The 56,789-nt window shown below is 62.1% G+C and carries 54 protein-coding genes and 1 other RNA gene (1 of these 55 running past the window's edge); 12 read left to right on the top strand and 43 right to left on the bottom strand.

Features of this window, described 5'->3' with window-relative positions; all coding sequences use genetic code 11:
* The 11 genes from pepB (MUW49_RS09750) to MUW49_RS09700 all read right to left on the bottom strand — a co-directional run.
* Positions 1-331, bottom strand: the 5' end (the start) of a protein-coding gene (pepB, locus tag MUW49_RS09750) for an aminopeptidase PepB (RefSeq protein ID WP_039038726.1). The gene continues 953 nt to the left of window position 1, outside the view; 331 of the gene's 1,284 nt are visible here — the first part of the coding sequence; it begins with the start codon at positions 329-331; its stop codon lies off the left edge, out of view.
* Complete coding sequence (pepB, locus tag MUW49_RS09745; RefSeq protein WP_219603704.1) at positions 328-1,629, bottom strand: aminopeptidase PepB; 1,302 nt, start codon at positions 1,627-1,629, stop codon at positions 328-330. The genes pepB (MUW49_RS09750) and pepB (MUW49_RS09745) overlap by 4 nt, the downstream gene beginning before the upstream one ends.
* 157 nt (positions 1,630-1,786) lie before the next feature.
* Entirely contained in the window at positions 1,787-2,125 is a 339-nt protein-coding gene (gene fdx, locus MUW49_RS09740) for an ISC system 2Fe-2S type ferredoxin (protein WP_005299781.1), read from the bottom strand.
* Between the two features lies 1 nt (position 2,126).
* Positions 2,127-3,974, bottom strand: coding sequence for a Fe-S protein assembly chaperone HscA (gene hscA, locus MUW49_RS09735; RefSeq protein WP_244812662.1), 1,848 nt, complete (start codon positions 3,972-3,974; stop codon positions 2,127-2,129).
* Positions 3,975-4,002: 28 nt separating this feature from the next.
* Positions 4,003-4,521, bottom strand: a complete 519-nt coding sequence (gene hscB, locus MUW49_RS09730) for a co-chaperone HscB (RefSeq protein WP_010675057.1) — start codon at positions 4,519-4,521, stop codon at positions 4,003-4,005.
* Positions 4,522-4,711: 190 nt separating this feature from the next.
* Complete coding sequence (gene iscA / locus MUW49_RS09725) at positions 4,712-5,035, bottom strand: iron-sulfur cluster assembly protein IscA (protein WP_244812661.1); 324 nt, start codon at positions 5,033-5,035, stop codon at positions 4,712-4,714.
* 15 nt (positions 5,036-5,050) lie between these two features.
* Positions 5,051-5,434: a Fe-S cluster assembly scaffold IscU gene (iscU, locus tag MUW49_RS09720; protein ID WP_010675059.1), complete on the bottom strand. Its 384-nt coding sequence runs from the start codon at positions 5,432-5,434 to the stop codon at positions 5,051-5,053.
* A 54-nt stretch (positions 5,435-5,488) separates the two neighbouring features.
* Positions 5,489-6,703, bottom strand: a complete 1,215-nt coding sequence (locus MUW49_RS09715; RefSeq protein WP_244812660.1) for an IscS subfamily cysteine desulfurase — start codon at positions 6,701-6,703, stop codon at positions 5,489-5,491.
* Between the two features lie 52 nt (positions 6,704-6,755).
* Entirely contained in the window at positions 6,756-7,259 is a 504-nt protein-coding gene (iscR, locus tag MUW49_RS09710; protein WP_025327241.1) for a Fe-S cluster assembly transcriptional regulator IscR, read from the bottom strand.
* A gap of 94 nt (positions 7,260-7,353) precedes the next feature.
* Positions 7,354-8,088, bottom strand: coding sequence for a tRNA (cytosine(32)/uridine(32)-2'-O)-methyltransferase TrmJ (gene trmJ / locus MUW49_RS09705; protein ID WP_041215017.1), 735 nt, complete (start codon positions 8,086-8,088; stop codon positions 7,354-7,356).
* Between the two features lie 190 nt (positions 8,089-8,278).
* Positions 8,279-8,794 carry an SCP2 domain-containing protein gene (locus MUW49_RS09700; protein WP_244812659.1) on the bottom strand — a complete coding sequence of 172 codons (516 nt, stop codon included), beginning with the start codon at positions 8,792-8,794 and terminating at the stop codon, positions 8,279-8,281.
* Positions 8,795-8,984: 190 nt separating this feature from the next.
* Between MUW49_RS09700 and MUW49_RS09695 the strand changes: the two genes are divergently transcribed.
* A complete protein-coding gene (locus MUW49_RS09695; protein ID WP_201354234.1) occupies positions 8,985-9,980 on the top strand; it encodes a peptidase U32 family protein in 996 nt (331 codons plus the stop codon).
* Positions 9,981-9,992: 12 nt separating this feature from the next.
* Entirely contained in the window at positions 9,993-10,865 is an 873-nt protein-coding gene (locus MUW49_RS09690; RefSeq protein WP_244812658.1) for a U32 family peptidase, read from the top strand.
* Between the two features lie 75 nt (positions 10,866-10,940).
* On the opposite strand, the gene nlpI is transcribed toward MUW49_RS09690, so the two are convergent.
* From nlpI to queA, 7 genes are all read right to left on the bottom strand, one after another.
* Positions 10,941-11,873, bottom strand: a complete 933-nt coding sequence (gene nlpI, locus MUW49_RS09685; protein WP_280520777.1) for a lipoprotein NlpI — start codon at positions 11,871-11,873, stop codon at positions 10,941-10,943.
* A gap of 90 nt (positions 11,874-11,963) precedes the next feature.
* Positions 11,964-12,332 carry a rhodanese-like domain-containing protein gene (locus tag MUW49_RS09680; RefSeq protein WP_010675067.1) on the bottom strand — a complete coding sequence of 123 codons (369 nt, stop codon included), beginning with the start codon at positions 12,330-12,332 and terminating at the stop codon, positions 11,964-11,966.
* 100 nt (positions 12,333-12,432) lie between these two features.
* The gene (secF, locus tag MUW49_RS09675; protein WP_244812657.1) at positions 12,433-13,380 is read right to left on the bottom strand and encodes a protein translocase subunit SecF; all 948 of its coding nucleotides are present in this window, start codon (positions 13,378-13,380) and stop codon (positions 12,433-12,435) included.
* Positions 13,381-13,389: 9 nt separating this feature from the next.
* Positions 13,390-15,243, bottom strand: a complete 1,854-nt coding sequence (gene secD, locus MUW49_RS09670; RefSeq protein ID WP_029314697.1) for a protein translocase subunit SecD — start codon at positions 15,241-15,243, stop codon at positions 13,390-13,392.
* Positions 15,244-15,261: 18 nt separating this feature from the next.
* Positions 15,262-15,597, bottom strand: coding sequence for a preprotein translocase subunit YajC (gene yajC, locus MUW49_RS09665; protein WP_010675070.1), 336 nt, complete (start codon positions 15,595-15,597; stop codon positions 15,262-15,264).
* Positions 15,598-15,647: 50 nt separating this feature from the next.
* Positions 15,648-16,784 (bottom strand): tRNA guanosine(34) transglycosylase Tgt, encoded by a 1,137-nt coding sequence (gene tgt, locus MUW49_RS09660; RefSeq protein WP_010675071.1) that lies wholly within the window; start codon positions 16,782-16,784, stop codon positions 15,648-15,650.
* A gap of 118 nt (positions 16,785-16,902) precedes the next feature.
* A complete protein-coding gene (gene queA, locus MUW49_RS09655) occupies positions 16,903-17,970 on the bottom strand; it encodes a tRNA preQ1(34) S-adenosylmethionine ribosyltransferase-isomerase QueA (RefSeq protein ID WP_244812656.1) in 1,068 nt (355 codons plus the stop codon).
* A gap of 211 nt (positions 17,971-18,181) precedes the next feature.
* On the opposite strand from queA, the gene MUW49_RS09650 reads away from it, so the two are divergent.
* The 3 genes from MUW49_RS09650 to ahpF all read left to right on the top strand — a co-directional run bounded on the left by MUW49_RS09650 (position 18,182) and on the right by ahpF (position 21,553).
* Positions 18,182-18,628, top strand: coding sequence for a CBS domain-containing protein (locus tag MUW49_RS09650; protein ID WP_010675073.1), 447 nt, complete (start codon positions 18,182-18,184; stop codon positions 18,626-18,628).
* 629 nt (positions 18,629-19,257) lie between these two features.
* Positions 19,258-19,824, top strand: coding sequence for an alkyl hydroperoxide reductase subunit C (ahpC, locus tag MUW49_RS09645; protein WP_010675074.1), 567 nt, complete (start codon positions 19,258-19,260; stop codon positions 19,822-19,824).
* Positions 19,825-19,966: 142 nt separating this feature from the next.
* A complete protein-coding gene (gene ahpF / locus MUW49_RS09640; RefSeq protein ID WP_039038739.1) occupies positions 19,967-21,553 on the top strand; it encodes an alkyl hydroperoxide reductase subunit F in 1,587 nt (528 codons plus the stop codon).
* A 116-nt stretch (positions 21,554-21,669) separates the two neighbouring features.
* Here the strand turns inward: ahpF and MUW49_RS09635 are convergent, their stop codons facing one another.
* Complete coding sequence (locus MUW49_RS09635) at positions 21,670-22,941, bottom strand: MFS transporter (protein ID WP_161470314.1); 1,272 nt, start codon at positions 22,939-22,941, stop codon at positions 21,670-21,672.
* Positions 22,942-23,057: 116 nt separating this feature from the next.
* On the opposite strand from MUW49_RS09635, the gene MUW49_RS09630 reads away from it, so the two are divergent.
* Positions 23,058-23,303, top strand: coding sequence for a hypothetical protein (locus tag MUW49_RS09630; RefSeq protein ID WP_041215012.1), 246 nt, complete (start codon positions 23,058-23,060; stop codon positions 23,301-23,303).
* A 124-nt stretch (positions 23,304-23,427) separates the two neighbouring features.
* On the opposite strand, the gene MUW49_RS09625 is transcribed toward MUW49_RS09630, so the two are convergent.
* Positions 23,428-24,177 (bottom strand): class I SAM-dependent methyltransferase, encoded by a 750-nt coding sequence (locus MUW49_RS09625; protein WP_201955898.1) that lies wholly within the window; start codon positions 24,175-24,177, stop codon positions 23,428-23,430.
* A gap of 228 nt (positions 24,178-24,405) precedes the next feature.
* Here MUW49_RS09625 and MUW49_RS09620 point away from each other — a divergent pair, with 228 nt between their 5' ends.
* Positions 24,406-24,891, top strand: coding sequence for a VOC family protein (locus tag MUW49_RS09620; RefSeq protein ID WP_201955901.1), 486 nt, complete (start codon positions 24,406-24,408; stop codon positions 24,889-24,891).
* 84 nt (positions 24,892-24,975) lie between these two features.
* Here the strand turns inward: MUW49_RS09620 and gcvP are convergent, their stop codons facing one another.
* The 6 genes from gcvP to MUW49_RS09590 form a co-directional block, all read right to left on the bottom strand.
* Positions 24,976-27,852: an aminomethyl-transferring glycine dehydrogenase gene (gene gcvP, locus MUW49_RS09615; protein WP_171865244.1), complete on the bottom strand. Its 2,877-nt coding sequence runs from the start codon at positions 27,850-27,852 to the stop codon at positions 24,976-24,978.
* A 232-nt stretch (positions 27,853-28,084) separates the two neighbouring features.
* Complete coding sequence (gene gcvH, locus MUW49_RS09610) at positions 28,085-28,474, bottom strand: glycine cleavage system protein GcvH (protein ID WP_010675081.1); 390 nt, start codon at positions 28,472-28,474, stop codon at positions 28,085-28,087.
* A gap of 76 nt (positions 28,475-28,550) precedes the next feature.
* Positions 28,551-29,648 (bottom strand): glycine cleavage system aminomethyltransferase GcvT, encoded by a 1,098-nt coding sequence (gene gcvT, locus MUW49_RS09605; protein WP_010675082.1) that lies wholly within the window; start codon positions 29,646-29,648, stop codon positions 28,551-28,553.
* A 381-nt stretch (positions 29,649-30,029) separates the two neighbouring features.
* Positions 30,030-31,250: an FAD-dependent 2-octaprenylphenol hydroxylase gene (locus MUW49_RS09600; protein ID WP_171865242.1), complete on the bottom strand. Its 1,221-nt coding sequence runs from the start codon at positions 31,248-31,250 to the stop codon at positions 30,030-30,032.
* 100 nt (positions 31,251-31,350) lie between these two features.
* Positions 31,351-32,574: a 2-octaprenyl-6-methoxyphenyl hydroxylase gene (ubiH, locus tag MUW49_RS09595; RefSeq protein ID WP_171865240.1), complete on the bottom strand. Its 1,224-nt coding sequence runs from the start codon at positions 32,572-32,574 to the stop codon at positions 31,351-31,353.
* A 187-nt stretch (positions 32,575-32,761) separates the two neighbouring features.
* On the bottom strand, positions 32,762-33,331 hold the full coding sequence (locus MUW49_RS09590; protein ID WP_042864005.1) for a UPF0149 family protein: 570 nt from the start codon (positions 33,329-33,331) through the stop codon (positions 32,762-32,764).
* Between the two features lie 173 nt (positions 33,332-33,504).
* Here MUW49_RS09590 and zapA point away from each other — a divergent pair, with 173 nt between their 5' ends.
* Both zapA and ssrS read left to right on the top strand, forming a co-directional pair.
* Entirely contained in the window at positions 33,505-33,837 is a 333-nt protein-coding gene (gene zapA / locus MUW49_RS09585; RefSeq protein WP_010675086.1) for a cell division protein ZapA, read from the top strand.
* A gap of 16 nt (positions 33,838-33,853) precedes the next feature.
* Positions 33,854-34,036, top strand: a non-coding RNA gene (gene ssrS / locus MUW49_RS09580) — 6S RNA.
* A gap of 133 nt (positions 34,037-34,169) precedes the next feature.
* On the opposite strand, the gene emrD is transcribed toward ssrS, so the two are convergent.
* The 8 genes from emrD to MUW49_RS09540 form a co-directional block, all read right to left on the bottom strand.
* A complete protein-coding gene (emrD, locus tag MUW49_RS09575) occupies positions 34,170-35,369 on the bottom strand; it encodes a multidrug efflux MFS transporter EmrD (protein WP_039038746.1) in 1,200 nt (399 codons plus the stop codon).
* A gap of 271 nt (positions 35,370-35,640) precedes the next feature.
* Positions 35,641-37,071 (bottom strand): ATP-binding cassette domain-containing protein, encoded by a 1,431-nt coding sequence (locus MUW49_RS09570; RefSeq protein ID WP_244812655.1) that lies wholly within the window; start codon positions 37,069-37,071, stop codon positions 35,641-35,643.
* A complete protein-coding gene (locus MUW49_RS09565) occupies positions 37,068-37,874 on the bottom strand; it encodes an ABC transporter permease (RefSeq protein WP_171865238.1) in 807 nt (268 codons plus the stop codon). The genes MUW49_RS09570 and MUW49_RS09565 overlap by 4 nt, the downstream gene beginning before the upstream one ends.
* Before the next feature lie 2 nt (positions 37,875-37,876).
* Positions 37,877-38,839 carry an ABC transporter permease gene (locus tag MUW49_RS09560; RefSeq protein WP_171865236.1) on the bottom strand — a complete coding sequence of 321 codons (963 nt, stop codon included), beginning with the start codon at positions 38,837-38,839 and terminating at the stop codon, positions 37,877-37,879.
* Positions 38,836-40,362, bottom strand: coding sequence for an ABC transporter substrate-binding protein (locus tag MUW49_RS09555; RefSeq protein WP_171865234.1), 1,527 nt, complete (start codon positions 40,360-40,362; stop codon positions 38,836-38,838). The genes MUW49_RS09560 and MUW49_RS09555 overlap by 4 nt, the downstream gene beginning before the upstream one ends.
* A gap of 195 nt (positions 40,363-40,557) precedes the next feature.
* Entirely contained in the window at positions 40,558-41,220 is a 663-nt protein-coding gene (locus MUW49_RS09550) for a glutathione S-transferase N-terminal domain-containing protein (RefSeq protein WP_041215003.1), read from the bottom strand.
* A gap of 31 nt (positions 41,221-41,251) precedes the next feature.
* The gene (locus MUW49_RS09545) at positions 41,252-41,860 is read right to left on the bottom strand and encodes a glutathione S-transferase family protein (protein WP_113977566.1); all 609 of its coding nucleotides are present in this window, start codon (positions 41,858-41,860) and stop codon (positions 41,252-41,254) included.
* Positions 41,861-41,980: 120 nt separating this feature from the next.
* Complete coding sequence (locus MUW49_RS09540; protein ID WP_171865232.1) at positions 41,981-42,436, bottom strand: hypothetical protein; 456 nt, start codon at positions 42,434-42,436, stop codon at positions 41,981-41,983.
* A gap of 200 nt (positions 42,437-42,636) precedes the next feature.
* Between MUW49_RS09540 and suhB the strand changes: the two genes are divergently transcribed.
* Positions 42,637-43,440, top strand: coding sequence for an inositol-1-monophosphatase (gene suhB / locus MUW49_RS09535; protein ID WP_010675095.1), 804 nt, complete (start codon positions 42,637-42,639; stop codon positions 43,438-43,440).
* A 100-nt stretch (positions 43,441-43,540) separates the two neighbouring features.
* Here the strand turns inward: suhB and MUW49_RS09530 are convergent, their stop codons facing one another.
* Together MUW49_RS09530 and MUW49_RS09525 are read right to left on the bottom strand one after the other, a co-directional pair.
* Entirely contained in the window at positions 43,541-44,416 is an 876-nt protein-coding gene (locus MUW49_RS09530) for an OmpA family protein (protein WP_171865230.1), read from the bottom strand.
* 68 nt (positions 44,417-44,484) lie between these two features.
* A complete protein-coding gene (locus MUW49_RS09525; protein ID WP_171865228.1) occupies positions 44,485-46,458 on the bottom strand; it encodes a methyl-accepting chemotaxis protein in 1,974 nt (657 codons plus the stop codon).
* A 145-nt stretch (positions 46,459-46,603) separates the two neighbouring features.
* Between MUW49_RS09525 and rnt the strand changes: the two genes are divergently transcribed.
* Together rnt and MUW49_RS09515 are read left to right on the top strand one after the other, a co-directional pair.
* Positions 46,604-47,266: a ribonuclease T gene (gene rnt, locus MUW49_RS09520; protein WP_010675098.1), complete on the top strand. Its 663-nt coding sequence runs from the start codon at positions 46,604-46,606 to the stop codon at positions 47,264-47,266.
* Between the two features lie 226 nt (positions 47,267-47,492).
* On the top strand, positions 47,493-48,815 hold the full coding sequence (locus MUW49_RS09515; RefSeq protein WP_039038758.1) for a Na+/H+ antiporter family protein: 1,323 nt from the start codon (positions 47,493-47,495) through the stop codon (positions 48,813-48,815).
* A gap of 63 nt (positions 48,816-48,878) precedes the next feature.
* On the opposite strand, the gene MUW49_RS09510 is transcribed toward MUW49_RS09515, so the two are convergent.
* From MUW49_RS09510 to MUW49_RS09480, 7 genes are all read right to left on the bottom strand, one after another.
* The gene (locus MUW49_RS09510) at positions 48,879-50,072 is read right to left on the bottom strand and encodes an MFS transporter (RefSeq protein WP_171865226.1); all 1,194 of its coding nucleotides are present in this window, start codon (positions 50,070-50,072) and stop codon (positions 48,879-48,881) included.
* Positions 50,073-50,176: 104 nt separating this feature from the next.
* Entirely contained in the window at positions 50,177-51,082 is a 906-nt protein-coding gene (locus MUW49_RS09505; RefSeq protein ID WP_042882841.1) for a LysR family transcriptional regulator, read from the bottom strand.
* Between the two features lie 208 nt (positions 51,083-51,290).
* Positions 51,291-53,207, bottom strand: coding sequence for a bifunctional diguanylate cyclase/phosphodiesterase (locus MUW49_RS09500; protein ID WP_010675102.1), 1,917 nt, complete (start codon positions 53,205-53,207; stop codon positions 51,291-51,293).
* Position 53,208: 1 nt separating this feature from the next.
* The gene (locus MUW49_RS09495) at positions 53,209-53,691 is read right to left on the bottom strand and encodes a molybdopterin-binding oxidoreductase (RefSeq protein ID WP_010675103.1); all 483 of its coding nucleotides are present in this window, start codon (positions 53,689-53,691) and stop codon (positions 53,209-53,211) included.
* 330 nt (positions 53,692-54,021) lie between these two features.
* Positions 54,022-55,920, bottom strand: a complete 1,899-nt coding sequence (locus MUW49_RS09490) for a DEAD/DEAH box helicase (protein ID WP_029314717.1) — start codon at positions 55,918-55,920, stop codon at positions 54,022-54,024.
* Between the two features lie 180 nt (positions 55,921-56,100).
* The gene (locus tag MUW49_RS09485; RefSeq protein ID WP_043154944.1) at positions 56,101-56,562 is read right to left on the bottom strand and encodes a hotdog fold thioesterase; all 462 of its coding nucleotides are present in this window, start codon (positions 56,560-56,562) and stop codon (positions 56,101-56,103) included.
* Between the two features lie 22 nt (positions 56,563-56,584).
* A partial coding sequence (locus tag MUW49_RS09480; protein WP_244812654.1) for a hypothetical protein occupies positions 56,585-56,789 on the bottom strand: 205 nt, incomplete at its 5' end.

The following is a 56,789-nucleotide window of genomic DNA, read 5'->3' as shown; positions in this document are numbered from 1 at the left end:
CGTTGGTCATCTCCCGCACCCAGCGCCCGCACAGCCAGCGCGCCTCCAGCTCCTCCCTGTCCTCCTCGGACGAAGTGGCCCACTGCAACCCCACTTCCGCCTTGGGCGTCTGCAGCCCCTGGGCAAAGGCCCACTGCTGCTCCCGCTCCCAGTGGCCAGCCAGGACCACCTGCTGGATCCCCTGGCTGCACAGGCGCCGCGCCGCCTGCTGGATATCCAGCAAGGGAGTGGCGCTCACCAGATGGATCACCATGCCGTCGGCACGGTGGGAGAGCAGTGCCCCCTCCCCCCACTCGGCCGGTGCAAACTCTCGGCTCAACCAGACGTTCATGCGCACACCTCCTGCAGCCAGCGGGCAATCGTGCGAAGACCATGGCCCTTGGCCCCGGTCGCCCAGAGATCATTGCCCGACTTCTGATAGGAAGCGGCCAGGTCCAGGTGCACCCAGCCCTTGCCTTCGTCACGGACGAAGCGCGACAGGAACGCCGCTGCCGTGGTGGCGCCGGCAGTGCCTTCGGCGGATGCCACATTGCCCAGCTCGGCAAAGGCCGAGGTGAGCTGGCCTGCGTGCCAGGGTTCGAGCGGCAGCGGCCAGGCCTTCTCGTTTTCGGCGTTGGCGGCAGCCAGCGCGCGCACCTGCTCCGCCTCATCGAGAGCAAACACGGCGTTGTAGTCGCGGCCCAGCGCGGTCTTGGCGGCGCCGGTCAGGGTGGCAGCGTCGAGGATGTAGGCAGCCCCGCTTTCGCTGGCGGCCAGCAGGCCGTCTGCCAGCACCAGGCGACCTTCCGCGTCGGTATTCTGGATCTCGACCGAGATGCCGTTGCGATAAGTGAGGATGTCGCCGAGCTTGAAGGCGTGGCCGGAGACCAGGTTCTCGGCGCAGCAGAGGATGAGCTTGACCCGCTTGTTCAGGCCACGGCTGATGGCCAGCGCCAGGGCGCCGGTCACCATGGCGGCGCCGCCCATGTCGGACTTCATCGGCAGCATGTTGTCGGAGGACTTCATGGAGTAGCCGCCGGAATCAAAAGTGATCCCCTTGCCCACCAGCGCCGCGACCACGGGGGCGTTGGCATCCCCGGTCGGGTTGTAGTCGAGCTCCAGCAGCACCGGCTCGCGCTCGCTGCCACGGCCCACCGACCAGATCCCGATATGACCCGATTCACGCAAGGCTTCGCCAGCGGTGATGCGGGCGGTCACCTTGTCACCGCCGAGGCTGCGAATGAGCAGCAGAGCGGACTCCGCCAGACTCATGGGGTAGATGGCTTCCGGGCAGCCGTTGGTCACCTCGCGCACCCAGTGGGTCGCCTTGAGCAAGGCGGCGAGTTCGGCCGCTTCCTGCTCACTCTGCTCGCCGAAGTCGAGCTCGCGAACCCCCTTGGCGGCATAGAAGCCCTGGGCAAAGGCGTAACGACGCTCCCCATTCCACCCCTCGCCCACCAGCTTGATGCGCTTGATGCCGCTCGACTCGAGGCGTCTGGCCCCCCGCTGGATGGCGCGCAGCGCCTCCTTCTCCTGGCCAGCGGCCAGATGGAGATGAGCCTCATCCCCGTTGAAACTGAGCAGGGCACCCTCGCCCCAGTGGGCGGCGGCAGCCTGGGACGACAACCTTACGTTCATCATGTCAGCCATGTTCTCTTGCTTCCTTTTTATTGGCACTTTCATCAACGAATAGGGAAATCACGGGCGCAAAAAAGGCCGCTCCCTCAAGGGTCACGGCCTTCACCATATCATTACTGCACCATGAGATGCTGCACGCGCAATTCACTCATGTGTAATTAAGGGGTCATCAGTGGCGCTCGGACGCCAGATTCAGGGTGTACTTGGGCAGTTCCACCACCAGATCCTCGTCCGCCAGTCTGGCCTGGCAGCTGAGACGGGATTCCGGCTCCAGCCCCCACGCCTTGTCCAGCATGTCGTCTTCCAGCTCGTCGCTCGGCTCGAGGGAGTCGAACCCTTCCCGCACCACGCAGTGGCAGGTAGTACAAGCACAGGACTTCTCGCAAGCGTGCTCGATCTCGATGCCATTGCGCAGCGCGATATCCAGAATGGTTTCACCGGTCGCACCTTCGAGGGCCGCGCCGTCCGGACAGAGCTCGGGATGGGGCAGAATAATCAGTTTTGGCATATCACACCTTGTTGACGTTTTGTCCGGTCAGCACCTTGCGGATGGAGGCATCCATCCGGCGGGCTGCAAATTCGCCACTGGCAGCATCCGCCGCCTCGATGGCCTCTTTGATCTGGTTGGTGGTGCCCGTGCTGCGCATGGTCAGCAGATGGGCGATGGCGGCATCCAGCTCGGCCCGCTCGGCGGGGCTCAATAAAGCCTCGCCATCGGCGGCCAGGGCGGCGTTGAGGCTCTCGACCACCCGGTCGGCCTCGACCTGCTGCTCCGCCAGCATGCGGGCGTCCATGTCCTGCTGGGCATTGGCGATGGAAGCGCTCAGCATGTTGAGGATGTCATCTTCCCCCAGCCCGTAGGAGGGCTTGACCTGGATCTCGGCCTGCACGCCGGAGGATTTCTCCATGGCGCTGACCGACAGCAAACCATCCGCATCCACCTGGAAGGTGACGCGAATGTGGGCGGCGCCGGCCGCCATGGGCGGAATGCCGGTCAGGGTGAAGCGGGCCAGGGAGCGGCAATCCGCCACCAGCTCGCGCTCCCCCTGCACCACGTGGATGGCCATCGCGGTCTGGCCATCCTTGAAGGTAGTGAACTCCTGGGCGCGGGCCACCGGAATGGTGGTATTGCGCGGGATCACCTTCTCGGCAAGGCCGCCCATGGTCTCTAACCCTAAGGAAAGCGGGATGACGTCCAGCAGCAGCATCTCGGCATCAGGCTTGTTGCCCACCAGGATGTCGGCCTGGATGGCGGCACCGATGGCCACCACCTTGTCAGGGTCGATGCTGGTCAAGGGGGTGCGGCCGAAGAACTCGCCCACCCGCTCGCGCACCAGCGGCACCCGGGTCGAGCCGCCGACCATCACCACTTCCAGCACCTCTTCCTGCTCGAGACCCGCATCGCGCAGGGCGCGCCGACAGGCCTGCAGGGTGCGCTTGACCAGGGGCTGGATCAATTCGTCAAACTGGCTGCGGGTGACGGTACCCTGCCAGCCGGCAAAGGTGCAGGCAACGGCATCTGCATCGGTGAGGCCGTGCTTGATGCTGGCCGCCGCATCCAGCAACGCGCGCTGGGTACGGGCATCGAGCTGACCGGACAACCCGGCTTGCTCTTTGAGCCAGTCCGCCAGCAGATGGTCGAAATCGTCACCACCGAGTGCCGAGTCGCCGCCGGTGGCCATCACCTCAAACACCCCGCGATGCAGGCGCAGGATGGAGATATCGAAGGTTCCGCCACCCAGGTCATAGACGGCTATCACCCCTTCCTGACCGGAGTCGAGGCCATAGGCGATGGCGGCCGCCGTGGGTTCGTTGAGCAACCGCAGAACGTGCAGGCCGGCCAGTCTTGCCGCGTCCTTGGTGCCCTGACGCTGGGCATCGTCAAAATAGGCGGGCACCGTGATGACCACGCCGTCGAGGTCTCCCCCGAGGGAGGCGGCACCGCGCTCGGCCAGTTTTTTCAGGATCTCGGCCGAGACCTGCACCGGGTTGACCAGCCCCTGGCGGGTCTGCAACTGGGGCATGCCCGTCTCGGTAGCCACGAACTCGTAAGGCTGCTGAGGGGTATCGATATCAGCCAGCGCCTTGCCCATCATCCGTTTGACCGAGACGATGGTGTTGTGGGGATCGAGGGCCGCCTCACGCTTGGCATCGAAGCCAACCCGGATGGTATCGGCCTGGTAATGCACGACGGAGGGCAGCAGATCACGCCCCTGCTCGTCACAGAGGGTGTCGGCCTGGCCGCTGCGCACGGCGGCGACCAGGGAGTTGGTGGTGCCAAGATCGATGCCGACGGCACGTTTATGCTGGTGAGGTGCGGCGCTCTGGCCTGGCTCGGCAATTTGCAGTAATGCCATGGGTAATCACAATTCCTGCGTTAGAGGGTCAAGACTCGAACAGCGAGTCTTCGAATCGTTCCAGCTCCTCGAGGAGCTTGTCGACAAATTTGAGCTTGCGAACGCAATCCGCCGCCTGCAGATCCTCACCCCTGGTGAGAGAGTCGGTCAGCCGTTGCATCAACGCCTGGTGATCATGCCTGATCTCCTGGCGAAAATCCTTGATGGCCCCCTCAGGGTCGGCGTCGCCCTTGAGATCAGCCAGCCGCTCTCGCCACTCCAGCTGTTGCATCAGAAAGGCAGGATCTTGTAGTGTCTGCTGCTCGCCGCGAATATCGGTGCCCCGCAAGGAGAGCAGATACTCGGCTCGGCGCAAGGGGGCCTTGAGGGTGGTAAAGGCATCGTTGATCTGGGCAGCACGCTGCACGGCAGCAAGCTGCTCCCGCTCGGGGGCAGTCGCAAAACGATCGGGATGGAACTGGGTCTGCAGCTGACGATAGGTGTCAGCCAGTTGGCGAGTATCGAGCTCGAAGCCCTCAGCCAGCCCGAACAGCTCGAAATGATTCATCCTTCGTCCTCAGACAATAGCGCTGGGAGTGCAACCACACTCGTCTTGAACTTGAAAGCAGTGGCATGGACTGGCGTCCACACCACTGTGTTGATGAGCAAGGTGTTGATCACAAGAGACTCGCCGCAACAGGGCTCACCCTTGGGGCTGCGAGGCGTTGCAAACATGGGCGATCTGTCAATCGAACCACTTACACGCTGAAGCTTTCGCCACAACCACATTCGCCCTTGGCATTCGGGTTGTTGAACTGGAAGCCCTCGTTGAGGCCTTCCTTCACGAAGTCCAGCTCGGTGCCATCCAGGTGGATCAGGCTCTTGGCATCCACGATGATCTTGACGCCTTTCTGCTCGAACACCTGATCATCGGCAGCCAGCTCATCCACGAACTCGAGCACATAGGCAAGGCCAGAACAGCCGGTCGTCTTGACGCCGAGGCGCAGGCCGATGCCCTTGCCCCGGTTGATCATGAAGGAGGAAACCCGCGCCGCTGCGGCATCTGTCATGGTTATGGCCATACTGCTCTCCGGACCTTAAAGACCTTTCTTCTGCTTGTAATCGGCGATGGCGGCCTTGATGGCATCCTCCGCCAGAATGGAGCAGTGGATCTTCACCGGCGGCAGCGCCAGCTCTTCGGCGATGTCGGTGTTCTTGATACCGGCCGCTTCGTCCAGGGTCTTGCCCTTGACCCACTCGGTCACCAGGGAGCTGGAGGCGATGGCGGAACCACAGCCGTAGGTCTTGAACTTGGCATCTTCGATGATGCCATCGTCGCTGATCTTCAGTTGCAGCTTCATGACGTCACCACAGGCCGGTGCACCGACCATGCCGGTGGCGACGCTGGGATCGTTCTTGTCAAAACCACCGACGTTGCGGGGATTCTCGTAGTGGTCGATTACTTTTTCACTGTAAGCCATATCTAACTCCTGCTAATTCCGTTGTTCACCAGATCCTTGCCATGCTGGCAAGGATCAGTGATGTGCCCATTCGACCGTGTTCAGATCGACGCCATCCTTGAACATCTCCCACAGGGGGGACATCTCGCGCAGACGACCGATGGAGTCGCAGATGAGCTTGATTGCGTAGTCGATCTCTTCTTCGGTGGTGAAGCGACCGATGCTGAAACGGATGGAGCTGTGTGCCAGCTCGTCGTTCAGACCCAGGGCGCGCAGCACGTAGGAAGGTTCCAGGCTGGCCGAGGTACAGGCAGAACCGGAAGAGACCGCCAGATCCTTCAGTGCCATGATGAGGGACTCCCCTTCCACATAGGCGAAGCTGACGTTCAGGTTACCCGGTACACGCTGATCCAGATCCCCGTTGATATAGACTTCTTCGATGTTCTTGATGCCATCCCACAGACGCTGGCGCAGGGCCATGATGTGCTGGCTCTCGCTCGCCATCTCTACCTTGGCGATGCGGAAGGCTTCCCCCATGCCGACGATCTGGTGGGTTGCCAGGGTACCGGAGCGCATGCCGCGCTCGTGGCCACCGCCGTGCATCTGGGCTTCCAGACGAACACGGGGCTTGCGGCGCACATACAGGGCGCCAATGCCTTTCGGGCCGTATACCTTGTGGGCGGACATGGAGAGCAGATCAACCTTGAGCGCTTCCACGTCGACCGGGATCTTGCCCACGCTCTGGACGGCGTCCACGTGCAGCAGGATCTTGCGGGAACGGCACAGCTCGCCGATGGCAGCGATGTCTTGCACCACCCCGATCTCGTTGTTGGCGTGCATGATGCTGACCAGGATGGTGTCATCACGCAGGGCGCCTTCGATCTGCTCAAGGGTGAACAGGCCGTTGGGCATGGGCTCGAGGTAGGTCACCTCATAGCCTTCACGCTCCAGTTGGCGGCAGGTATCCAGCACGGCTTTGTGCTCGGTCTTGGAGGTGACGATGTGCTTGCCCTTGCCGGCGTAGAAATGGGCGACGCCCTTGATGGCCAGGTTGTTTGACTCGGTCGCACCGGAGGTAAAGACGATCTCGCGCGGATCCGCGCCGATCAGCTCTGCCACTTGATTACGGGCCAGATCCACCGCCTCTTCGGCCTGCCAGCCGAAACGGTGGGAACGGGAGGCTGGGTTGCCGAACAGGCCGTCCATGGTGAGGCACTGCATCATTTTTTCTGCGACACGCGGGTCCACCGGACAGGTTGCCGAATAATCAAGGTAAATAGGCAGTTTCATCTTTTTCTCCGTTACGACGGGGTCACACAGCGACTCGTCGTGGAAAGCACGTTTATAGTTGGACTTTCAAGCTCACATCACCGCGTTCGGCCCGATCAACCAGGGACAACACGGTCTTCATTTGTTCATCTTGCTTGCCGGCGATACGGCGCACATCGGCCTGACCAACCAGCTCGGCCAGGGTGATATCCCCCAGGAAACTGGAGATGCGTTCGCTCAGATCCCGCCACAAGGAGTGGGTCAGGCACTGGGTACCACCGTGGCAGCCCCCTTTGCCGAGGCACTTGGTCGCATCGACCGATTCATCGACCGCGGTGATCACCTGACCGACCGAGATCTCGCCAGGGGCCAGACCGAGGCGATAGCCGCCACCGGGGCCACGTACGCTGCTCACCAGACCATGCTTGCGCAGACGGGCAAACAGTTGTTCCAGATAGGACAAGGAGATGCCCTGGCGCTCTGAAATATCAGCCAGGGGCACGGGCCCCTGCTCTGCATGCAACGCCACGTCGAGCATGGCTGTCACCGCGTAACGTCCTTTTGAGGTCAGTCTCATATGCCTTACCGTCTTGCGAACCAATCAATATGTGGCATATGGTCACATACCCGACTAAATCAGTCAAGTATATGCTTGAGTAAATCAGTCGGGATTAATCCTGTGCCCTGGACTTCTGGACAGAGGTGAGAATGCCCCGCAGGATGTTCAACTCCACCGCTTCGGGTCTGGCCCGATTGAATAGACGACGCAGTTTGCTCATCACATGGCCTGGATGGTCATCGGCAATGAATCCCGTCTTTTGCAGCGTCTGCTCCAGATGCTGATAAAACCCTTCCAGTTGCTGGGCGCTGGGGTACTCGACCCGCTCATCCTCCGGGGCCGAATGCTCCTGGTTCTGTACTTCCAGCCAGCGCATCCGCACCTCGTAACAAAGGGTCTGCACTGCCATGGCCAGATTGAGGGAGCTGTATTCTGGATTGGCGGGAATGGCCACATGGAAGTGGCATTTTTGCAGTTCGTCATTGGTGAGGCCGGTACGTTCACGGCCAAACACCAGCGCGACCGGGTGCTCCATGCCCTCGGCAACCAGCTTCTCGCCCGCTTCACGGGGATCCAGCATGGGCCAGCTCAAGGTGCGGGAACGGGCACTGGTGCCGATGACCAGACCACAGTCGGCAATGGCTTCATCCAGGGTCGGCACGATACGGGCGCGAGCCAGGATATCGCTGGCCCCCGCCGCCAGGGCGACGGCCTCCTCATCCGGCTGGGCCTGGGGATCGACCAGCACCAGTTGAGTCAGCCCCATGGTCTTCATGGCCCGCGCCGCGGATCCCATGTTGCCGGTGTGAGAGGTGTTTACCAACACGATACGAATCTGATCCAACATGCCCAGTCAATCTTCAGTCAAAAATGGCGCGCAATTGTAACATAACCAATCGCTATTTTGGCACCGCTTCCGACCAGGCATTTCTGCACAAACAGGCAGATGATACATCCCCACCCTGCGTGGTCACGCTGACAGTGGGGTACTGCGGCTCAAGTTCACCTGTTCCGCAGCACTCGGGCAAGAAAACGGCTCAGCTCATTGTCGCGGCAGTGGGCACGTGCGTCTCGCGGGCCCGCTCGATGAAGGTGGCAAGATCCAGCAAGGGATAACGTACCAGGCTTGGCAAACCGTCCAGATCCAGGCTGTCCATCAGGTTTTTCACCTCCAGCCCCAGCTCGGTGTTCCCTTCAATCTTCAGCTTGCGCTGGAAGAAGAGAGAGTCGGGGTCTTCCTTGCGTCCGGCAATCAGGATGAGGTCGTTGGTGGTGCCGCTGAAACAGACATCGGCCTGCTCGCAGTGACGAGCCACCACCAGCTTGCCATCCTGCTCGCTGATGAACCAGCAGAGCTCCAGATCCGAGACTTCGACCTTGAGCCACTTGCCCGCCAGAAATTCAAAGTCGCCATCTGCGATGGCCTCTTTGAACACGCTGGCCAGCAGGCGCGCCATCAGGCTCTGCTGCAAGGAAAATGGCACCAGTTTGAGGGGATGGCGCAGAATGCGGGGAGCCTGTTCGACCAGGCGACGTTGCAGTTGTTGAAACACGATAAACTCCCAGTTTTTTGCGCATTCAAGCACAGGGCCGCAGCCATGATCCTGTTGGAAATCAAACTTGTGCCCACTTACCTCAAGAAGGGTAAAGCCACCTAAAGCTGCCTCAGGTCAAAAAGCGGGAGGGCAAGCATGAATACAATCGGGCCACTTTTGCATTTTTTGCCCTCTCGGAGCGTACCCGATGGAATTACTCTGTCCGGCAGGCAGTTTGCCGGCACTGAAAACAGCCGTGGATAACGGGGCCGATGCGGTCTATATCGGCTTCAAGGATGACACCAACGCCCGCCATTTCGCCGGGCTCAACTTCACCGACAGCAAGCTGGAGAAAGCGGTCGACTATGTGCACCAGCATGGCCGCAAACTCCACATCGCCATCAACACCTTCGCCCACCCGGGCTCCGATGCCCGCTGGCAGCAGGCGGTGGACAAGGGAGCCGCACTGGGGGCCGATGCCCTGATCATCGCCGACCTCGCCGTGCTCGACTATGCCAGCCGCCGCTACCCGGATCTGGAGCTGCACGTCTCGGTGCAGGCCAGCGCCACCAACGCCGCCGCCATCCGTTTCTACCAGCAGCACTTCAATGTCGGTCGGGTGGTGTTGCCCCGCGTCCTCTCCATGCATCAGGTGAGACAGCTGGCCCGCGAGACCGACGTCGGCCTCGAGGTGTTCGCCTTCGGCAGCCTCTGCATCATGGCGGAGGGACGCTGCTACCTCTCCTCCTACATGACAGGCGAGAGCCCCAATACCGTCGGAGCCTGCTCACCGGCCAAGTTCGTGCGCTGGGAGGAGACCCCGAGCGGCCTTGAGTCTCGCCTCAACGAGGTGCTGATCGACCGCTACGGCCCGGGGGAAAACGCCGGCTACCCGACCCTGTGCAAGGGCCGCTTCAAGGTGGATGGCCAGACCTACCACGCGCTGGAGGAGCCCACCAGCCTCAACACCCTTGGCCTCTTGCCCGAGCTGTTCCAGACCGGGATCCAGTCGGTCAAGATCGAGGGGCGCCAACGCAGCCCCGCCTACGTGGAGCAGGTCACCCGGGTCTGGCGCGCCGCCATCGACGCCTATCAGGCCAACCCTGAGGCCTATCAGGTCAAGGCCGAGTGGGATGCCCAGCTCGCCCGCGTCTCCGAGGGGAGCCAGACCACCCTCGGTGCCTACCATCGCCAGTGGCAATAAGGAGCCCTGTTCATGAAATTCTCTCTCGGCCCCCTGCTCTTCTACTGGCCCAAGGCCGACACCCAGGCCTTCTATCAGGCGGCCGCCGCCAGCCAGGCCGACATCATCTATCTGGGGGAAACCGTCTGCAGCAAGCGGCGCGAACTGAAAGCGGATGACTGGATTGCCCTCGCCCGTCAGGTGGCGGGCTCCGGCAAGCAGGCGGTACTCTCCACGCTGGCGCTGATCTCTGCCTCCTCCGAGCTCAAGGAGGTAAAGCGGCTGGTCGACAACGGCGAGCTGATGATCGAGGCCAACGATCTGGGGGCGGTCCAGCTCGCCAGTGAAGCCGGGCTGCCGTTCGTCTGCGGCCCCGCCATCAACGCCTACAATGCCGACGTGCTGCGCATGCTGCTCAAACAGGGAATGCAGCGCTGGGTGATGCCGGTGGAGCTCTCCCGCGACTGGCTGATGCAGCTCAATCAGGATCTGGGCAGGGAGCGCCAGCAGTTCGAGGTGGAGGTGTTCGCCTATGGTCATCTGCCGCTCGCCTACTCGGCACGCTGCTTCACCGCCCGCTCCCTCGACCGACCCAAGGACAACTGCGAACTGGCCTGCATCCACTACCCCATCGGCCGGCTTGCCAGCAGCCGCGAGGGGCAGAAGGTGTTCAACCTCAACGGCATCCAGACTCAGTCCGGTTACTGCTACAACCTGGGCAACGAGCTCAAGGGGATGGAGGGGCTGGTGGATGTGGTGCGCCTCTCTCCCGAAGGCATGGAGACCCTGACGATGCTGGAGCGCTTCAAGGCCAACGAACAGGGGATGGCCCCCCTGCCCCTGCTGCAGGAACGGGACTGCAACGGTTACTGGCGCCAGATCCCCGGCATGAGCCTGGTGGAGTAGCGGCACACCCCGTGTCACCAGACAGCAAAAAGGCCTCGTCAAGAGGCCTTTTTCATGGGGTTCAAACCCGTTTCGTCACGCTTTGCCGCTCTTGCCCTGGGCTCCGGGTGGCTGGGGCTTGCGCGCCATCAGTTCCAGCTCCAGCAAGGCATAGCGATGCTCGATGAAGTCATAGACGTTGTTGGCCAGCGCCAGCTTGAAGTAGCTGATGGCTTCCTTGCGGTTACCCTTGGCCAGCTCGAACTTGCCGAGGTAGAAGTAGGTCTCGCACAGGCGCTCGGCGAGCTCCCTGTTGTCCTTGACCCCTTTCACCACGTTGCTCATCAACTGGGTGGCATTGATGTCGCCCGTATAGAGGCGCACCAGATCCCAGTTCCAGGCGTCGTCGTCATATTTGTTGAGCCGCTCGCGCATCCGGCTCATGGCCGCCGGTCCGTTGAGCTTCTGCTCGGCCAGATAGAGCCAGATCACCCGATAAGGGTCTTCCGGTTGCGCCTCGTAGAAGCGCTTCATATCCGCCGCGGCAAGCTCGGGGCGATTGCCGTAATAGAGCGCGATTCCCCGGTTGAGATAGGCGTAGTCGTAATCCGGGGCGAGCTCCAGGGCGGAGTCGAACGCCTCATAGGCCTCGTCGTAGTTCTGCTGTTGAACCAGATAGACACCGATGAAGTTGTAGGCCTCGGCAAAATCCGGCTTCTCCCGCAGGGCGCGGTTGAAGTCGAGTCGCGCCAGGGAACGCAAGCCCACCCGGTCAAACACCACGGCACGCTCATAGAAGAGCTCTGCCCGCTGTTCGGTCGTCAATTCCATTTCACTGAGCATCTGCCCGAGTCGCGCCAACGCCAACTCGCTCTGGTAGGAGACCTGCAAGGGGGTCGCCAATACCAGTGAAGCGGGTTGCGGCTTGGGAACTTGAGGCGCTTTTACCTGACTGCTACTGCTGCAACCCCACAAGGGGAGCAACAACAGGATACCCGTGAGGTATCCAATCCCTATCCTGACGTTCAATGAACACTCCGACGCTTACGCTTGACCCCGCATATGGTAAAGATCACGGGGCCGTTTGTCATGTGGCGCAGCCCCTCTCCCTCAAATAAATCAGGATTCGACAGGGTATCCGGCATCGCTCCAGCCGCGAAAGCCTCCATCGACGCTGACGACCCGGGAATAACCCATCTTCTGCAGGTTATCCGCCACCAGGATGGAGCGAAATCCCCCACCACAATAGAGGTAGAGTTCGGTGTCGGGATCCGGATACCGGGTCTCGATGTCACGCTCTATCACCCCGCGCCCGAGATAGGTGGCCCCCGGCAGATGGCCCCTGGCCCACTCGCTCTCTTCGCGCACGTCGATCAGATGAAATGCTCGGCCCTCATCCTGCCAGCGCTTGATCTGGTGCACATCGGTTTCCTGCACCTGCGGGCGGATGACCTCTACCAGGGCCAGAAAACGGGGATTGTGTTGCATGGGCTTGCTCCTTGCTTTGGGTAATGGATGCTGGGTTGTGGGGAGCATCATGACTCACCCCGGCCACAAGAGAAAGGGCGCCTTGCGGCGCCCTTGTCTGTTACGGCAGGATCTCTTGCTGATCCGCGCCCTCTTTTTCCACCTGGGTCGGCAGCATGTGCTCCCGCTTGATCCCGAGGAACATGGCTGAGGCGCTCGCCACATAGATGGAGGAGTAGGTCCCGAAGGCCACCCCGATCACCATGGCGATGGAGAAACCGTGGATCAGAGGCCCGCCTTTGAGCAGCAGCGCCACCACCACCACGAAGGTCAACCCCGAGGTGATGATGGTCCGGCTCAGGGTCTCGGTCATGGAGAGATCCATGATCTCCGCGGTGTCCCCACGGCGTACCTTGCGGAAATTCTCCCGCACCCGGTCGAACACAACGATGGTGTCGTTCAGGGAGTACCCCACCAGCGTCATCAGCGCCGCCAGCACGGTCAGGTCGAACTCGTACTGGAAGTAGGCAAAGATGCCGAGGGTGATGATCACGTCGTGAGCCAGGGAGAGGATGCCCCCCGTGGCCAGACGCCACTCGAAGCGCACCGCCACGTAGATCAGGATACAGATGATGGAGGCCAGCATGGCCAGGGCACCGTCGGTGGCCAGTTCGTCACCCACGGAGGGACCGACGAACTCGACACGCTTGAGCACGGCGCTCTCGTCGACCAGCTTGGCGGCAGCCAGGACCTCGTTGCCCTGCTGCTCGACCTTGACGCCCTCTTGGGGGGACATGCGCACCAGCACATCACGGCTGGAGCCGAAGAACTGCAGGGTCGCCCCGTCAATCTTCTGCTGATCCAGCGCCTCGTGCATCTTGTCCAGGCTCACCGACTGCTGGAACCCCACCTCGATGGTGGTACCGCCGGTGAAGTCCAGCCCCCAGTTCAGGCCACGATCGTACAGAACGTAGAGGGCGAGCACCGTCACCAGAGCAGAGAGGACCATACCCAGCTTGGCGAAACGCATGAAGGGGATGGGCTTTTCAAAATGTAGAATTTGAAACATGTCTCTTCCTTAGATCGGCAGCTTGTCGATGCGCCGTCCACCCCAGGCCAGGTTGATGATGGCGCGGGATACCGTGATGGCAGTGAACATGGACGCCGTCAGGCCGATCCCGAGGGTCAGGGCGAAGCCCTTGATGGCACCGGTACCGATACCGAACAGGATCACGCAGGTGATGAGCGAGGTGATGTTGGAGTCGGCGATGGTGGAGAAGGCGCGGTCAAAGCCCAGGTGAATGGCTTGCTGCACCCCGCGACCATTGCGGATCTCTTCACGAATACGCTCGTAGATCAGCACGTTCGCATCCACCGCCATCCCCAGCGTCAACACGATACCGGCGATGCCCGGCAGGGTCATGGTGGCCCCCGGGATCATCGACATGATACCGACGATGAGCACCAGGTTCATGGTCAGCGCCAGATTGGCCACCCAGCCGAAGGCACGGTAGTAGATCCCCATGAAGAGCACGATAACCAGCATGGCCCAGCCGATGGCTTCCATCCCACTGTCGATGTTCTGCTGACCCAGGCTCGGGCCTATGGTGCGCTCTTCGACGATCTGGATGGGGGCAATCAGGGCACCGGCACGCAGCAGCAGCGCCAGGTTGTGGGCTTCGTTGGCGTTGTCGATCCCGGTGATGCGGAACTGGCTACCCAGGCGAGACTGGATGGTGGCGACGTTGATCACCTCCTCCTGCTTGCGGAACTTGCGCTTGCCGTCCGGACCAGGCTGACCCACCGGCTTGTACTCGATGAAGACGGTCGCCATGCCCTTGCCAACGTTGTCCTTGGTAAAGTTGGCCATCTTGTTACCACCCTGACCATCGAGCTTGATGTTGACCTGGGGACGGCTGTATTCATCGAAACCGGACTGGGCACCCACGATGTGGTCACCGGTCAGGATCACGCGCTTTTGCAGCACCACCGGACGACCGTTGCGATCGTTGTAGACCTTGGAGCTCGGCGGCACGCGGCCTGCGGCTGCGGCCTGGATATCGGCAGCCTCATCGACCATGTGGAACTCCAGGGTCGCGGTGGCCCCCAGGATCTCCTTGGCACGGGCGGTGTCCTGGATCCCCGGCAGCTCGACGATGATACGCTCGCCGCCCTGCTGCTGGACCAGCGGCTCGGCCACACCCAGTTCGTTCACCCGGTTGCGGATGATGGTGATGTTCTGCTCGAGGGCATACTTCTTCACCTCTTTGACCTTGGCTTCGCTCAGACTGGCCAGCAGGATGAAGTCATCCCCTTTCTGGTCTGTGGTGAAGACAAGATCCGCATTCTGGCGACGCAGGAAGGAGAGTGCCTTGGCCTGATCGGCCTCGTCACGGAAGACCACCTGCACCTGATCCCCGACCCGGCGTACACCGGAGTAGCGGATCTTCTGGGTGCGCAGTTCGGCGCGGAAATCCTGCACCATCTGTTCCTGCTGCTTGGCCAGCGCTTCGGCCATGTCCACTTCCATCAGGAAGTGCACACCGCCCCGCAGGTCAAGACCGAGCTTCAGGGGCGCCGCGCCGATGGCCTCGAGCCAGGCGGGGGTGGAGGGTGCCAAGTTGAGGGCGGTGATGAAATTGTCGCCCAGCTTGTTGGCCACGATGTCGCGCGCCTTGAGCTGGTCTTCGGTGTTGTTGAAACGGATCAGGATGAAGCCGTGCTCGAACGCCGCATGCTTGACCGGGATCTTCGCCTCGTCGAGGGTTTCCTTCACCTGATCGAGGGTTTCTAGTTTGACTTCGGCACCACGGCTGGCAGAGACCTGCAAGGCCGGGTCTTCGCCGTAAAGATTGGGGGCTGCATATAGAAAACCGATGGCGATCACGACGATCACCATCAGGTATTTCCACAGCGGATAGCGATTTAACACGCTGTGCTCCTCGGGAGATTAGAGGGACTGGATAGAACCCTTGGGCAGAACGGCAGAGACGAAGTCACGCTTGATGGTGACCTGGGTCTGATCGTTCAGGGCCAGCACAATGTAGTCGCTGTCGGCGGAAACCTTGGCGATCTTGCCGACCAGGCCACCGGAAGTGAGCACTTCGTCGCCCTTGGAGAGGGAGCTCATCAGATTGCGATGCTCCTTGGCACGCTTGGCCTGGGGACGGTAGATCATGAAGTAGAAGATGAGACCGAACACGGCCAGCATGATGATCATTTCCATGCCACCACCCTGTGCTGCCGGAGCCGCGCCTTCTGCATACGCCTTGGAGATAATGCTCATTTAACAACCTCTTATTGATGTAGATTTGAATACTAACTTATATGTCGTTGTTATTTCACGTCATTTTCAGCCAGTGGAGGCACAGGCTTCCCTTGCCGACGGTAAAACTCAGTTACAAAGTCGTCTAATTTACCCTGCTCGATCGCGTCCCGCAAACCCTGCATCACGCGCTGGTAATAACGCAGGTTGTGGATGGTATTCAGACGGGCACCGAGGATCTCGTTGCACTTGTCCAGATGGTACAGATAGCTGCGGGTGTAGTTCTTGCAGGTGTAGCAATCGCAGTCCGCATCCAGGGTGCTGGTGTCTTCCCGGTACTTGGCGTTGCGGATCTTGACCACCCCATCGGTGGTAAAGAGATGACCGTTGCGGGCGTTGCGGGTCGGCATCACGCAGTCGAACATATCGATACCGCGGCGCACCCCTTCCACCAGATCCTCCGGCTTGCCCACCCCCATCAGGTAGCGCGGCTTGTCGGCCGGAATTTTCGGGCAGACATGGTCAAGGATGCGATGCATGTCCTCTTTGGGCTCACCCACGGCGAGACCGCCGACCGCGTAACCGTCGAAGCCGATCTCAAGGAGACCGTCCAGCGACACATCCCGCAGCGGTTCGTAGACAGAACCCTGGATGATGCCGAACAGGGCGTTCTTGTTGCCGAGCGCATCGAACTTGTCACGGGAGCGCTTGGCCCAGCGCAGGGACATCTCCATGGACTTGCGCGCTTCTTCATAGGTGGCCGGGTACGGGGTGCACTCGTCGAAGATCATCACGATGTCGGAACCCAGATCGTACTGGATCTCCATGGACTTCTCGGGGTCGAGGAAGATCTTCTCGCCGTTGATGGGATGACGGAAGTGCACCCCCTCCTCGGTGATCTTGCGGATGTGCCCCAGACTGAACACCTGGAAACCACCGGAGTCGGTCAGGATCGGCCCCTGCCAGTTCATGAAGTCGTGCAGATCGCCGTGGGCGCGCATCACTTCCTGACCCGGGCGCAGCCAGAGGTGGAAGGTGTTGCCAAGCAGGATCTGGGCACCAGTCTCACGCACCTCTTCCGGTGTCATCCCCTTGACGGTGCCGTAGGTGCCGACCGGCATGAAGGCCGGGGTCTGGACCACGCCACGCTCGAACACCAGTTGACCGCGACGGGCACGCCCATCGGTGGTTTTCAATTCAAATTTCATTGCTACCTCTATTCAGTCAGAGAAACAGTCTGACAACAAAGGGCCCGAGGGGCCCGGTAATATGAAGCCGGCCGGCATACTGACAAGCAGAGCCTGAACGACTTCTGAAGGGCAAGGCTTAACCCTGCACCCGGCGACGGGTGACGAACATGGCGTCCCCGTAGCTGAAGAAACGGTACTGTCCCGCCACGGCGGCCTGATAGGCGGCCATCACGTTGTCATAGCCGGCAAAGGCGCTGACCAGCATGATCAGGGTGGATTCGGGCAGGTGGAAGTTGGTGATCATGGCATCGACCACCTGGAACTCGTAACCGGGGAAGATGAAGATGTCGGTGTCATTGAAGAAGGGCGCCAGCGGCTTGCCCTGGGCCAGGGTCGCCTTGGCTGCGCTCTCGAGGGATCGTACCGACGTGGTGCCCACCGCAACCACCCGACCGCCGCGGGCGCGGGTCGCCGCGATGGCATCCACCACCTCCTGGGGCACTTCGGCGTATTCCGAGTGCATGTGGTGCTCTTCAATCTTGTCGACGCGCACCGGCTGGAAGGTGCCCGCCCCCACGTGCAGGGTCACGAAGGCCATCTCCACGCCCTTGGCACGGATCTGCTCGAGCAGCGGCTCGTCGAAGTGCAGACCGGCGGTCGGCGCCGCCACGGCACCCGGCTTCTGGTTGTAGACGGTCTGGTAGCGCTCCTTGTCGGCATCCTCGTCGGGACGGTCGATATAGGGAGGCAGCGGCATGTGGCCGATGGCATCCAGAATGGTCAGCACAGGGCGCGGGTCCAGGAAGTGGATCTCGAACAGAGCGTCGTGGCGGGCACGCATCTCGGCCTCGACGGGCACACCGTCGGCACCGCCATCCAGAAGGAGACGGGTACCTGGCTTGGGGGACTTGGACGAGCGGACGTGCGCCAGCACGCTGTGCTCGTCCAGAATGCGCTCCACCAACACCTCCAGCTTGCCGCCGCTGGCCTTCTGGCCAAACATGCGGGCCGGAATGACCCGGGTATTGTTGAACACCAGCAGATCGCCGGGGTTGAGCTGGTCAAGCACATCGACAAAATGACCGTGGCGCAGGGCGCCGGTTTGACCATCGAGCTGCAGCAGGCGGCTGGCGGTACGCTCCGCCATGGGGTAGCGGGCAATCAGCTCGTCTGGCAGATCAAAATGAAAATCGGATACTTGCATCTTTCACCTCGGGGGAATCGGCGGCTAGTCTAGTTATCCCCCTCTTCCAAGGCAACCCAAAAGACTAAAAACCCAAGGAAGACAAGGGATAGCGGGCCATTTTGTGAGGCTGGGCCCGTTAAAAAACCTTTAAGGTTTTGTATTGACCCCGATCATGTTCTGGCGACGGGGGCTGGGCTAGGGTGGAAGCAGACACACAAGGAGGCCCACCATGATGACCCTCTCCGAGATCATGACTGAACACCCCTTTACTCTGGGTCCGGAAAACAGCGTCAAGCAGGCGATGGAGCTGATGCAGCAGGAGCGGATCCGTCACGTTCCCATCGTCGATGAACACCAGCATCTGCTTGGTCTGGTCACCCTCTCGGACATCCTGGCCACCCGTGAATCCAAGCTGCTGCTGATCAACCCCGAGCGGGAGGCAGAGTTCACCGACAGCGTCCAGCTCGACGAGATCATGACTCGTCAGGTGGCGAGCGTGGATCCCCACGCCGGCATCAAGGAGGCGGCTCTGTATCTGCAGCGCCACAAATATGGCTGTCTACCGGTACTCAAGGGGCGCAAGCTGGTTGGCATCGTCACCGAGTCGGACTTCATCGCCGTGGCCATCAATCTGCTGGAGCTGATGGAGGAACAGGAGCCCCCAACCGACTTTTGATCCCAAAATACTGTAATAAAATTACAATAAAAGCGTTTTCAGCCTAATTTAACGGCTATTCGAGTGAAAGACTTTCAGTTTGACTGTAAAATTACACCACAAAACTTGCGTTGTGACATTCATCACACTATGATGCCCACCATGCAATGGTTGCCGAAGAGGAGATGAGGATTGTGCACCCGCCATCTTCTCTTCATATGTCTGCAAGTTTGCACACCCCGTAGTTAGTCTTTGCTGTAAAGCATATTTATCGCCATTCCTTGTTTGATGACCCGGCCCTGTCTGTGCGACGGCGCCGGGATTTTTTTATCCCTCTTTTTTCTACTGCGCCGCCTCGTCTGCCCCCTTCTCTGCTCACGCAATGAAAACAAATCCGGCCCAGCCCTTGAAAATGTGACATGCAGGACAGAAATTGAACTTCGACAATGAGTTATCTCCGAAGGCCTGAGATATTCATGTTAGGTACAGTTGTGATGATCTATCTAATAAATAGATTTATGTGATTCAAAATTGTGGCTTTGACCGATTAGAAAAAGTCACTATGATGACTCCATCGAAAGTTAAGCGCCTCGTCTGGCACGACTCTTCAACACCAGACAGGCATATGTACATCACCAAGGAGCAAATACATGTCTACCTACATCAACACTGAAATCAAGCCGTTCAACGCCACCGCCTACCACAATGGCAAATTCGTTCAGGTGTCTGACGCTGACCTGAAAGGCAAGTGGTCCGTGGTGTTCTTCTACCCGGCTGATTTCACCTTCGTCTGCCCGACCGAGCTGGGCGACCTGGCCGACAACTACGCCGAATTCCAGAAGCTGGGCGTCGAGATCTACGCCGTCTCCACCGACACCCACTTCACCCACAAGGCCTGGCACGACACTTCTGACACCATCCAGAAGATCCAGTACCCGATGATCGGCGACCCCACCGGCACCATCACCCGCAACTTCGGCGTGATGATCGAAGAAGCTGGCCTGGCTGACCGCGGTACCTTCGTCATCGACCCGCAAGGCGTCATCCAGATCGTTGAAATCAACGCTGGCGGCATCGGCCGTGACGCACTGGAACTGCTGCGCAAGGTCAAGGCTGCCCAGTACGTTGCTTCCCACCCGGGTGAAGTGTGCCCGGCCAAGTGGAAAGAAGGCGACGCCACCCTGGCCCCGTCCCTGGATCTGGTAGGCAAAATCTAAGCCTCCCCGCTCTGAAGACCGGCCCGTTCAAGGGCCGGTCTTGTTTACGGCCCTCAGAAAATGCGCCGGTCTGCTGTGTGGACCTCTGTTTTCTGTACCCGGTCATCGTGCCGACCCGCATTCAGCAAGAAGGAATTCGACCATGTTAGATACCAACCTCAAACAACAACTCAACGGTTACTTGCAGTACATCGTCAATCCCATCGAGATCAGCGTGTCCGGCAATGACAGCGACAAATCCGCCGAACTCCTGGCATTGGCCAGCGAGATAGCCGAGATGTCCCCCAAAATTTCCCTGACCGATGGCACCAATGCCCGCAAGCCTTCCATGAGCATCGCGCCCCAGGGCCAGGCCCCGCGCGTGCACTTTGCCGGCATTCCCATGGGTCATGAATTCACCTCCCTGGTGCTCGCCCTGCTGCAAAGCGGCGGTCACCCCTCCAAGGCCGATCCGGCCGTGCTGGAGCAGGTGAAGAACCTCAAGGGCGAGTTCCACTTCGAGACTTATATTTCACTCTCCTGCCACAACTGTCCGGACGTGGTACAGGCCCTGAACCTGATGTCCACCCTGAATCCCGGCATCACCCACACCATGATCGACGGTGCCCTGTTCCAGGATGAGGTGAACGAGCGTCAAATCATGGCGGTCCCGAACGTCTACCTGAACGGTCAGCCGTTCAGCCAGGGCCGCATCTCGCTGGAAGAGATCGTCGCCAAACTCGACACCGGCGCTGCCGAGCGCAAGGCGCAAGAGCTGAGCGAAAAAGCGCCTTATGACGTGCTGGTGGTGGGCGGTGGCCCGGCCGGCGCCGCCGCGGCCATCTATGCCGCACGCAAAGGCATTCGCACCGCCATTGTCGCCGAACGTTTCGGTGGCCAGGTGATGGACACCGTCGGCATCGAGAACTTCATCTCCGTGCCCTACACCGAGGGCCCCAAGCTGGCCGCCAGCCTGGAGCAGCACGTCAAGCAGTACGGCGTGGAAGTGATCACCGAGCAGCGCGCCGCCGCCATCAGCAAGGATGGTTACGTCAACGTGGACCTCGCCTCCGGTGCCACCTTGAAGAGCCGCGCCGTGATCCTGGCGACCGGTGCCCGCTGGCGCGACCTGAACGTGCCGGGTGAACTCGAGTACCGTACCAAGGGTGTGGCCTACTGCCCCCACTGTGACGGCCCCTTCTTCAAGGGCAAGCGCGTGGCGGTGATCGGTGGCGGCAACTCCGGCATCGAGGCGGCCATCGATCTGGCCGGCATCGTCGAGCACGTCACCGTGGTGGAGTTCGCCGATACCCTGCGTGCCGACGACGTGCTGCAGAAGAAGGCCCGTTCCATGGGCAATATCGACATCATCATGAGCGCCCGCACCACCGAAGTGATCGGCGACGGCAGCAAGGTGGTGGGCATGGACTACGAAGATCGCACTACCGGCGAGATCAAGCATCTGGCGGTAGCCGGCATCTTCGTCCAGATCGGTCTGGTGCCGAACACCGAGTTCCTCAAGGGGAGCGAAGTGGCCCTGACCCGCTTTGGCGAAATCGAGATCGACACCAAGGGTGCCACCTCCCTGCCCGGCGTCTATGCCGCAGGGGATGCCACCACGGTGCCGTTCAAGCAGATCATCATCTCCATGGGGGCAGGTGCCACCGCCGCCCTGGGTGCGTTTGATTACCTCATTCGCAACCCGGCGCCGGAAGCACAAGCTACCCAGGCCGATGCCGTGACCGCCTGATAACCGCCCAACAAAAAACCGACTCCCTGGAGTCGGTTTTTTTATCCCTGTCGTTGGGTCGCCAGCCTTCAGCGCCCCTGCGGCGCGTCCCTCTCCTGCCCCTCTTCACTCACCGCTCACTCTTCTGCATCAGGCACGGCATAGCTCGCCGGCACTGCCTCCCCTTCCAGATCCGTTCTTGGCTCCAGCTCCGCCGTCATGGGGGTGTTGGGGGGCACCGGCATGAAGACCTGATGCTCCGTCAGCGGAATGGGGGCTCGCTTACGCCTGCGCCAGCCGAGATAGGCCGACAGCAGCAGACCGCACAGGGCAAAGTAGACGAACAGCCCCTGTGGTCCGAACGTTGCCATGGTAAAGGGGGCCAGCAGCGGACCCGTCATGGCTCCCAGGCTGTAGGCAAGCAGCAACCCCTGGTTTGCCCCCAGCACCTGATCCGGGCGCAGTTCATCGCAGGCATGGCTGAGGCTCAAGGGATAGATGGAGAACGCCATGCCCCCCAGCAGGAAGACAAGAGTCCCCTCGATTGGCTCGCGCCAGGGCCCCGGCAGCAGCACCATCAGCAACGCGATCAGGGTCAGCAGGGCGCAGAGCAGCAGGATCACCAACCGTCTGTCGTAACGATCAGATGCACGCCCGATGGGATACTGCAGACACATCCCCCCCAGGATCACCAGCGCCATCATGTCCGCCACCTGGGAGAGGGAGGCGCCGCTGTCGGTGAAATAGAGCGGCAACAGCCCATAGATGGCCCCGAGGATGAGGCCCGAGGTAAAGCTGCTGCCCATCCCCGCCGGAGTGAGGCGCACCAGCTCCAGCACTCCCACCGGCTGGGGTGCCACCATGGCCGGCGTCGCCACCCGGGAGAGCGCCAAAGGCACTACGGAGAGGGTCGCCGCCATGGCGCACAGGGCGAACGGCGTCAGCACCATGGGGTCCACCTGCTTGAGCAGCAGCTGGCCCAGGGCGAGTGAGCCGTACAGCAGGATCATGTAGAGGGACATCAACCGCCCCCGGTTCGCCGGGGTGCTTGAGACCAGCATCCAGGACTCCAGCACCACGAACAGGCCGCCGGTGGCAAACCCCCCGATCAGCCGCAGCGCCGCCCAGGTGACAGGCTCCACCACCATGCCGTGCAGCAGAAACAGAAAACAGAGCAGGGAGGCATAAGCCGCATAGGCCCGGATATGACCCACCCGGATGATGAGGCGGGCATTGATGAAGGTCCCCAGCACCAGGCCGCCGAAATAGGCAGCCGACACCAGACCGATGGCCTGGGCGGACACCTGCTCGGCGGAGAGACGCACCGTCAGCAGGGTATTGAACAGACCGTGACCCAGAATGAAGATCACCAGACTGGTCAGGGGGGACAGCAACCTTGTCAGTGCCATGGAGCCTCCTCGCAACAAAAGGGTCATGGTAGCCCCTGCCTCCCGCCCCCTTCAACCCGAATGCCCTCCCCCTGCGGGGCTATGCTTGACGGGAACCCCACATGGAGATCCGAAAGATGAGACTCATGCTGTTGTTGGCTGCCCTGCTCTTTTGCGGCAGCGCCCTCGCCTTCCACTGCCCCATGGACATGAAGAAGATAGACGACGCCCTGGCCGCAGGCCCCGCCCTCAGTGCCGAGCAACTGGCCGAGGTGAAGCAGTTGAGGGCGGACGGAGAGACCCTGCACAACGCGGGCAAGCATCAGGAATCGGTCGATACCCTGGCCAAGGCCATGGCCATTCTCGGCATCGATCAGGGCTGATACCGCCCCTTCGCCGCGCAACGGTCTCATTCGCATCGCCCGGATGCAGACCGCCAAAATGAAACAAGGCCCTCGCCATCACTGGCGGGGGCCTTTTCACTGCGGATGTCAGCGCTGAACGGGGCTACACCCGGCCACTGTAGACCAGGGTGGAATAGTTGAAGGCTATCTTGCCGTCAACGGCATGGCGAGCAAACTCGCGGCGAACGAGCGCCGTCATCTGATCGTGGGCCGGCGTGCCCGCCACAGGCGCATAGGAGGAGGAGTTGAGCCGTCCAAGCACCCCGTCAAGATCGAATAGCTGGCTGTTCTCGAAGCGATCGAGCCGGTACTCCCCGGTGAAGAAGGCGCGAAAATCCGCCTCACCGAGGTTGCGATGATTGACCTCCTCGTAATCCCCCGAGTAGGCGTGCAGCCCCTCTTCATAGGCCTTGAGAAACGGGGTGTTCGTCAGCCTGTCATTCCAGATGAGGGCGACCTGGCCACCGGGCTTGAGCAGCCGCTGGCACTCCTGCCGAAAAGCCGCGCGATCGAACCAGTGAAACGCCTGGGCGACCGTGACCAGATCCATCGCCCCCGTGGGCAGGCCCGTGGCTTCCGCACTGCCGTGCAGCCAGCCGATGTTCCCCACCTGGGCGAGCAGCCGTTTGGCGGCTGCCCGCATATCGTCGTTGGGCTCCACCGCCCAGACCCGCGCGACCCGGGGGGCCAGCAGGGCGGTCAGGATGCCGGTGCCGGCGCCGATGTCGGCCACCTGGGACTCGGGCCCCATGGCCAGCTCCCTTGCCAGAAAATCCAGCATGGCGGCGGGATAACCGGGTCGATATTTCACATAGGCCTCGACCCGGGTCGAGAATCGCTGGGTACTGTCCATGGCAGACTCCTCTCTTGCTGCGGCCTTCATGCCGGCTCCCGGCCTGGTGACCAGGATCCCCATGCCACTACACTTGACCCCATCATGCAAGCCCCAAGCGGGTGGCAAACGGCGTACAGGCTGGCTTGTCACCCAGCGAAGCAGCAGGCGCTGCGGGCGGCAGGATACCCATCGGGGCGCCCGCTCACGGGCGTCGAAGGACAAACACCAGGATGGAGCTGCGACACAATGAGACCAGTCAAGAACAGGATTTGCCTCTGGTATGACGGGGATGCCGAGGAGGCGGCACGGTTTTACGCCAGCCTCTTCCCCGACTCCGCAGTCGGTGCCGTACACCGGGCCCCGGCCGACTATCCCGCTGGCAAGGAAGGAGACGTGCTGACGGTCGAGTTCAGGGTGATGGGGATCCCCTGCCTCGGCCTCAACGGCGGGCCCGGGGTCAGCCACAACTGGGCGTTCTCGTTTCAGGTGGCTACCCAGGACCAGGCCGAGACGGATCGCTACTGGCACGCCATCATCGACCATGGCGGTCAGGCGAGCGAGTGCGGCTGGTGTCAGGACAAGTGGGGCATCTCCTGGCAGATCACCCCTCAGGTCCTCACCGAGGCGATCACCGATCCCGACCCCGAGGCTGCGAGGCGCGCCTTCGAGGCCATGATGCAGATGGACAAGATTGACATTGCCACCATCGAGGCGGCGCGCCGGGGCGAGTAGCCCGTTCGCGCGGGCGCCACACACAACAAGGCCACCCCTGGGGTGGCCTTGTGCGTATTGGCTGTCAGTCCTACAGCGCCGCGATTACTTGGCGTAATCCTCGGTGGGCACGCAGGAGCAGAACAGGTTGCGATCGCCATAGACGTCGTCGATGCGGTTGACCGACGGCCACAGCTTGCTGGCGCGCACGGCGTCGGACGGGAAGACCGCCTCGGCGCGGCTGTAGCCACGGTTCCACTCTGCATCCATCACGTCGTCCTGGGTGTGCGGCGCATGGACCAGGGGGTTGTCGGCGAGGCTCCAGTGACCGTCCTGCACCCGGGCAATCTCGGCGCGGATGGCGGTCATGGCTTCCACGAAGCGATCCAGCTCGCGCTTGGATTCGGATTCGGTCGGCTCGACCATCAGGGTACCCGCTACCGGAAAGCTCATGGTCGGCGCGTGGAAGCCGTAGTCCATCAGGCGCTTGGCCACGTCCATCTCGCTGATGCCACTGGCTTCTTTGAGCGGGCGGATGTCCAGGATGCACTCGTGGGCCACCCGACCGTTGCGACCTGTATAGAGCACGGGGAAGGACTCGCCGAGCTTCTTGGCCAGGTAGTTGGCGTTGAGGATGGCGACCTGGGTGGATTTCTTGAGCCCCTCGTCACCCAGCATGGCGATGTACATCCAGCTGATGGGCAGGATGCTGGCCGAGCCGAACGGGGCGGCAGACACGGCGCCGTTGTCACGGCTCTCCTTGTCGGTCTTGACCACGGCGTGACCGGCCACAAACGGTGCCAGGTGTTTCTTCACGCCGATGGGGCCCATGCCCGGACCACCACCGCCATGAGGAATGGCGAAGGTCTTGTGCAGGTTGAGGTGAGAGACGTCCGCGCCGATAAAGCCTGGCGCCGTCAGCCCGACCTGCGCGTTCATGTTGGCGCCGTCGAGGTACACCTGACCACCATACTGGTGAACGATGTCGCACACCTCCTTGATGGTCTCCTCGTACACCCCGTGGGTGGAGGGGTAGGTCACCATCAGGCAGGAGAGCTGGTCTCCGACCTCGGCGGCCTTGGCCCGCAGGTCGTCCAGATCCACGTTGCCTGCCTTGTCACAGGCGGTGACGATGACCTTGAGGCCCGCCATCTGGGCGGAAGCCGGGTTGGTGCCGTGGGCAGAGGCCGGGATGAGGCAGACATCGCGATGCCCCTCGCCGCGAGACTCGTGGTACTTCTTGATGGCCAAGAGGCCCGCGTATTCGCCCTGAGCGCCGGAGTTGGGCTGCATGCAAACCGCATCGTAGCCGGTCACCTTCACCAGCCAGTCTTCCAGATCTGCCAGCAGCAGCTGGTAACCCTGGGTCTGCTTGAGCGGCGCGAAGGGGTGCAGCTTGCCGAATTCAGGCCAGGTCACCGGGATCATCTCGGCGGTGGCGTTGAGCTTCATGGTGCAGGAGCCCAAGGAGATCATGGCGTAGTTCAGGGCCAGATCTTTCGCTTCGAGACGGTGGATGTAGCGCAGCATCTCGGTCTCGGAGTGGTACTTGTTGAATACCTCGTGGGTCAGCACGGCGTCGGTGCGCAGCAGGTCTTGCGGAATGGCGTGATGAGTCTGGGCGGCCTGGTCGAGGGCCTCCACATCGAGGCCGTGACCCGCCCCAAGGAACAGGTCGAACAGCTCGGCCACATCGCCTCGGGTGGTGGTTTCAGAGAGGGACACACCGAGCGCACCGTCCAGATCCGCACGCAGGTTGATACCGAGCCCTTCGGCCTTGGCAATGAGTGCAGCCTTGTCCGACGTCAGGACTGTGAGGGTATCGAACCAGCTTCCGTGCTTGAGGGCCACGCCCTTGGCGGTGAGGCCGAGCGCCAGGATGGTGGTCAGACGGTGCACGCGGGAGGCGATGGTCTTGAGCCCCACCGGGCCGTGGTAGACGGCGTAGAAGCTCGCCATGTTGGCCAGCAGCACCTGGGCGGTACAGATGTTGGAGTTGGCCTTCTCGCGGCGGATGTGCTGCTCGCGGGTCTGCATGGCCATGCGCAGGGCGCTCTTGCCACGGGCATCCTTGGAGACGCCGATGATCCGGCCCGGCATGGAGCGCTTGTAGGCGTCGCGGGTGGCGAAGAAGGCGGCGTGGGGGCCACCGTAACCCATGGGCACACCGAAGCGCTGGGCACTGCCGAACACCACGTCGGCACCCAGTTCACCTGGGGATTTGAGCAGCAGCAGGGAGAGCATGTCGGTCCCGACGCAGGCCAGCCCCTTCTGGGCCTGGACGGCGGCAATGAGGGAACGCAGATCGGCCACATTGCCGGTGGTGCCCGGGTACTGGAACATGGCACCGAATACCTCTTCGCTCACGGCCTCGCCCGCAGGGCCGACCACCACATCGAAACCGAAGTGGACCGCGCGCTCCTTGACCACGTCGATCACCTGGGGGTGAACGTCGTCGGCCACGAAGAAGAGGTTGGATTTGGATTTGGCCATGCGCTTGGCCAGCGCCATGGCTTCAGCGGCGGCGGTGGCTTCATCGAGCAGGGAGGCGCTCGCCAGATCCATGCCGGTCAAGTCCAGGGTCAGCTGCTGGAAGTTGAGCAGGGCTTCGAGACGGCCCTGGGCCAGCTCGGGCTGATAGGGGGTGTAGGCGGTGTACCAGCCCGGGTTTTCCAGCACGTTGCGCAGGATGACGTGGGGCACGTGGGTGTCGTGGTAGCCCATGCCGATGTAGCTCTTGGCGATCTGGTTCTTGGCCGCATAGCCCTTGAGCTTGGCCAGGGCCTCCACTTCGGTCATGGGGGCGCCGATACCAAGCGGCCCCGGACGACGGATGGCGGCGGGGACCGTCTGCTCAATCAGATCGTCCAGGCTCTCGGCCCCCACGGTGGCGAGCAGGGCCCGCAGTTCTTCCTCACCCGGGCCGATATGACGGCGGATGAAATCGGTTTTTTGCTCGAGTTCAAACAGTGACTGGGTCATTTCCCTATTTCCTGGTAATAGGTCCTGGCATGACATCCTGACAACCAAGACCTGATGTTCCTGTAGCCGGTCGAAACCGGCTCCACTCATGTTCTGTGTCCGCCGCGGGCAGACGGGGAATGCGGCAAGGGCATCCCGAAGGCGCAAAGGCTGCGCCCATTCTGCAACCGCCATGGCCGCAGGATGGCAGTCATACAAGAGGGCCCTGCTGTGTTGGCAGGGCCCGGGGGCATTACTCTTCGTCCACCACGTTCTGGTAGCCTTCGGCATCCAGCAGGTTGGCGAGCTCGCCCGCGTCGTCCAGCTTGATGCGGAACAGCCAGCCGGCGCCGTAGGGGTCGGAGTTGACCAGCTCGGGGCTGCCTTCCAGCTCCTCGTTGACGGCCAGGATCTCGCCGCTCACCGGGCTGTAGATGTCGGAGGCGGCCTTGACGGACTCCGCCACGGCGCAATCTTCACCGGCGCTCACCTGCTTGCCCACTTCCGGCAGATCGACGAACACCATGTCCCCCAGCAGATCCTGGGCGTGCTCGGTGATGCCGACCACGGCTTCGCCGTTGGCTTCAACACGGACCCACTCGTGGGAGGTGGCATATTTCAGTTCGCTCGGGATATGGCTCATTTGTGCTTCCTTTATGCTCTTGGATCGCTTCAACAAAAATGGGGCGGCGAAGGTCAACCCTCGCCGCAATCAATGATTACACCAGCGGCTGGCCGTTGCGCACGAAGGCCGGCTTGGTGACTTTCACGGTGACCTGCTTCTTGCGGATCTCCACCTGGGCCTGTTCACCGATATCACGGGGCACCCGCGCCAGGGCAATGCTGTAACCCAGGGTGGGCGAGAAGGAGCCGGAGGTGATCACCCCTTCCCGTGTCTCGCCGCTCTCGCTGGTGAAGGTGACCGGCATGCCGGCACGCAGCACGCCCTTTTCTTCCATCACCAGACCCACCAGCTTGGGCTGGTTGCCGGCGGCCTTCTGGGCTTCCAGGGCGGCGCGGCCGATGAATTGGCGGGAGGCAGGCTCCCAGGCCAGGGTCCAGGCCATGTTGGCGGCGAGCGGAGAGATTGACTCGTCCATGTCCTGACCGTAGAGGTTCATGCCCGCTTCCAGGCGCAGGGTATCACGGGCACCCAGGCCACAAGGGGCCACGCCGTTGTCCAGCAGGGCCTGCCACAGATCGCACGCCTTCTCTTGGGGGACCACGATCTCGTAGCCATCTTCGCCGGTGTAGCCGGTGGTGGCGATGAAGAGATCCCCGGCCTGCACACCGAAGAAGGGCTTCATCCCTTCGACCGCCGCATTCTGCTCGGGGGTGAACACCTTGGCCGCCTTGGCCTTGGCGTGGGGGCCCTGCACCGCGATCATGGCAAGCTCGGGGCGCTCGGTCACGCTCACGGCAAAGTCGATGGCGTGATGGCGGATCCAGGCCAGATCCTTCTCGCGGGTGGCGGAGTTCACCACCAGGCGGTAGAAGGTATCGGTCAGGAAATAGGTGATGAGGTCATCGATGACGCCGCCTTCCGGATTGAGCATGCCACTGTAGAGGGCCTTGCCGGGGACGGTGAGTTTGGCCACGTCGTTGGCCAGCAGGTGTTGCAGGAAGGCTTTGACCCGCTCGCCGGTCAAATCGACGATGGTCATGTGGGAGACATCGAACATGCCTGCATCGGTGCGCACCACATGGTGCTCTTCCAACTGGGAACCGTAGTTGATGGGCATCTCCCAACCGTGGAAGTCCACCATCTTGGCACCCGCTTCCAGGTGTTTCGGATGCAATACAGTAGTCTGGATCATCGCTGTGTTTCCTTAAGCGTTCGCGACAACACTCGCAATCCGCCCCGGCTCGTCGGGAACTACGGACCACAAGCTCTGTGCTCGTTCCCGCCCGGGCGGGCAGGAGTGATTCCTTGAACGGAGCGGATTATATGACAAGCGTGCCAGGGCACCGCTCAAAAAAAACTAATCCTCACCCAACTCACTGACACCAGACACTAAGGCAAAAACAGTGATAAAAACAGCCAAAACCGCGCCATTACGGGATTTAATGTTGATTTTTACCGTCCCGTCACAATTTACAGAAAAACGTTTCGCTTCTCGCCAACATTAAAGGCTGACACCCCGAAGGGGCATCTCGCCCTGTCAGATTAGTTTTTTTGTTAAAACCCCGGGGTAATATTAGATTTTTTCACCTTTGGCCAGGGTGGGCAGCTCCCCATCCAGCCCCATGGCGGCCCGGATCATGCCCTGCTTGAGGGGACCAAGACCGTCGACGGCGCGAAGCCCCACCCCGCGCACCAGCTTCTTGAGGGGGTTGCTGCCCGCAAACAGTCGCTTGAGCCCCTCCATGGCCGCCAGCATGCGCGCCGCCTCGCTCTTGCGCCAGCGCTCGTAGCCCCGCAGGTTGGCGAGCAGGCCGATGTCCGCGCCCTTGCCGTGATGAATGAGGATCTGCTCCGCCAGGGCGGCGGCATCCAGCAAGCCCAGATTCACGCCCTGCCCCGCCAGCGGGTGGATGGTGTGGGCCGCATCCCCCACCAGCACCAGGCGCTCGCGGGCAAAGTCGCGGGCGTAGCGGGCGGTGAGCGGAATGGCGCTGCGAGCCCCCTCCACCTTGCACAGCCCGAGGCGCCCATCAAAGGCGGCGGTGAGCTGGCGGTTGAAGCCGTCGTCATCCAGGGCGCAGAGCGCCTCGGCGCGGGCCGCGGGCACAGACCACACGATGGAGCAGAGGTCGGGCTGCCACAGGGGCAGGAAGGCGAGCGGCCCCTGGGGGGTGAAGATCTGGCGCGCCACCGCCTCATGGGGCTCGGCACAACGCACCGTCGCCACCAGGGCGTGATGACCGTAATCCCAGCTGGTGAGGGGAATGTCTGCCTGACGGCGCACCCAGGAGTGGGCGCCGTCGGCGGCCACCAGCAGCTTGGCCGAGAGGGCCCGGCCATCTTCCAGCAGCAGCAGGGCGCCCGCTGGCCCGCACTGCAGGCTGGTGGCCCGGGCCGGGGTCAGCATCTGGATATTGCTGGCCCCCGCGATGGCGTCCAGCAGCGCAAGCTGGATCACCCGGTTCTCGACGATGTGGCCAAGGGCCCCCTGACGCAGGCTGGCGGCATCGAAATCGATGTGGCCGAAACTGTCCTGCTCCCACACCTGCATCTTCTCGTAGGGCTGCAGGCGGCGCGCCACTATGCCGTCCCAGGCGCCGACCCCTTGCAGGATGTGCTGACTCGCGAGGCTCAGGGCACTGACCCTGTTGTCCGGCGTCTCACCGAGCGTTGCATCGGGCAGCCGGCCTTCCACGATGGCCACCTTGATCGCCCGGTTCTTGAGGGCGGCAGCGAGCCCCAGGCCCACCATGCCCCCCCCCACGATCACCACATCCACATCTTGCATCTGCATTCTCTTGTGTCCTTTCCGGGCGAGTCGCCAGGATCTGCGAGGCGACGCCCACAGGCGTGCCTCTTGCTCGAAATCGTCTTTGCCGCCGGTGCGACAGCGCTTATTGGCCGCACACCTCGCCCACGAATCCCAGGGTGCGGGAGGCGAGCGGTGCCTTGATCCAGGGCACTCTGCCCATCAGGGAGAGCGCCAGATTGCGGCCCACCACCAGGGGAGCGTGATGGTTTGAGAAGAGCTGGGCCAGGGAGGACGTGAGCCAGACGGTCTGGGCCTGATCGTCACGCCGCTGCTGCCAGTAGCCGCTTAGCACCTCAAAGCCGCCGATGTCTTCCCCCGCCGCGAGCGCACGGGCCAGGGTCCGGGTCAGCACGTCCAGATCCCGCATGCCGAGGTTGAACCCCTGACCGGCGATGGGATGCAGCAGGTGAGCGGCGTTGCCCACCAGCACGGTACGCTGGGCCAGGGGATAGTCGGCCACCGTCAGCACCAGGGGGTAGAGGTTGCGCGCCCCTGTGCGCACGAAGCGCCCGAGTCGCCAGCCAAAGGCCTGCTGCAGACGGGCGAGAAAGGCGGCATCATCCAGCGCCATCAGGGCCTGTGCCTCGTCCCGCGGGACGCTCCACACCAGAGAGGAGAGGCCGTCCTGCATGGGCAGCAGGGCCAACGGCCCTCCGTCGGTGAAGCGCTCGAAGGCCCGCCCGGCGGGATCCTCGGCGGTCTTGACGGTGGCGATGATGGCGCTCTGGCCATAATCGTGGCGACTGACCGGCATCTTGAAATGCTGGCGCACGAAGGAGTGGCCCCCGTCGGCCGCCACCAGCAGCCGGGTGCGGTAGCGCGCGCCCCCCTCCAGGGCGAGCGTCACTCCCCCCTCGTCGGGGTCGATGGCCTCAAGCCTGGCCGGGCACAACATACGGATCTGCGGGCAGGCGGCGATCGCCTCTTGCAGCACGATGCCCGCCGCCGACAGCTCGATCACCTGACCGAGGGCGGGCAAGCCATACTCCGCCGCCGACAGCCGGGTCTGGCCACAGTGGCCCCGATCCGACACATGGATATGGTTGATGGGGGAGCAGTGGGGTACCAGGTGCGGCCAGAGGCCGTGACGGGCCAGCGCCTCGCAGGTACCGGCGGAAAGCGCGATGGCACGGGCATCGAAACCGGGATGAGCATTGAGCTCGGGCGCACTCGCCTCCAGCAGCAGGATCTGCAGGGGGGCGCCATCCTGTCCTTTCAGGGCGGCAAGGGAGAGGGCCAGCACGGCACCGCTCATACCACCGCCGACGATAGCCACGTCGACGTGAACCAGATCAGATTGAGACATGAGAAGAGGGCATAGGCGAAAAAACGTGGGCCAATCCTACCACAAAGGTGGCGGACGGGATGCGAAGCCACGGGCAAAAAACCGCTTTGGCACCATGGGTTAGCAGAGTGCCTCCCCTGCTCTCACCCCTTGTAAAACAGAAAGAGCGCCGTGATGCGCTCTTTCATTGACCCGCTGGGCGGGCAGATCAGTGCAGGGTCGGCGGCGTACTCGGCGCGGCCGGGCGCTTGCCAAACTCCTCGAACGCCATCATGACCCCGAGGCGCACGTGTTCGTAGAGCACCAGGAAGGAGGCTTCGTTCTCTTCATCTTCCTGATCGAACTCGGCAGAGACCTGGGTGATGCTGGCGATGTCCTGAATCATCTCCTGCAGCTCTTCGGATGCCTTGGAGAGCTCCTGTTGGACCACGCCAAAGCCGGCCAGGAAGGCCTGGGACCAGTCCACCAGCGAGTCGATGCGCTCATCGAGCGGCGCCTCGTCGCTTGGCAGCAGCAGCTCTACGCCCTTTTGTGCCATCAGGCTCTCGATCACCTCGTGATAGAGGTCGGTCATCACCTGGCGCACCGGTGCCGGCAGACCGAAACCGTCGTTGATCAGATCATTGAAATGGGGCTGCCAGCTTTTGTCGTCCAGGGCCACGCCACCGCACACCAGGCCGCAGATCACGCCATGGGCCTCGACGGCCGTCGCCATGAGGTCGTGCTGTGCCATCAGGTCCGCCACGGCGGCGTATTTCAGGGGGTTTGTTTTGCTCATCTAGGATCCGCTCAAAGTTCAGGCAAATATGCAGAATTTATGGCCGAGATCCTAGCATTCTCCCCCTGCCAGAGCCAGCAAGGCCTTGAAACTTCTGCATCTGCGCTATATAGTCCCGCCCAGTTGTCCACGTGGATATAGGCGGAAATCAGCCCCGCCGTATTGAGGAAGGCATGAGCATAGAGGCCGTAGAAATCGTCATTCTGGGACGTCCCTACAAGGTGTCCTGTCCCCTGGGACAACAAGATGCCCTGCGCCAGGCCGCCGACCAGCTGACCGACAAGCTCATCGAGCTTCGTCAACGTTCCAAGGTCTCCAGCAACGAACAGCTGGCCGTCATGGCAGCGCTCAATTTCTGTCATGAGCTCTGCCTTGAAAAAGAGAAAAACCACCAATACTCTGAGACCATGGACAAGCGGATCAAGATGCTGCAACGCACCATCGAAGCCGCCTTGATCGAGCACGGACAATACGGTGAATCCAGCGAAGAGGCGCAACAGCCCTAATCGCACCGAGTTTTGAAATTCCCTGGAGTGTTTGTCAGCCGGTTCAAGTCCCCGAGCCGATATTCATACCAAACAGGGGGTCTGCCTTCTGGCTATTGAGCATGCTCGGCCCGACCGAGAAGCCTGCGGCCAGATTAGATCTCCGCCTTGAACCGACGGTTCAAGGGCCCAAACCGGCAACGGCATCTCCGGGGTACCTATCCAAAAAAGCCCGTCATCACGACGGGCTTTTTCTTTGCCTGCGCGGCAACCCCCTTCCACTCCCCTGCGGCGTCTCGCCACCCGGCAGGAGGCAGTAAAAAGCCCGCCAACGGGGCGGGCTCTTGGCCGTGTCAGACGGCCATCTGCTCGTGGGGCGCGCCGTGGTGGCGCAGCCACACAAAGCTCAAGGCCACGATCAGCACCATCACCGTCATGATGGCCCCCAGGGTCACCTGCCCCGTCATCGGGAAGCTGGCGGCCAGCAGGGTTACCACGCCAGCCCCCAGATTCTGCATGCCCCCGAGCACGGCTCCCGCAGTGCCGGCCTGGCCCGGGAAGGGCTCGATGGCACAGGAGGTGGCGGTCGGATAGAGAATGCCGCTGCCAATGAAGTAGACCGCAGCCCCGCCCACCAGGGAGGCAGCGCTCACCATGCCGAGCAGCCCGGGTACCAGGATGATGAGCGACCCCAGGGCCAGGAAGGCGATGCCAAGGCGCATCAGCTTGCCCTGGCTCAGGCGAAAACTCAGTCTGGCGGAGAGCCAGGCGCCGAACAGATAACCGGGCAGCGGCAGCACGAACAGCACGCTGACGGTGCGGGCACTCAGCTTGAGCACGTCCCCCAGCAACACCCCTGCCGCCGCCTCGAACACCGCGAGGCCGGCAAAGGTGGCCATCAGACAGAGCAGGTTGCCCTGAAAGCGCGGGTTGCCGAGCACATGACGATAGGCGGCGCCCACCCGCAGCGAATGCTGGCGGGCGGATGCTGGCAGCGTCTCGCCAAACCAGGCCAGCAGCGCAAGGGTGGTCAGGGCACCAAAACCGAACAGGAACCAGTAGCCGGCACGCCAGTTGAACAGCTCGGTGAGCCAGCCGCCCAGCACAGGTGCCAGCAGAGGGGAGAAGATGACCCCCATGCTTACCAGGCTGTTGGCACGGTTGAGCTCGGCACCACTGTAACGGTCGCGCATCACGGTCCGGCTCATGGCGCCCCCTGCCCCGGTGCCCAGCCCCTGGATCAGGCTGCCCGCCAGCAAGGCGGTGAAGCTCGGGATCAGCTGGATGGTGAGGGTGCCGACCAGGAAGATCATCATGCCGATGATGAGCACAGGGCGACGACCGATGCGATCCGACAAGGGGCCATAAACGAACTGGGAGAGGCCGTAGGGAATGAGGTAGCAGGCCATCACCGCCTGCAGCTGGCCGGAGGCCACATGGAAGTCCCCCGCCATCATGGGAATGGAGGGCACATAGAGGGTCTGGGTCATCTGACCCACGGCGACCATCAGAATGGTCAGGAAAAACAGGGGATAGAAGCTGTGCCGATACATACTGTCGTCCGAAAAAGATCAAAAAGCCGCCACCCTCCGGGCAGGGATCTGCAGGAGGTGTCTGACAAAGGTCGTTGAAGAGGAACAAGGCGGAGGACCCGCACCCGCCAGCAGCAGGACGCTCTCTGGCTTGGGATAATCTTAGTGATTCATATCACAAAAAACGAACGAAACTTTATAATCTGCTTTCCCAAGTTTTTCTAATGCGACGGGGCCCAAGGCCCCGTCACTGTCATCTCATCATGGGGGAAGGATTCATCCTGTCCCCTCTTTACCCCACTCTTCTCACCTCGGCCGACGCGCCTTCGAACATGGGGGTACCCGCCTCCCCCAGTCTCAGACAACGAGGAGCAACCTTGTCGGCCAGCCCCTCGTCATGGGTCACCAGCAGCAGGGCGCAGCCTATCTCTCCCAGTTCCTCCAGCAGACAGGCGATGGTCTGTTGCTGGCTCAGGGGATCGAGCCGGGACGTGGGCTCATCGGCGAACAGCAGCACGGGGCGCAGCAACAGGGCCCGGATAAGCGACAGCCGCTGCAGCTCCCCTCCCGAGACCTGGTTTGGCAGGCGTGTCAGCAGCCGTTCATCCAGCCCCAACCGGGCCAGATAGTCGACAAGCCGATGGCGAGGCAGCCTGTGCAGACGCAGCACATCATCGAACTGGGTGGCGAGGCGCACTCGGCTTGCAAAGGCCTGCACCGGATCCTGATAGAGCTTCTGCCAGCGGCAGGGGGCTATCCCTTCCCGGCGCAGCACCTCCCCTTGCAGGGGGCGTTGCAGACCCAGCAGCACGTTGCCGAGGGTGCTCTTGCCCGCGCCGCTCGGCGCCATGATGGCCATTCGCTCCCCTTGCGCCAGGGCAAGGTCGAGCCCCGTGAACAGGGGTTGATCCCCATATCCCATGGCAAGCCCCTTCCCGCGGATGAGCCAGTCACCGGTGGGAGGGACAGCCGCCTCGGGCCAGGCGGAGGGCTCCGCCGCCAGCAGGGCCCGGGTATAGGCATGGGATGGCGTGTGCAGCACACGCTCGGCGGGCCCCTGCTCCACGATCTCTCCTCCCTTGACCACCAGCACCCAGCCCCCCAATGCGCGAGCCAGGGAGAGATCATGGGTGATGGTCAGCAGATGGCGTCCACGGGCCAGGTAGCCCAGCAACAAGGCACCCAGCCTGGCTGCGGCCCGGCTGTCGAGCCCCTTGGTGGGCTCGTCGGCCACCAGCAGACGGGCCTCCCCCAGGGTGGCGGCGGCAAAGGCCGCACGCTGGGCCATGCCTCCCGAGAGCTGGTGTACAAAGGCGCCCTCCCGCCCGGCCAGTCCAAGCCGCTCGAGGGCGGCGCGGGCCCGCGATCGGGCCTCCTTGCCCCCTGGCAGCCGCCCCTCCTCCACCTGGGCAAGCAACCCCATGGTGGGATCCAGCGCCAGCACCGGCTCCTGGGGCAGCATCGCCAGCTCCCGCCCCCAGAGAGTGCGCAGACGAGGCGTGTCGGCCAGGTTGTGATGGCGGCCACCCGACACCATCTCGCCCCGGCCTATCAGGGGGGCTGGCAAGGTCCCCATCAGGGCATGAGCCAACAGGGATTTGCCCGAACCGCTCTCCCCGATCAGGGTCAGGGCGGTGCCGGGATGAATGGTGAAATCCAGCGCCTGCAACAGGGTTTTCTGGCCATCATCGACCTGCAACCCCTTGATATGAATGGCCGTCATGAGGTGGCTCCTTGTGAAGATGGCATGTCAAGGCCGCGCGTCTGATGAAGCAGCACCAGGGCCAGCAACATCAGCCCCATGACAAGAATGGGGGCCAGTAACAGACGGGGAGCCTCCTGATAGTGGGGCAGCGCCTCCGTCATCATCAGCCCCAGCTCGGGCGTTGGCGGCTGAATGCCCACTCCGACAAAGCCCAGGGTAGAGAGGGTTAGAATGGCACCCGCTAGGCCGAAGACCATCATGGTGAGCAACTGGGGGGCGAGCTCGGGCCAGAGATGGCGCCGCACCACATGGGCATGGCCGAATCCCAGCAGACGGGACGCCTCCACCTGGGGCGAGGCGAGCAGCCCCCGGCTGCGGGCACGCACCACCCGGTAATACTCCACCCACTGGGCCATGGCCAACCCGAGATAGAGGATGGCAAAGCCACCCTGGGCCATGGCGGAGAAGAGCAGCACCAGCAACAGGCCTGGCAGGGCCAGCACGCCGTCGGCCAGGCTGCGCAGCAGACCGTCGACCCAGCCGCCGCGCCAGGCCGAGAGCCAGCCCAGCAATGACCCCAACAGCGCCGCCGTGATGACGCACAGCAGTCCCAGCAGCAGGGAGAGCCGGGTCGCCGCCGCGAGGCGCGCCATCAGGCTGCGCCCCATCTGATCCCGCCCGAGGGGCTCCTGCCAGGAGGGATCAGCCAGAAACTGTGCCAGATCCTGAGCCGCCGGATCGGGCCAGAGCACGGGGCCCAGCAGGGCAAACAGCACCACCAGCAGGAGCAGGCCCAGCCCCGTTTTGACAGACAACGACATGATCAGGACTCCTTGGGACCACGGGGGTCAATGGCAAGACAAAGCAGGTCGGTGAGGGTATTGAGCAGCACGAAGAGCACCGCCAGCACCAGCACGGTCCCCTGAACCATGGGGATGTCGCGCCAGAAGATGGCGTGCACCAGCGCATGGCCGATCCCGGGCCAGGCAAACAGGCTCTCGACCACCACGACCCCCTCGATGAGCAGCACCAGCTGCACGCTGGTGTAGGCGATGATGCTGACCCCGGTGTTGCGCAGACCGTGGCGCCAGAAAACCCGGGCCGGCGAAAGCCCCTTGGTGAGGGCAAATCGGTAATAACCGGACTGCACCACGGTGAGCACGCTTTCACGCACCACCCGGGAGAGCACGCCGGAGAGCCCCAATCCCAGGGTCAGGGCGGGCAGCAGCAGGTTGCTCCCCTCCCCGTGCCCTGCCGCACTGACCCAGCCCAGCTCCACCGAGAGCATCACCATGAGCACCAGGCCGAGCAAGAAGGGGGGCAACGCACGCATCAGCACGCTCCAGCCCAGGGTCAGGCGATCACACCATCCCCCCGGACGCAGCGCACTCAGGCTGCCAAGCGGCAGCGCCACCACCAGCGCCAGCACCACGGAGGCGCTCGCGAGCGTCAGGGTGGCGCCCAGGTGATGACCCACGTCGGTGGCGACCGGTGCGCCCGTCACCAGGGAGCTGCCGAGATCCCCTTGCAGCAAGGCCCACAGCCAGTCGCCAAAACGGGCAAGGGCCGAGCCGGCCAGCCCCAGCTCGCTGCGCACCGCGTTGGCCGTCTCGGCGATGACATAGTCATAGCCATAACGACCCGCCGCGATACGAAAGGCGATGTCTCCGGGCAGAGACTGCACCATCAGAAAACAGAGTCCGGCCACCAGCAGGGCAACCACCAGCGCCTGCACCAGACGCTGACCCAGTATCCCCATGACGCGAGACAAGGGTGTCGCTGTCATCGTGCGCTCCATGTCAACCTGTCCAGGCCATAGCTGCGCTCCTGGGGATCGAGTTCAAACCCCTCCAGCCCCCGACTGACCGCCGCGCTCTGGCGGTACCAGGCGATGGGCAGGAGCGGCAACTCCTGTTGCAGTGTCGTGGCTATCTCCCGGCGAGCCGCAGCGGCGTCTGTGGGCGACAAGGCTTGCGTGGCAAGGCGGGTCAGCGTTTGCGTCATGGCCGGGGAATGCCAGTTCATCACCCCCCAGTCCGCACCGGCAGGGGCCAAATCCCCCAGCAAAGTGACCAAGGGATCCGGTACCAGGGCATAATTGCGGGCGTAGAGACCAAGCTGGAGCGAGCCGTCCTGATGGCCCGCCGGGATCTCGCTCGAGTTGCCCACCGCCACCTTGAGATCCACCCCCACCGCCTTCCACTGCGCCTGCAGTGCCGTGGCGAGGAGCGGCAGCTCCGGACGGTCAGGGAAGGTACGCAAGGTCAGGGCGAAGCGCTCTTCCCCCTTGCGCAGCACACCGTCCTCCCCCGGCTGCCAGCCTGCCGCCGCGAAGGCCGCCCGGGCCGCCTTGACGTCATAGGCAAGCGGCGTCAACCCGAGCTGGTGCCACTCCCCCAGAGTGGGGGGAAAGAGCTGGGTTGCCGCCATCTCCGGATCCCGCAGCAGGGCGGCTGCCATACCACGACGATCGATGGCGAGACTCAAGGCACGGCGCACCACCGGATCGCTCAGACGGGGATCGGCGCCATTGAGCTTGAGCTGGATGGTCCGTGGCAGGGTGACCGAGGCGATGGAGACCCGTGACGCCTGCTGCAAGCGGCGGATGCTGACCGGATCCAGCCCCCAGGCGATGTCGGCCTGACCGCTCTCGGCCATCAGGGTGCGGCTCTCTGCACGCCCCACCGTCAGGTAGCTGACCTCCTCGATTGCGGGCCTGGCCCCCTGCCAGCCGTCGAAACGCACAGTCTCTATCCGCTGGGGTTGTTGCAGGCGGGTGATGCGGTAGGGGCCAGAGCCTATCACCTGGGTTACCTCCCCCTTGGCATCGTAGGCGGCCTTCGCCAGGATCTGAGTGCTGGGGTGGGCCAGCACGGCGGGCAGGGAGGCGAAGGGTTCGCTCAGGGTGACCTTCAAGACGCCATCTCCAGATCCGATGGACGCAATGGGAGTGCTGGTCATCACGCCGGGCTTGCGCCAGGCCTGTTGCAGGGCAAAAGCGGCCTGCTCGGCGCTCACCTCGCTGCCATCGTGAAAACGGGCCCCGGGGCGCAACGTGAATCGCCACTGCAGACCGTCATCGCTACGCGACCACTCACTGGCAAGCCCGGGTTGCAGATTGCCTTTCCCATCGACATCCACCAGGGTCTCCGCCACCTGCATGCGAGTAAAGAAGACCCCGTTGCTGGCGGGGTCGACACTGTGGATCTCCCAAGGCCCCACCATGGCAAGCGGTTTGCCATCGGCTGCAGTCGTTCCTGCCATCAGAGCCAGGGCGAACCACCCGGCTGCGGTGCATTTTTTTGTCATCCTTTCCATCCAAGCTTCATGTTCATCAACCAAAGATGTGGCGTTATAACATAACAATCAATCAGGGAGAATGACTTTTGATTTTTGATAAATGGCTTATTTGAAAGACAAAAAGCGACTGCGATGCAGATCGTCAAACAACGGGGAGTCAAAGGGGAATAAAAAAGATGGCCCGTCAGGGCCATCATGATGGCGTCAGCGAGTCACCATCTGCTGCGCCCGCTTGACCTGATCCTCGGGGCTCTCATTGCGCGGTGGAATGGTGATGCCCTTCTGGCAGGCGGGCCTGGCTTCCATGCGTGCCATCCATGCCTGCAAATGCACCAACCCCTCGATGGAGATACCACTCCAGTCGTGGATGCGCACCCAGGGCCAGGTAGCGATGTCGGCGATGCTGTACTCGTCCGCAAGATACTCATGGTGTGCCAGATGACCGTCGAGCACCTCGAACAGGCGTCGCCCCTCCTTCTGGTAACGCTCGATGGCGGCCGGGATCTTCTCGGGGAAATAGCGATAGAAGACGTTGGCCTGCCCCATCATGGGACCGACGCCCCCCATCTGGAACATCAGCCACTGGATGGCCTGGGAGCGACGCTTGGGATCCTGCGGCAGCAACTTGCCGGTTTTTTCCGCCAGATAGAGAAGGATGGCGCCGGACTCGAACACCGCGAAGTCACCATTGTCCCGATCGACGATGGCCGGGATGCGGCCATTGGGGTTGATGGCCAGGAACTCGGGCTTCTTCTGCTCCATGGTCGCGAAATCAAGGGGAATGACCTTGTAGGGCAGCCCCAGCTCTTCGAGGGCGATCGACACCTTGAACCCGTTGGGCGTGGCGGCAGTGTACAACTCTATCATCTTGGACTCCTTGAACGTTCAGGGGAAAGGATCAGGCCTGGGCGCTGGACCGGGCACTTACCCGGTCATGCCAGTCCTGCAAATGGGGCTGTTCGGGGGTGATACGCAGGCCAACCACCTTGCCAAAATCAATGGTACAGAAGGCAAGAATGTCGGCGATGGTGAAGCGTTCCCCCGCAATATAGGGCACCTCGGCAAGACGGGCATCGAGCTTGTCAAACCAGATCTGAGCCTGTTGCTTGCACTCCTCCCCCCATTCGGGGAAGACCCTCTCCCGGTCTTTGTAAAAACCGGTGATATGACGAAACGCCATACCGGTCGGCAACCAGAGGTTGAACTCGATGAAGCGACTCCACATCTCTATGGTGGCGCGCTCCAGCGCGGTGCTGCCAAACAGGTTCGGCTCGGGGTGGAGCTCTTCAAAATAGCGGCAGATGGCCAGGGTTTCACTCAGACAGGTTCCGTCATCGAGTTCCAGCACAGGAATGCGCCCGGCCGGGTTCTTGGTCAAAAAGGCGGGCGCCAGGTTTTCCCCCGCCCCCAGATCGACCTGTTGATATTCCATCTCGATCCCCTTCTCCGCCAGAAACATTCTGACCCGACGGGCATTGGGGGCTCGTCTCAACTCATAAACCTTCATGTCACCTCCGTCGACGAACACACGGTGAGCCGCTGCACAGGCCATAGCAAAGCGGCACAATGTCGGTCAGTTATGACAAATATTGTGCCGCTTGAACAGCCCGCATCGAGGGGGAGATGATTAGCTGCTCAGTACCCCTGGTTGGCGCTGGCGCAGCAAGATAAGACGGGAAAGCAGCGGGAAATAGGATTCAAACTTGCTTTGCAGCGCCAGGCTGCAGGCAGGATCCGCCAGTTCGGCCTCATCCAGCAGAATACCGTTGGAAACGAAATAAAAATGCGGATCCCGGACATCCGGCCCCTGTGGAGTATGTTCATACTGTCGATGCACCAACAGGGGAAGCACCGGCAATCCCAGTGCACTGCCTCCTGCTGGCCAGAGCGGAACAGGCCAGGCAGCCCCCTCTTCTTCCAGCAGCAGGATCGCCGCTTCGTCCTTCGACGGTTGCCACTGCTGGGGCTGCGCCACCCGGACCTCGGTGACATAATCGCTCTCTTCGCTGGCGGCACGCAGTGCGGCCAACACACCCAGAGTCGTCGGCGACGACGGTTTCTGACTGACTAATGACAGATTCATGGCTCATATCCCTATGCTCACCACAGCCTGTTATCCGGCTGTCGCGATAAGACTAGTTGATTACAGGTCTTTATTGGAGCCGTCAGATCTGTCAGTCACCACCCTGACCGAATGAGGGCATAGCAGTTGCTATTCCCGAATATCTTGGTAAGATGTCGCGTCCTTTTATCCCCCGTTCTTTAACATCCAGTGGTGAACCTATGCATCCGATGCTGAATATCGCCGTGCGCGCTGCGCGCAACGCCGGTCAAGTAGTAGTAAAAGCCTTTTCTCAACCCGAGAACATCGAGGTTATCCAGAAAGGCAGCAATGACTTCGTGACCAACGTTGACCGTGACGCCGAAGCGGCCATCATTCACACCATCAAAAAATCTTACCCGGAACACAGCATCGTTGCTGAAGAGTCTGGCGAGATTGCCGGTACCAATCCGGACTACCAATGGATCATCGACCCACTGGATGGCACGACCAATCTGGTCAAGGGCATTCCGCACTTTGCCGTTTCCATCGCTCTGCGCGTCAAGGGCAAGACCGAACAAGCCGTTGTCTACGATCCCATCCGTGACGAGCTGTTCACTGCCACCCGCGGCAGCGGCGCCCAGCTGAACGGCTACCGCATCCGTGTCGGCAAGGCCAAAGAGCTCTCCGGCACCATCCTGGCCACCGGGTTCCCGTTCAAGCAGAAGCACCACATCGAACCCTACCTGAAGATGTTCCAGAGCATGTTCATCGAGTGTGCCGATATCCGTCGTGCTGGCTCCGCCTCGCTGGATCTCGCCTATGTGGCCGCTGGCCGCGTCGACGGTTTCTGGGAAATCGGCCTGAAACCCTGGGACACCGCCGCCGGTGAGCTGCTGGCCAAAGAAGCCGGCGCCATCGTCACCGACTTCGTCGGTGGTCACAACTACGAAAACTCCGGCAACATCGTGGTGGCCAACCCCCGCGTGCTGAAAGAGATGCTCGGCAAGATCCGCGAAAACCTGCCGGAATCCCTGGCCAAGTAATCCCGGATACCCGCGAAAAAAATGCCAGTCGGTTCGCCGACTGGCATTTTTTATTCCTGACTACAGCGAAAATGCCGCCCCTCTCGATGACTCAACGGGATCAGATAGTGCCGTTGCGTCCCATGTTGATCACCACCCGGCGGTTCTTGGCTCGGCCAGCTTCCGTTTCGTTGGAGGCCACGTGCTGTTTCTCACCGTGCCCTTCCACCGAGATCTTGCCCTCCTCGATGCCGAGATCCACAAACACCTGCTTGATGGCATCCGCCCGCTTCTCGGAGAGCTTCTGGTTTGGCCAGCGGCCGCCATAGCTGTCGCTGTAGGCGTCGATCACCACCACATCGATGCTCTTGTCTGCCTTCACATAGTCACCGATCATCGCCAGCCGTCGCTTGGAGGCCGGTGACAACTGATCGCTGTTCTTGTCATAGGAGAGTACGCTGAAGGCGATGTCGTTGAAGCTGTAGGGCAGCAAGCCACTCAGGCAGTCCATGAACGCCTGGTACTTCACCCTGAAATTGACCGACGAGAGCGATATCCGCACCGGCCTGTCCTGACGATACCAGTCGCGATACTGGAAAGTCGGCATACGCCCTCCTTCCAGCTCGTCCAGCATGGTCCAGGCGGTCTGCCCCGCCACCAGGCCGTCAAACTGCTGATAGAACTGCAACTGGCTGATCTGTCGCCCGGCCACCCCGGGACGCCAGCTGGGGGGCATGATCCCGAGGCTCACTGTCTGGGTACGCGCCTGGGGTCGCTGCCCCTTGAGCTCGAAATCCAGATTGATCTTGCGCCCGGCCCGGCTGACAAAGGCCCCGGTTCCCCAGCGGGGAATAGGATGCTCCAACCTGCACTCCACCTGGGTATCAGAGGTCAGACGCCAGACGGATTGATCCAGACCGGCGCCAAATTCGGTCACGCCCGCCTGCAACTGCATACTCACTGATATGCTGATCAACCCCAACACCCAAGCATTCAACGGCTTGTCCTCCACACTATCTCGAATTATCTATCGGCAGCGGCAGGACAAGCTTTAGGTCAAAACGCTCAGTGGGGGGAAGAAGGGGCCATCAGCTTGAAGCTGGCGATGCGTCCCGCCAGATCCCGGGCCAGGGCATCCAGTTCGGCACTGTGTTGTTGCAGGGTATGGGAGTGCTGGCGATGGGCCTCATACACGTCACGGATGGTCATCACGTTTTGCTGGATGTCGTCGGTCACGTAACGCTGCTCCTCGGTGGCGGTGGCCACCTGGGCCGTCATGTCGCTCACCTTGCGCACCTCGTTGACGATGTCGGTCAGCTCGCTCCCCGCCCGTTTGGCCTCCGTCACGCTAAGGCCGGCCTGTTCGGTCCCCGTGTGCATGGCAGCCACCGCCTCGTTGGCCCCCTGGCGCAAGCGGCCCAGCATCCGCTCTATGTCATCCGCCGCCTGCTGGGTACGGGAGGCAAGCGCTCTCACCTCGTCGGCCACCACCGCAAAGCCGCGCCCGGATTCACCGGCACGGGCCGCCTCGATGGCGGCATTGAGGGCCAGCAGGTTGGTTCTGTCCGAGATCTGCTTGATGAGGCTCAAGGCCTCCCCCACCGACTCGGTATCCCGATGCAGGCTGTCCACCAGGTGCCGGGTATCCACCAGCGTGCCCGCCACCTGCTGGATGGTGTGGATGGTCTGATCCACCTCCTTGTCACCCTGCTTCGCCCGGCCGATGGCCTGCTGAGTCGCCTGGGAGGTCTGGGTGGCGTTGCGGGCAATCTCCGCGACAGTCGATGCCATCTCGGTGGCGGCAGTCGCCACCAGATCCACCTGCCCGCATCCCCTGACTACGCCAGCATTCACCTCGGCAATGACCTCGGCCGAGCTGGCGGCGCTGCGTATCAGCACGTCACAGGAGTGGCGCACAGCCAGCAGCAAACTTTCCAGATGCCCGAGGAAATGGTTCAGATCCCGCGCCAGGGCACCCAGCTCATCCCCGGATCGCCAGTCGACCCGCACAGTCAGGTCGTTCTCCTGCACCAGGCGCTTGAAGGTCTGGTGCAGGGCCATGAAGCCCAGATGCAGATCCCGCACCACCCGCCAGCAGACGAAGCTGGTCAGGACGATGCACAGCAACACGCCAGCCGCCCCCCACCAGAAGTCACCGGCACTCCCGACCCGCATCTGTTCAACCCGCTCGAAGAGCTGTTGATAGAGGCTGTCTTCTATCTCCTTGAGCAGGCCTATCTTGTCGGTACTCAAGGCAAACCAGGCCTCCGCATCGACACCAAAACCGCCGCTTGCCGCCTTGTCCAGGGCCAGTTTCTCCATGGCGGCCACCTTGGCCACCACGGGTGAGGCGAGGCTGTCGTTCAGCAACTGACGCTGGGCTGGACTCGCCACCGCCTGGAAACGTTCGAGATAGGTGTTCTGGGCCGCCAGCAGGGAGATGAACTGCTGCAACAGCGCAGGCGTGAAGCTGTCACGGCCAAAGACGTTGCTGAGCGTCGCCCGCTCCAGGCCCGCACGCTCCTTGCTCTGCAGGAAGGCGGCGTAAGCATTGGTCTGCAGGGCGATGGTGGCATCCATGCTGTCGACGCTTATCTTGTCCACTACCGCCAGCAAGGCGGTCACGAGGCGGGTATAGAAGCCGACCTGTTCCGCCACCTCGACCCCCAGGGCGCTGACCCGCTCACGCATGGCGGTGAGTCCCGCCACTCCCTGCTGCACCTCGGTCAGCGCCAGCAAGGCAGGATCCTGATGAAAACGCTGCAACAGGCGGTCCACCACCTTGCGCTGGGCAGGCAGCGCATCGCGAAACTTGCTGCCGCCAGAGCCGAGGAAGCCGGCCGACATGCCGCGCTCCCGTTGCAGCTCATGGGCCAGCTGCGCCGCCTCCTTCACCACCGCCAGCGCGACCAGGGCGCCGCTCATCTCCTGTTCGACCCGATAACGTTCATAGATGTACCGGCCTGAGAAAAACAGCAGGGCCAACAGCGGCAGACAGACCACCAACATCATCTTGTGTGCCAATCCCAGCTTCTTCATCGTCCTCTCCCTCCATGGTTGACGTCGCCCATTATAAGCACAGGTGTTTCAAAATGGCCCTCTTGCCGTCCCATGGCGGCAGATAAGGGACAAGGGCACGCTTTTTTGCCATAATACCGCCTCCTTTCACGCCGACCGAGATACCATGACCGACGCCGTTCACACCCTCAAGGGCCGTTTTCGCGGCTTTTACCCCGTCGTCATCGATGTTGAAACCGCCGGATTCAATGCCAAGACCGATGCCCTGCTGGAAATAGCCGCCCACACCCTCAAGATGGATGAGCAGGGCTGGCTCGTCCCTGACCAGATCTTCCATTTTCATGTCCAGCCCTTTGAGGGCGCCAATCTGGAGAAAGCGGCGCTGGAGTTCACCGGCATCGACCCCTTCAACCCGCTGCGGGGCGCGGTGGACGAGAAGGAAGCACTCACCGAGATCTTCAAGGGGGTGCGCAAGGGCATGAAGGAGCAGGATTGTGGTCGCGCCATCATAGTGGCTCACAACGCCACCTTCGACCACGGCTTCGTGATGGCCGCCGCCGAGCGGGCCGGCCTCAAGCGCAATCCGTTCCACCCCTTCGCCACCTTCGACACCGCCGCCCTCTCGGGTCTTGCCCTGGGGCAGACGGTGCTGGCCAAGGCCTGTCAGAGCGCCAATATCCCCTTTGACAACAAAGAGGCCCACTCGGCCCTCTACGACACCGAGCGCACCACAGAGCTCTTCTGCCACATCGTCAATCGCTGGAAGAGCCTGGGAGGCTGGCCTCTGGCCAACCCGGATGAAACGACGGACACCGAAGACGAGGGCTGAACACTCCCAGCCCCTGCCCAGACAGGCTGCCCATGGCAGCCTGTCTGCATGAGGGGACCTGTCTGGGCAAGGAATAAGGGCCATTTTCCCGGTTCCCGTTCACCGCCAGCAGAAGATGCGTCCCTTGGCCGGGATCTGCCGATTTTTTTCTCGACATTTAGCCTGTTTTTCGCAAACTAGCTGGCTTTCACACGACTGACAGCAACACAATCCATAAGGAAATCAAATGAATCCTGTTGTTATCGCGGTGGCGCTGATGCTGGTGCTCAGCCTGCTGCGGATCAATGTGGTGGTCTCCCTCGCCATCGGTGCCATCGTGGGTGGCCTGCTCGGCGGACTCTCCCTCGAGCAGACCCTCAGCACCTTCACCGGCGGCCTGGGCGGCGGTGCAGAAATCGCCCTCTCCTACGCCATGCTGGGGGCTTTCGCGGTAGCCATCTCCCGCTCCGGCATCACCGATCTGCTGGCCCGCAAGGTCATCAACCAGCTCGGCAAGGATGCCAGCAGCACCCGCATTCTCTGGGTCAAGAGCCTGCTGCTCACCTCGGTGCTCGCGGTCTCCATCTCCTCCCAGAACCTGATCCCGGTGCACATCGCCTTCATTCCCATCCTGATCCCGCCGCTGCTGCATGTCATGGCCCAGATGCAGATCGACCGCCGTCAGGTGGCCTGCGTCATCACCTTCGGCCTGACCGCTACCTACATGCTGCTGCCGGTGGGCTTTGGCGGCATCTTCCTGAACAACATCCTGGCCAAGAATCTCGTCGACAACGGCGTACCGGTGGAATTCAGCCAGTTGCCCCTGGCGATGGCCATCCCGGTATTCGGCATGTTCCTCGGCCTGCTCATCGCCGTCTTCTTCAGCTACCGCAAGCCGCGTCAGTATGATCTGGAGAAGATCCTGGCCGCCGAACCCGAGACGGTCGAGCTCAATCTCAACCACATCTGGGTCGCCCTGCTGGCCATCGCCGTGGCACTCGGTCTGCAACTGATGACCAACAGCATCGTGCTGGGGGCGCTCGCAGGCTTCATCATCTTCACCTGCGGCGGCGTCATCAAATTCCGCGAGAGCCAGGATGCCTTCACCCAGGGTGTGCGCATGATGTCCCTCATCGGCTTTATCATGATCTCGGCCGCAGGCTTCGCCGCCGTCATGAAGGAGACCCACGGGGTGGAGAGTCTGGTGCAGTCCGTCTCCAGCATGATGGCAGGTCACAAAGGACTGGCGGCCTTCCTGATGCTGCTGGTGGGCCTGCTCATCACCATGGGGATCGGCTCCTCCTTCTCCACCGTGCCCATCATCGCCACCATCTATGTGCCCCTGTGCATCCACCTCGGCTTCTCGCCCATGGCGACCATCGCCCTGGTGGGCACCGCGGGCGCACTGGGTGACGCGGGCTCCCCCGCCTCCGACTCGACGCTCGGCCCCACATCGGGCCTCAATGCCGACGGTCAGCACGACCACATCTGGGACAGCGTGGTGCCAACCTTCATCCACTACAACATCCCCCTGGTGATCTTCGGCTGGATTGCCGCCATGGTGCTCTGAGACCATCCCGAGCAGACAGACAAAAGGCGACCCCGAGGTCGCCTTTCTTGTCTTGCACATGCCTCAGATGGCCGGTTGCAGCCCCCGCCTGCTGGCCAGGGCGCAGAGACAGGCCACCAGGGCCAACCCCATGCCGGCTGCTCCCACCCCGATCCAGTGTCCCTGTTGCCAGACCAGCATCCCCAGGCTGGAGCCGAGGGTTCCCCCCAGGAACATGCCGGTCATGAAGAGGGTATTGATGCGCCCCCTGGCCTCAGGTCTCAGACCATAGATGCGCTGCTGATGGGCGATGAGTGCGCTCTGCACTCCGAGATCCAGCAAGATGACCCCGCACGCCAGCCCGGCCAGAGAGAGCCACAGCTCGAAGCAGATCCAGGCAAGCACCACCAGCACGGCACCGGCCAATACCACTGGTCTGGCCCCCAACCGATCCGCCATCCGGCCTGCCAGAGGGGCCGCCACCACCCCAGCCACCCCAATGACGCCGAACAGACCCGCCATGTCGGCCCCCAACCCATAGGCAGGTTCGGCCAGGTAGAACGCCAGCACGGTCCAGAAGGCGCTGAAGGAGGCAAACAGCAAGGCCTGGGTCAGGGTCGCGCGGCGCAAGGCGGGCTCCTCGCGCCACAGACCGACCAAAGAGTGAAGCAGACGGCCATAACCGAGGGGAGAGCGCGGCAATCCGGACGGTATCATCCTGGCCATCAGCAGGGCTCCCGACAGGGCCAGGGGAATGGCCAGCCAGAACATGGCGCGCCAACTGCCATAGGCGGTGACCAGGCCGGCGACGGTGCGGCTGAGCAGTATCCCGGCCAGCAGGCCGCTCATCACGCTGCCGACCACGGCACCACGGCGGGCGGGATCTGCCAGGGTCGCCGCCACCGGAACTATCTGCTGGGCCGCCGTGGCCCCGATGCCGAGCAGAACGGATGCCAGCATCAAGGTGGTGGCACTCGTGGCCGTGGCCGCCAGCAGGGAAGCCAGCGCGATCAGTGCAAACTGCCCCGGAATGAGCCAGCGGCGCTCGACCACATCGCCAAGCGGCACCAGCAAAAGCAGACCCATGGCATAGCCGAGCTGGGTCAGCATGGCGATCAATGGCATGCCCGAGTGCCCGGGAAAGTCCTGTGCCATCACCGCCAGCATGGGCTGGTTGTAGTAGATGTTGGCAACTGCCAGGCCGCATGACAGGGCCATGGCGAAGAGCAGGGAGGGCCCGGGGGTTGCGGCCCCTCCGGCAGAAGGCGATGTACTCATGATCTTCTCCTCGTGGTAGAAGGGCTCCCGCCAGGATACGGGCCCCATGCGCACAGCCTACCCGGGGAGCGTCGCCACCAGTAGAGCGGTGGGGACCATAACAGTTATTCCGCTGGCGTATGCCCCACGCCGGGCAGGCCGGTCACGAATGCCAGAAAGGCGCTCGCCTTGGCACCAGGCTGGCGACCTGCCGGGAGCAGGGTCCAGAGCTCCTGCATGGGCAGTTGCCACTCCGGCAGCACCGCCACCACCTCGCCGCGGGCAAGCTCGGGGGCAAACATCCACTCCGAGGCGATACCGAGCCCCAGTCCTGCCAGCACGGCGGCGCGCATGCCTTCGGCCGCCGAGACCGTCAGCCTGCCTTCTCCGGAAACCACCTTCTCTTCGACGCCGCGGCGAAATCGCCACTGTTGCCCCACTCCGGGCCGTGGACTGTAAAGCACCAGATCATGCTGTTGCAGAGCCTGAGGGGTCTCAGGCTCTCCTTTGGCGGCCAGATAGGCCGGCGTCGCCAACACCCGCATGTCGCTTCGGGCGAGACAGCGGGCGACCAGCGACGAGTCGGCCTGTTTGCCGATCCGCAGAGCCACCTCGATGCCCGCCGAAATGAGATCCACATTGCCGTCATCCAGCAGGATCTCCAGATCCAGTCCCGGGTGAGCCGCCAGAAAACCGGCAAGATGGGGAATGATATGCAGGCGGGCGAAGGTGACGGGAGCGCTCACCCGCAGGCGTCCGCTCAGGCCCGCCCGGCATTGCTGCACCATGGCATCGGCCTCGTTGACCTGGGCCAGGATCTCTCTCGCCCGCAGATAGTAGGCCTCTCCGGCCTCGGTAGGCGCCAGCCCCCGGGTCGAGCGCAGCAACAGGCGGCTGCCAAGGTGCGCCTCAAGCTGGGCAATCAATCTGGAAACCGTGGGTTGCCCCATCCCCAGTCGGCGGGCCACCGCCGAAAACGAGCCGGTCTCCACCGCCAGCACGAACACCTCCATCACTCCCAAGCGATCCATCTATGGCTCCTCTGCCCTGTGGCACTGTTCGTGGCACAAGGTAGCACCGGGCATGCCCTCTCGCACCCTCGTTCTGGCAGGAGGCACAATAAAGCCACGTCATGGGCGGTCCTGCCATGGGAGAAAGGTGTCGGGATGAAATATCAACCAGGAACAATCGAACAGAGGGACTCGAAGACAAGGCTACAGGAGCTCGATTGCCCCAAGGCTAGCCCAGTGCCACTTCCTGAATGGCGGCGCTGTGGGCGAAATAGCGGTGACAGAACTGCATGAACTCCGGCAGCGGCAAGGGACGCGAGTAGAAATAACCCTGGATCTCATCCACCCCTATGGTGAGCACCGCCTTGAGCTCATCGCTGTTTTCCACCCCTTCTGCCACGACACGCACCCCCAACTGATGAGAGAGGGTGGTGATGGTCTCGACGAAGAGCGCCTGCCGGGTGTCACTGTCGATCGCGGTGATAAAGGATCTGTCTATCTTGAGCTTGTCGAAATAGAGTTCACGCAGGTAAGAGAACGAGGACCAGCCGGTCCCGAAGTCATCGAGGGCCACCCGCACCCCAATCTGGCGCAGGGAGTGAATGATCTGCTTGCTCAGGGCGATGTCATCAAGGGCGATGGTTTCGGTCAGCTCCACTATCAACTGGTGCAGCCCCAACGGTCCATCTTCCATCTTCTCTTCAATCTCCCTGGCCAACCCCATGTTGAACATGGAGTTGGAGAGGTTGATGGAGATCTCGAGCGGTTCTAGTACCTCCTTCGGGAAGCCGGACAGGTCGATCTGCATGCGCCGGATGATCCAGCCCCCCAGCGCCTCACCCAACCCGTTCTCTTCTGCCAGCGAGATGATGTCGAGGGGGGCAATAAAGCCATATTCCGGATGATGCCAGCGGATCAGCGCCTCCGCCCCCAGCCTCACTACACTCTGGCCGCGCACGATGGGCTGATAGTAAAGGGCCAGTTGCGGGCATTGCGGGCAGTGGATAAGCTCCCGCAGCTCGGTCGACAGCCGGCGTTTGCGCTGATAGTGCTGATACATGCTGCTGGAGAAGAGCACATTGCGATTCAGCCGTTTGCGCTTGGCGCTGTCGAGGGCGATATCGGCAAACAACAGCATCTCTTCCGGTGAATGATCCGGTTTCACGTACTGGCTGGTGCCCATGAAGACCCGCACCCGGTGCGCCGGATCGGCAGCAAACACCAGATCCGCCAGCTCGCTGCGCAGTTGCTCCAGAAACGGGAAGCGCAGATAGGTGGGCATGGTGCCGGTGATGATGAGGGTGAACTCGTCACTGCCGGTACGGGCAACGAAGATCCCCTGGCCAGAGGCGGCCTTGATCCGCGCCGCAAGCCGTTTGAGCAAGGCGTCCCCCACTTCGTAACCCAGACTGTCATTGACCTCCCTGAAATGCCCCAGATCCATGAGGCAGACGGTGATGCTGCTGCGCCGACCGGGATGGCTGGTCCACTGCTGGAGGTGCTTGATGAGCGCCGCCCGGTTAGGGAGACGGGTGAGAGGGTCGTTCCACGCCAGAAAATGCTGGCGACGCACTTCGCGAAACAGCACCATCAACATCACCATGGTCGCCAACATCAGAAATCCCAGGATGAAGAAGTTCTGGGTTTTCGACTCGTTGAGCAGCTCGCGCTGGGCGATGGCAGAAGGCCCGGTGAAGTTTTTCACCATCACGTCCCGCACCCCGCGCATCTCGTCATCGAGCGCGGCCGTGAACATCTTGAGTGCAGGGGAATTCGGCTCCCCTTGCACCACATCCTGCTCATAGCGTTCGAAGAGAGCGAGGATCTTGCCGACCGCCTTGTCCGCACCGAATCGGGCCCTGACCGACTTTGCCTCCTCCCCGTGCAGGAAGACATCGAGCCGGTTCCAGGCAATGTCAAAGCGCTTGTTCATCTCCTCCCGGCTGGCGGCACCGGCACGATAGAGCTGCAAGCCCTCCTCGAAGGCGTGGATCTCCAGCTCGAGCTGGGCCAGTGCCCAGGCGGAGAGCTGGGTGTAGCGCGTCACCGCATTGAACGCGCGGTCATAGTTCCAGACCGACCAGAGGGTCACCCCCAAAAAGGTGGTCACCATCAGGATCAGGCTCAAGAACTTGCCGCGCAGCATCTTATTTGCTCTCCAGCGCCGTCAGCTGCCACACCATCCGGCTGTGATAGAGCTCCTTGTTGAGTTCGGGATGGTCGGTGAGGGGATAAATGACCCAGAGCGGCCCCTTGTTGCGCAGGGTCAGAGCCTTGCCATCCTGCTTCTCGGCCACCAGCACCGGGTACTTCTCCCCGTCTTCCAGCGGCAGTGCGGCCCAGTATTCATTGACCGCGAGGGCCTTGACCTCCTGGCTCTTGAGACCGTAGATCCTGACCAGGTCCCGCAGCAACACCCCGCGATAGAGGTGCTCCCCCTCGGTCCAGGGCGTCCCCGTCTTAACTTCCGTCTGCGGCAAGGCCTCAAACTCGGTACGGGTCAGCACCACCTCCCCCTTGCCATTGCAGCACCCCGCCCCCGCAATTCTGAAGAAGGGCTCCTCCGCCAACACCATACCCGACACGAGCCATCCAGATATCAGCAACACCTTGCCAAGCCACTTGCCCATCACGCACCTCCCTGTCATACGGTTTATTTATTCATCTCACTCTGCTGACTCATATGCAAACAACAGAATGCACCTTCAGACCAAAGTCGCAGTCGTTTGCAACCAGCAACTATCTCTGCGCCTTCCAAAAGTACCCAATCGCTTCCCAAAGAATGACACCAGGCGCCACCCCCAGGCAAATGGATTGCACCATTTTTCTTTCACTGGCTCCTCATCAAACCGGGTGCCCGCCACGGCCGGAGAAAGGTGACAGTCTTCGCTACGCATCTGAAAAACAGACACAAAAAAGGCCGCTCCATGGAGCGGCCTTCTCATCAGTGCAGTCAGGGTTTAGCTGTCGCGGCGCTTGTTGCCACCGAATTTGCGACCCTTGTCGAAACCGCCTTCACGGCGATCCTTGTTGAAGGGACGGTCACCCTGGGGACGGCGATCCTTGTTGAAAGGACGGTCGCCACGGAACGGACGATCACCACGGGGCGGACGGGGAGCAGTGTTGCCGCCGGCCGGCACTTCGGTGTAACGGGTGATCTGCAGCGGACGCTGACAGACACGGGCCTTCTTGATCACTTCCAGCACCTCGGCGCTCATGCCCTTGGGCAGATCGACGGTGGAGAAGTCATCGGCGATGTCGATGTTGCCGATGAAGCGGCTCTCGATGTTCGCTTCGTTGGCGATGGCACCCACGATCTGGCCCGGCTTGACGCCGTGATGGGCGCCCACGTCGACACGGTAACGCTCCATCTCCACGTCCGGGTTGTCTTTCAGCGGACGCGGTTCGAGGGACGGCATGCGACGGGCCGGACGATCGCCACGGTCACCGAAGTCACGACCGCCACGGTCGTTGAACTCACGACGCTCGAAGCCACCGCGATCGTTGCCAGCGTTGAACACCGGATCCGGAATGGAGTCATCCAGCAGCAGCGGTTGATCGCCCTGTACCAGCTTGGCCAGTGCAGCAGCCAGCTCCAGCGGATCGGCAGAGTCTTCTTCGATCAGCTCGTTCACCAGGTTGTGGTAGATCTCGAGCTCTTCACCCATCATGGTTTCGCGGATGCGCTCCTTGAACTTGGCCAGACGGTGCTGGTTGATGTCCTCGGTGCTCGGCATCTTCATCGGCTCGATGGCTTGACGAGTGGCGTGCTCGATGGCACGCAGCATGCGACGCTCGCGCGGCGCCACGAACAGGATGGCTTCACCCTTGCGACCGGCACGGCCGGTACGGCCGATACGGTGAACATAGGATTCGGTGTCGTAGGGAATGTCGTAGTTCACCACGTGGGTGATGCGCTCAACGTCCAGACCGCGGGCGACCACGTCGGTGGCGATCAGAATGTCCAGCTGGCCCTGACGCAGCTTGTCAACGGTACGCTCACGCAGCTTCTGCGGGATGTCACCGTGTAGCGCTTCACAGGCGTGACCACGGGCAGCCAGCTTGCCTGCCAGCTCTTCGGCGGCGTTCTTGGTACGCACGAACACCAGCAGGGCTTCGTAGGATTCCACTTCCAGCAGACGGGTCATGGCGTCCAGCTTGTGCAGACCGGTCACCTGCCAGTAACGCTGACGAATGGTGGTGGCGGTCGCGGTCTTGGAGGCGATCTTGATCTCTTTGGGCTGCTTCAGGTGCTTCTGGGCAACACGACGGATCTGCTCCGGCATGGTGGCAGAGAACAGGGCAACCTGACGACCGGCCGGGCACTGATCCATGATCCAGTCCACGTCGTCGATGAAGCCCATGCGCAGCATTTCGTCCGCTTCGTCCAGCACCAGGGCTTTCAGACCGGAGAGGTCCAGGTTCTTGCGACGGATCAGGTCCATCACGCGGCCCGGGGTACCCACGACAACCTGAGCACCGCGGCGCAGGGCGCGGGTCTGGGTTTCGTAGGAGGCGCCGCCGTAGATGGGCAGCACGTGGAAATCGGGCATGTGGTGGGCATAGCGTTGGCACGCCTCAGCCACCTGCAGGGCCAGCTCGCGGGTCGGGGCCAGCACCAGGATCTGGGTGTTGCGGTTACCAGCTTCCAGACGAGACAACAGAGGCAAGGCAAAAGCAGCGGTCTTCCCTGTACCGGTTTGTGCCTGCCCCAGCAGATCGTGTCCCGCCATCAGGTGGGGAATTGCTGCGGCCTGGATGGGAGACGGGCGCTCATAGCCCACGTCCTGCAGCGCTTTCAATACAGGCGCGGCCAGTCCAAGCTCACTAAAAAGGGGCAGTTGTTCGGTATCAGACATAGATTCTTCCAGATTAAGGCAGGCGGCTAACACCGCGGAATAGCAAAAAGGCGGCGATTATAGCGCCACTTTGTTCTGCTGTCTTGAAAAATGTGATAGGTGTCTCAAGACGTTGGCAATTATAGAGGGATCTCGCGACTATGGCTTGCTTATTTTTCACTCATGATGCGTTATTGCGGATCACGCTTCGCCAGAGTCCTTGTCCCGCTTGTGCTTGAGCACCGCCATGGTCAATCGGCTGGTGCACAATAAACGACCACGTTCATCGCGAATCTCGATCTGCCACACCTGAGTCGTCGCCCCCAGATGCAGCGGCGCGCAGCGCCCCGTCACCACCCCTTCCCGCTTGGCCCGTAGGTGATTGGCATTGACCTCCAGCCCCACGCAATAACTCTCCTCCCCCACCGCCATGTTGGCCGCAAGCGATCCCAGCGTTTCCGCCAGCACCACGGAGGCGCCGCCGTGCAGCATCCCGAGTGGTTGATGGGTGCGGTGATCCACCGGCATGGTGGCCTCCAGCCAGTCGGGGCCAAAGGCGCTATAGACGATGTCGAGGTGGGCCATCAGGGTGTTACGGGAGCTGGCGTTGAGCCCCTCCAGGCTCATGGGTTTGCGCCAGATGGGGCTGCTTTCTTGACTCATGGTGAGCGGACTCCTTGCGTGATCAACGGGTTATCGCTGCGCTGTAGCGGTAAGCCAGCAGTGTCGGCGAAAAAGGCGCAAAAAAAAAGGTTCTTCGCGGGATCTTGGGGAAGTGGAAGTTGACAGACAGGGTGCTGGTAAACTGGCTGTCTCCAAACACACCACCACCATCACCCTGCTGTCGCCGTGCATCATATTGATATTGCCTCCTTCTGGCCAGGTTATAC

Source organism: Aeromonas sp. LsrichE-8G (assembly GCF_022869435.1).
In the GTDB taxonomy this organism is placed as follows: Bacteria; Pseudomonadota; Gammaproteobacteria; order Enterobacterales; family Aeromonadaceae; genus Aeromonas; species Aeromonas caviae.
The sequence above is the reverse complement of the archived record's forward strand: the minus strand, read 5'-3'. Positions and strand labels throughout refer to the sequence as shown.

Coding starts and splice junctions, on each gene's coding strand:
- MUW49_RS09680 (WP_010675067.1), bottom strand. CDS start 12,332: ATGCAACACAATCCCCGTTTTCTGGCCCTGGTAGAGGTCATCCGCCCG.
- iscA (WP_244812661.1), bottom strand. CDS start 5,035: ATGGCCATAACCATGACAGATGCCGCAGCGGCGCGGGTTTCCTCCTTC.
- yajC (WP_010675070.1), bottom strand. CDS start 15,597: ATGAGCATTATCTCCAAGGCGTATGCAGAAGGCGCGGCTCCGGCAGCA.
- MUW49_RS09505 (WP_042882841.1), bottom strand. CDS start 51,082: ATGGATCGCTTGGGAGTGATGGAGGTGTTCGTGCTGGCGGTGGAGACC.
- iscU (WP_010675059.1), bottom strand. CDS start 5,434: ATGGCTTACAGTGAAAAAGTAATCGACCACTACGAGAATCCCCGCAAC.
- MUW49_RS09490 (WP_029314717.1), bottom strand. CDS start 55,920: ATGTCTGATACCGAACAACTGCCCCTTTTTAGTGAGCTTGGACTGGCC.
- suhB (WP_010675095.1), top strand. CDS start 42,637: ATGCATCCGATGCTGAATATCGCCGTGCGCGCTGCGCGCAACGCCGGT.
- pepB (WP_219603704.1), bottom strand. CDS start 1,629: ATGGCTGACATGATGAACGTAAGGTTGTCGTCCCAGGCTGCCGCCGCC.
- zapA (WP_010675086.1), top strand. CDS start 33,505: ATGAGCATAGAGGCCGTAGAAATCGTCATTCTGGGACGTCCCTACAAG.
- trmJ (WP_041215017.1), bottom strand. CDS start 8,088: ATGTTGGATCAGATTCGTATCGTGTTGGTAAACACCTCTCACACCGGC.
- MUW49_RS09635 (WP_161470314.1), bottom strand. CDS start 22,941: ATGGCACTGACAAGGTTGCTGTCCCCCCTGACCAGTCTGGTGATCTTC.
- gcvH (WP_010675081.1), bottom strand. CDS start 28,474: ATGAGCCATATCCCGAGCGAACTGAAATATGCCACCTCCCACGAGTGG.
- MUW49_RS09625 (WP_201955898.1), bottom strand. CDS start 24,177: ATGGACAGTACCCAGCGATTCTCGACCCGGGTCGAGGCCTATGTGAAA.
- MUW49_RS09555 (WP_171865234.1), bottom strand. CDS start 40,362: ATGACAAAAAAATGCACCGCAGCCGGGTGGTTCGCCCTGGCTCTGATG.
- queA (WP_244812656.1), bottom strand. CDS start 17,970: ATGCAAGTATCCGATTTTCATTTTGATCTGCCAGACGAGCTGATTGCC.
- MUW49_RS09510 (WP_171865226.1), bottom strand. CDS start 50,072: ATGAGTACATCGCCTTCTGCCGGAGGGGCCGCAACCCCCGGGCCCTCC.
- MUW49_RS09560 (WP_171865236.1), bottom strand. CDS start 38,839: ATGACAGCGACACCCTTGTCTCGCGTCATGGGGATACTGGGTCAGCGT.
- MUW49_RS09695 (WP_201354234.1), top strand. CDS start 8,985: ATGGAATTACTCTGTCCGGCAGGCAGTTTGCCGGCACTGAAAACAGCC.
- MUW49_RS09650 (WP_010675073.1), top strand. CDS start 18,182: ATGATGACCCTCTCCGAGATCATGACTGAACACCCCTTTACTCTGGGT.
- gcvT (WP_010675082.1), bottom strand. CDS start 29,648: ATGATCCAGACTACTGTATTGCATCCGAAACACCTGGAAGCGGGTGCC.
- MUW49_RS09570 (WP_244812655.1), bottom strand. CDS start 37,071: ATGACGGCCATTCATATCAAGGGGTTGCAGGTCGATGATGGCCAGAAA.
- hscB (WP_010675057.1), bottom strand. CDS start 4,521: ATGAATCATTTCGAGCTGTTCGGGCTGGCTGAGGGCTTCGAGCTCGAT.
- MUW49_RS09630 (WP_041215012.1), top strand. CDS start 23,058: ATGAGACTCATGCTGTTGTTGGCTGCCCTGCTCTTTTGCGGCAGCGCC.
- MUW49_RS09500 (WP_010675102.1), bottom strand. CDS start 53,207: ATGCTGCGCGGCAAGTTCTTGAGCCTGATCCTGATGGTGACCACCTTT.
- tgt (WP_010675071.1), bottom strand. CDS start 16,784: ATGAAATTTGAATTGAAAACCACCGATGGGCGTGCCCGTCGCGGTCAA.
- ahpF (WP_039038739.1), top strand. CDS start 19,967: ATGTTAGATACCAACCTCAAACAACAACTCAACGGTTACTTGCAGTAC.
- MUW49_RS09550 (WP_041215003.1), bottom strand. CDS start 41,220: ATGATAGAGTTGTACACTGCCGCCACGCCCAACGGGTTCAAGGTGTCG.
- MUW49_RS09620 (WP_201955901.1), top strand. CDS start 24,406: ATGAGACCAGTCAAGAACAGGATTTGCCTCTGGTATGACGGGGATGCC.
- ahpC (WP_010675074.1), top strand. CDS start 19,258: ATGTCTACCTACATCAACACTGAAATCAAGCCGTTCAACGCCACCGCC.
- MUW49_RS09540 (WP_171865232.1), bottom strand. CDS start 42,436: ATGAATCTGTCATTAGTCAGTCAGAAACCGTCGTCGCCGACGACTCTG.
- emrD (WP_039038746.1), bottom strand. CDS start 35,369: ATGTATCGGCACAGCTTCTATCCCCTGTTTTTCCTGACCATTCTGATG.
- MUW49_RS09590 (WP_042864005.1), bottom strand. CDS start 33,331: ATGAGCAAAACAAACCCCCTGAAATACGCCGCCGTGGCGGACCTGATG.
- MUW49_RS09600 (WP_171865242.1), bottom strand. CDS start 31,250: ATGCAGATGCAAGATGTGGATGTGGTGATCGTGGGGGGGGGCATGGTG.
- MUW49_RS09525 (WP_171865228.1), bottom strand. CDS start 46,458: ATGAAGAAGCTGGGATTGGCACACAAGATGATGTTGGTGGTCTGTCTG.
- MUW49_RS09690 (WP_244812658.1), top strand. CDS start 9,993: ATGAAATTCTCTCTCGGCCCCCTGCTCTTCTACTGGCCCAAGGCCGAC.
- iscR (WP_025327241.1), bottom strand. CDS start 7,259: ATGAGACTGACCTCAAAAGGACGTTACGCGGTGACAGCCATGCTCGAC.
- MUW49_RS09565 (WP_171865238.1), bottom strand. CDS start 37,874: ATGTCGTTGTCTGTCAAAACGGGGCTGGGCCTGCTCCTGCTGGTGGTG.
- MUW49_RS09495 (WP_010675103.1), bottom strand. CDS start 53,691: ATGGGCAAGTGGCTTGGCAAGGTGTTGCTGATATCTGGATGGCTCGTG.
- MUW49_RS09515 (WP_039038758.1), top strand. CDS start 47,493: ATGAATCCTGTTGTTATCGCGGTGGCGCTGATGCTGGTGCTCAGCCTG.
- ubiH (WP_171865240.1), bottom strand. CDS start 32,574: ATGTCTCAATCTGATCTGGTTCACGTCGACGTGGCTATCGTCGGCGGT.
- hscA (WP_244812662.1), bottom strand. CDS start 3,974: ATGGCATTACTGCAAATTGCCGAGCCAGGCCAGAGCGCCGCACCTCAC.
- secF (WP_244812657.1), bottom strand. CDS start 13,380: ATGTTTCAAATTCTACATTTTGAAAAGCCCATCCCCTTCATGCGTTTC.
- MUW49_RS09485 (WP_043154944.1), bottom strand. CDS start 56,562: ATGAGTCAAGAAAGCAGCCCCATCTGGCGCAAACCCATGAGCCTGGAG.
- fdx (WP_005299781.1), bottom strand. CDS start 2,125: ATGCCAAAACTGATTATTCTGCCCCATCCCGAGCTCTGTCCGGACGGC.
- gcvP (WP_171865244.1), bottom strand. CDS start 27,852: ATGACCCAGTCACTGTTTGAACTCGAGCAAAAAACCGATTTCATCCGC.
- rnt (WP_010675098.1), top strand. CDS start 46,604: ATGACCGACGCCGTTCACACCCTCAAGGGCCGTTTTCGCGGCTTTTAC.
- MUW49_RS09715 (WP_244812660.1), bottom strand. CDS start 6,703: ATGAAACTGCCTATTTACCTTGATTATTCGGCAACCTGTCCGGTGGAC.
- MUW49_RS09545 (WP_113977566.1), bottom strand. CDS start 41,860: ATGAAGGTTTATGAGTTGAGACGAGCCCCCAATGCCCGTCGGGTCAGA.